This is a genomic window from Streptomyces sp. NPDC101110 (assembly GCF_044759525.1).
GTDB lineage: Bacteria > Actinomycetota > Actinomycetes > Streptomycetales > Streptomycetaceae > Streptomyces.
Map to the genome: position 1 here is coordinate 450,182 of NZ_JBIVZM010000001.1, position 56,138 is coordinate 506,319.

51 protein-coding genes and 3 pseudogenes (2 of these 54 running past the window's edge) are annotated in these 56,138 nt (G+C 71.5%); 26 read left to right on the plus strand and 28 right to left on the minus strand.

Going from position 1 to position 56,138, the window contains the following annotated elements; all coding sequences use genetic code 11:
• Positions 1-376, minus strand: partial view of an FAD-dependent oxidoreductase gene (locus ACIQU3_RS02150; protein ID WP_403923216.1) — the start only. It extends 1,025 nt beyond the left edge of the window; the window shows 376 of its 1,401 coding nt (coding positions 1-376); the start codon lies at positions 374-376; its stop codon lies off the left edge, out of view.
• A gap of 76 nt (positions 377-452) precedes the next feature.
• Here ACIQU3_RS02150 and ACIQU3_RS02155 point away from each other — a divergent pair, with 76 nt between their 5' ends.
• The gene (locus ACIQU3_RS02155; RefSeq protein ID WP_403724764.1) at positions 453-1,103 is read left to right on the plus strand and encodes a TetR/AcrR family transcriptional regulator; all 651 of its coding nucleotides are present in this window, start codon (positions 453-455) and stop codon (positions 1,101-1,103) included.
• Positions 1,104-1,117: 14 nt separating this feature from the next.
• On the opposite strand, the gene ACIQU3_RS02160 is transcribed toward ACIQU3_RS02155, so the two are convergent.
• The 4 genes from ACIQU3_RS02160 to ACIQU3_RS02175 form a co-directional block, all read right to left on the minus strand.
• The gene (locus ACIQU3_RS02160; RefSeq protein ID WP_403923036.1) at positions 1,118-2,038 is read right to left on the minus strand and encodes a class I SAM-dependent methyltransferase; all 921 of its coding nucleotides are present in this window, start codon (positions 2,036-2,038) and stop codon (positions 1,118-1,120) included.
• Between the two features lie 64 nt (positions 2,039-2,102).
• Complete coding sequence (locus ACIQU3_RS02165) at positions 2,103-3,257, minus strand: acyltransferase family protein (RefSeq protein ID WP_403923038.1); 1,155 nt, start codon at positions 3,255-3,257, stop codon at positions 2,103-2,105.
• Between the two features lie 177 nt (positions 3,258-3,434).
• A complete protein-coding gene (locus tag ACIQU3_RS02170; protein ID WP_403923040.1) occupies positions 3,435-4,766 on the minus strand; it encodes an alpha-2,8-polysialyltransferase family protein in 1,332 nt (443 codons plus the stop codon).
• Positions 4,766-5,752 (minus strand): glycosyltransferase family 2 protein, encoded by a 987-nt coding sequence (locus ACIQU3_RS02175; RefSeq protein WP_403724779.1) that lies wholly within the window; start codon positions 5,750-5,752, stop codon positions 4,766-4,768. The genes ACIQU3_RS02170 and ACIQU3_RS02175 overlap by 1 nt, the downstream gene beginning before the upstream one ends.
• Before the next feature lie 198 nt (positions 5,753-5,950).
• On the opposite strand from ACIQU3_RS02175, the gene ACIQU3_RS02180 reads away from it, so the two are divergent.
• The 4 genes and pseudogenes from ACIQU3_RS02180 to ACIQU3_RS02195 all read left to right on the plus strand — a co-directional run.
• Complete coding sequence (locus tag ACIQU3_RS02180; protein WP_403724781.1) at positions 5,951-7,297, plus strand: DUF6716 putative glycosyltransferase; 1,347 nt, start codon at positions 5,951-5,953, stop codon at positions 7,295-7,297.
• 35 nt (positions 7,298-7,332) lie between these two features.
• Entirely contained in the window at positions 7,333-8,616 is a 1,284-nt protein-coding gene (locus ACIQU3_RS02185) for a cytidylyltransferase domain-containing protein (protein ID WP_403923041.1), read from the plus strand.
• A gap of 13 nt (positions 8,617-8,629) precedes the next feature.
• A complete protein-coding gene (locus ACIQU3_RS02190; protein WP_366714167.1) occupies positions 8,630-9,568 on the plus strand; it encodes an N-acetylneuraminate synthase family protein in 939 nt (312 codons plus the stop codon).
• 47 nt (positions 9,569-9,615) lie between these two features.
• Positions 9,616-10,662, plus strand: a pseudogene (locus ACIQU3_RS02195) (hypothetical protein); the annotation flags it as partial.
• Between the two features lie 205 nt (positions 10,663-10,867).
• Here the strand turns inward: ACIQU3_RS02195 and ACIQU3_RS02200 are convergent.
• On the minus strand, positions 10,868-11,557 hold the full coding sequence (locus ACIQU3_RS02200; RefSeq protein ID WP_403923043.1) for a class I SAM-dependent DNA methyltransferase: 690 nt from the start codon (positions 11,555-11,557) through the stop codon (positions 10,868-10,870).
• A 290-nt stretch (positions 11,558-11,847) separates the two neighbouring features.
• Here ACIQU3_RS02200 and ACIQU3_RS02205 point away from each other — a divergent pair, with 290 nt between their 5' ends.
• The 9 genes and pseudogenes from ACIQU3_RS02205 to ACIQU3_RS02245 form a co-directional block, all read left to right on the plus strand.
• Positions 11,848-13,080, plus strand: coding sequence for a M20 family metallopeptidase (locus ACIQU3_RS02205; protein ID WP_403725606.1), 1,233 nt, complete (start codon positions 11,848-11,850; stop codon positions 13,078-13,080).
• Between the two features lie 494 nt (positions 13,081-13,574).
• A complete protein-coding gene (locus tag ACIQU3_RS02210; protein ID WP_403724790.1) occupies positions 13,575-14,618 on the plus strand; it encodes a BMP family protein in 1,044 nt (347 codons plus the stop codon).
• A 286-nt stretch (positions 14,619-14,904) separates the two neighbouring features.
• Positions 14,905-15,954 (plus strand): BMP family protein, encoded by a 1,050-nt coding sequence (locus tag ACIQU3_RS02215; RefSeq protein ID WP_403724793.1) that lies wholly within the window; start codon positions 14,905-14,907, stop codon positions 15,952-15,954.
• A gap of 209 nt (positions 15,955-16,163) precedes the next feature.
• Positions 16,164-17,735: an ABC transporter ATP-binding protein gene (locus ACIQU3_RS02220; protein ID WP_403724798.1), complete on the plus strand. Its 1,572-nt coding sequence runs from the start codon at positions 16,164-16,166 to the stop codon at positions 17,733-17,735.
• A complete protein-coding gene (locus tag ACIQU3_RS02225; protein ID WP_366714162.1) occupies positions 17,735-18,853 on the plus strand; it encodes an ABC transporter permease in 1,119 nt (372 codons plus the stop codon). The genes ACIQU3_RS02220 and ACIQU3_RS02225 overlap by 1 nt, the downstream gene beginning before the upstream one ends.
• Positions 18,850-20,115, plus strand: a complete 1,266-nt coding sequence (locus ACIQU3_RS02230) for an ABC transporter permease (protein ID WP_403724801.1) — start codon at positions 18,850-18,852, stop codon at positions 20,113-20,115. Before ACIQU3_RS02225 ends, ACIQU3_RS02230 begins: the two co-directional genes overlap by 4 nt.
• Entirely contained in the window at positions 20,112-20,513 is a 402-nt protein-coding gene (locus ACIQU3_RS02235) for a cytidine deaminase (RefSeq protein ID WP_403724804.1), read from the plus strand. Before ACIQU3_RS02230 ends, ACIQU3_RS02235 begins: the two co-directional genes overlap by 4 nt.
• An 85-nt stretch (positions 20,514-20,598) precedes the next feature.
• Positions 20,599-21,882: a thymidine phosphorylase gene (locus ACIQU3_RS02240; RefSeq protein WP_403923044.1), complete on the plus strand. Its 1,284-nt coding sequence runs from the start codon at positions 20,599-20,601 to the stop codon at positions 21,880-21,882.
• Positions 21,883-22,011: 129 nt separating this feature from the next.
• Positions 22,012-22,336 (plus strand): annotated as a pseudogene (locus ACIQU3_RS02245) (Uma2 family endonuclease); the annotation flags it as partial.
• Between the two features lie 3 nt (positions 22,337-22,339).
• Here ACIQU3_RS02245 and ACIQU3_RS02250 read toward each other — a convergent pair.
• The gene (locus ACIQU3_RS02250; protein WP_403724810.1) at positions 22,340-23,260 is read right to left on the minus strand and encodes an AEC family transporter; all 921 of its coding nucleotides are present in this window, start codon (positions 23,258-23,260) and stop codon (positions 22,340-22,342) included.
• 158 nt (positions 23,261-23,418) lie between these two features.
• On the opposite strand from ACIQU3_RS02250, the gene ACIQU3_RS02255 reads away from it, so the two are divergent.
• Complete coding sequence (locus ACIQU3_RS02255; protein ID WP_403724813.1) at positions 23,419-23,805, plus strand: STAS domain-containing protein; 387 nt, start codon at positions 23,419-23,421, stop codon at positions 23,803-23,805.
• On the opposite strand, the gene ACIQU3_RS02260 is transcribed toward ACIQU3_RS02255, so the two are convergent.
• Both ACIQU3_RS02260 and ACIQU3_RS02265 read right to left on the minus strand, forming a co-directional pair.
• Complete coding sequence (locus tag ACIQU3_RS02260; protein WP_403923046.1) at positions 23,689-24,705, minus strand: sigma-70 family RNA polymerase sigma factor; 1,017 nt, start codon at positions 24,703-24,705, stop codon at positions 23,689-23,691. The genes ACIQU3_RS02255 and ACIQU3_RS02260 overlap by 117 nt on opposite strands.
• Positions 24,706-25,035: 330 nt before the next feature.
• Positions 25,036-26,310 (minus strand): MFS transporter, encoded by a 1,275-nt coding sequence (locus ACIQU3_RS02265; protein WP_403724818.1) that lies wholly within the window; start codon positions 26,308-26,310, stop codon positions 25,036-25,038.
• A 63-nt stretch (positions 26,311-26,373) separates the two neighbouring features.
• On the opposite strand from ACIQU3_RS02265, the gene ACIQU3_RS02270 reads away from it, so the two are divergent.
• Entirely contained in the window at positions 26,374-27,336 is a 963-nt protein-coding gene (locus ACIQU3_RS02270; RefSeq protein WP_403724821.1) for a LysR family transcriptional regulator, read from the plus strand.
• Between the two features lie 69 nt (positions 27,337-27,405).
• On the opposite strand, the gene ACIQU3_RS02275 is transcribed toward ACIQU3_RS02270, so the two are convergent.
• Positions 27,406-28,164, minus strand: coding sequence for an alpha/beta hydrolase (locus ACIQU3_RS02275; RefSeq protein WP_403724823.1), 759 nt, complete (start codon positions 28,162-28,164; stop codon positions 27,406-27,408).
• Between the two features lie 123 nt (positions 28,165-28,287).
• Between ACIQU3_RS02275 and ACIQU3_RS02280 the strand changes: the two genes are divergently transcribed.
• Positions 28,288-29,478, plus strand: a complete 1,191-nt coding sequence (locus tag ACIQU3_RS02280; RefSeq protein WP_403923048.1) for an adenosine deaminase — start codon at positions 28,288-28,290, stop codon at positions 29,476-29,478.
• Positions 29,479-29,618: 140 nt separating this feature from the next.
• Positions 29,619-29,978, plus strand: coding sequence for an ATP-binding protein (locus ACIQU3_RS02285; RefSeq protein ID WP_403923049.1), 360 nt, complete (start codon positions 29,619-29,621; stop codon positions 29,976-29,978).
• Positions 29,979-30,059: 81 nt separating this feature from the next.
• On the opposite strand, the gene ACIQU3_RS02290 is transcribed toward ACIQU3_RS02285, so the two are convergent.
• The 5 genes from ACIQU3_RS02290 to afsQ1 all read right to left on the minus strand — a co-directional run bounded on the left by ACIQU3_RS02290 (position 30,060) and on the right by afsQ1 (position 33,983).
• A complete protein-coding gene (locus ACIQU3_RS02290) occupies positions 30,060-30,272 on the minus strand; it encodes a PspC domain-containing protein (protein WP_366714149.1) in 213 nt (70 codons plus the stop codon).
• Positions 30,273-30,334: 62 nt separating this feature from the next.
• Positions 30,335-30,919, minus strand: coding sequence for a VanZ family protein (locus tag ACIQU3_RS02295; protein WP_403923051.1), 585 nt, complete (start codon positions 30,917-30,919; stop codon positions 30,335-30,337).
• A 168-nt stretch (positions 30,920-31,087) separates the two neighbouring features.
• Positions 31,088-31,708 carry a hypothetical protein gene (locus ACIQU3_RS02300; protein ID WP_403724833.1) on the minus strand — a complete coding sequence of 207 codons (621 nt, stop codon included), beginning with the start codon at positions 31,706-31,708 and terminating at the stop codon, positions 31,088-31,090.
• Positions 31,705-33,309 (minus strand): ATP-binding protein, encoded by a 1,605-nt coding sequence (locus ACIQU3_RS02305; RefSeq protein ID WP_403724836.1) that lies wholly within the window; start codon positions 33,307-33,309, stop codon positions 31,705-31,707. The genes ACIQU3_RS02300 and ACIQU3_RS02305 overlap by 4 nt, the downstream gene beginning before the upstream one ends.
• Positions 33,306-33,983: a two-component system response regulator AfsQ1 gene (afsQ1, locus tag ACIQU3_RS02310; RefSeq protein ID WP_053675520.1), complete on the minus strand. Its 678-nt coding sequence runs from the start codon at positions 33,981-33,983 to the stop codon at positions 33,306-33,308. The genes ACIQU3_RS02305 and afsQ1 overlap by 4 nt, the downstream gene beginning before the upstream one ends.
• Before the next feature lie 238 nt (positions 33,984-34,221).
• Here afsQ1 and ACIQU3_RS02315 point away from each other — a divergent pair, with 238 nt between their 5' ends.
• Positions 34,222-34,977, plus strand: coding sequence for a SigE family RNA polymerase sigma factor (locus ACIQU3_RS02315; RefSeq protein ID WP_403724842.1), 756 nt, complete (start codon positions 34,222-34,224; stop codon positions 34,975-34,977).
• A 178-nt stretch (positions 34,978-35,155) separates the two neighbouring features.
• On the opposite strand, the gene ACIQU3_RS02320 is transcribed toward ACIQU3_RS02315, so the two are convergent.
• The 4 genes from ACIQU3_RS02320 to deoC form a co-directional block, all read right to left on the minus strand.
• The gene (locus ACIQU3_RS02320) at positions 35,156-35,791 is read right to left on the minus strand and encodes a uridine kinase (protein WP_403724848.1); all 636 of its coding nucleotides are present in this window, start codon (positions 35,789-35,791) and stop codon (positions 35,156-35,158) included.
• A 306-nt stretch (positions 35,792-36,097) separates the two neighbouring features.
• Positions 36,098-36,988 (minus strand): aldehyde dehydrogenase family protein, encoded by an 891-nt coding sequence (locus ACIQU3_RS02325; RefSeq protein WP_403923053.1) that lies wholly within the window; start codon positions 36,986-36,988, stop codon positions 36,098-36,100.
• The gene (locus tag ACIQU3_RS02330; protein WP_403923055.1) at positions 36,989-38,446 is read right to left on the minus strand and encodes an aldehyde dehydrogenase family protein; all 1,458 of its coding nucleotides are present in this window, start codon (positions 38,444-38,446) and stop codon (positions 36,989-36,991) included.
• Between the two features lie 5 nt (positions 38,447-38,451).
• A complete protein-coding gene (gene deoC / locus ACIQU3_RS02335) occupies positions 38,452-39,414 on the minus strand; it encodes a deoxyribose-phosphate aldolase (RefSeq protein WP_403923057.1) in 963 nt (320 codons plus the stop codon).
• 123 nt (positions 39,415-39,537) lie between these two features.
• Here deoC and ACIQU3_RS02340 point away from each other — a divergent pair, with 123 nt between their 5' ends.
• Positions 39,538-40,239: a PH domain-containing protein gene (locus ACIQU3_RS02340; protein ID WP_403923059.1), complete on the plus strand. Its 702-nt coding sequence runs from the start codon at positions 39,538-39,540 to the stop codon at positions 40,237-40,239.
• 163 nt (positions 40,240-40,402) lie between these two features.
• On the opposite strand, the gene ACIQU3_RS02345 is transcribed toward ACIQU3_RS02340, so the two are convergent.
• From ACIQU3_RS02345 to ACIQU3_RS02355, 3 genes are all read right to left on the minus strand, one after another.
• Positions 40,403-42,040, minus strand: coding sequence for a phospho-sugar mutase (locus ACIQU3_RS02345; protein WP_403724861.1), 1,638 nt, complete (start codon positions 42,038-42,040; stop codon positions 40,403-40,405).
• 342 nt (positions 42,041-42,382) lie between these two features.
• Entirely contained in the window at positions 42,383-43,207 is an 825-nt protein-coding gene (locus ACIQU3_RS02350) for a purine-nucleoside phosphorylase (protein WP_031110318.1), read from the minus strand.
• Positions 43,208-43,313: 106 nt separating this feature from the next.
• Complete coding sequence (locus ACIQU3_RS02355; RefSeq protein WP_033311347.1) at positions 43,314-43,751, minus strand: gamma-glutamylcyclotransferase; 438 nt, start codon at positions 43,749-43,751, stop codon at positions 43,314-43,316.
• 86 nt (positions 43,752-43,837) lie between these two features.
• Between ACIQU3_RS02355 and ACIQU3_RS02360 the strand changes: the two are divergent.
• Both ACIQU3_RS02360 and ACIQU3_RS02365 read left to right on the plus strand, forming a co-directional pair.
• Positions 43,838-45,295: pseudogene (locus ACIQU3_RS02360) on the plus strand (NAD(P)H-quinone dehydrogenase); the annotation flags it as partial.
• Positions 45,296-45,460: 165 nt separating this feature from the next.
• Positions 45,461-46,447, plus strand: coding sequence for a DeoR/GlpR family DNA-binding transcription regulator (locus tag ACIQU3_RS02365; protein WP_403724868.1), 987 nt, complete (start codon positions 45,461-45,463; stop codon positions 46,445-46,447).
• A 466-nt stretch (positions 46,448-46,913) separates the two neighbouring features.
• On the opposite strand, the gene ACIQU3_RS02370 is transcribed toward ACIQU3_RS02365, so the two are convergent.
• Positions 46,914-48,689 (minus strand): acetyl/propionyl/methylcrotonyl-CoA carboxylase subunit alpha, encoded by a 1,776-nt coding sequence (locus ACIQU3_RS02370; protein WP_403724870.1) that lies wholly within the window; start codon positions 48,687-48,689, stop codon positions 46,914-46,916.
• 337 nt (positions 48,690-49,026) lie between these two features.
• On the opposite strand from ACIQU3_RS02370, the gene ACIQU3_RS02375 reads away from it, so the two are divergent.
• Entirely contained in the window at positions 49,027-49,503 is a 477-nt protein-coding gene (locus tag ACIQU3_RS02375; RefSeq protein ID WP_403923062.1) for a hypothetical protein, read from the plus strand.
• Here the strand turns inward: ACIQU3_RS02375 and ACIQU3_RS02380 are convergent.
• The 4 genes from ACIQU3_RS02380 to ACIQU3_RS02395 all read right to left on the minus strand — a co-directional run bounded on the left by ACIQU3_RS02380 (position 49,472) and on the right by ACIQU3_RS02395 (position 52,199).
• Entirely contained in the window at positions 49,472-50,092 is a 621-nt protein-coding gene (locus ACIQU3_RS02380) for a nucleoside triphosphate pyrophosphatase (protein WP_403724878.1), read from the minus strand. The two genes, ACIQU3_RS02375 and ACIQU3_RS02380, sit on opposite strands and share 32 nt — an antisense overlap.
• Before the next feature lie 32 nt (positions 50,093-50,124).
• Complete coding sequence (gene mmpB / locus ACIQU3_RS02385) at positions 50,125-50,253, minus strand: morphogenic membrane protein MmpB (RefSeq protein ID WP_366714134.1); 129 nt, start codon at positions 50,251-50,253, stop codon at positions 50,125-50,127.
• Positions 50,254-50,362: 109 nt separating this feature from the next.
• Positions 50,363-50,572: an acyl-CoA carboxylase epsilon subunit gene (locus ACIQU3_RS02390; RefSeq protein ID WP_366714133.1), complete on the minus strand. Its 210-nt coding sequence runs from the start codon at positions 50,570-50,572 to the stop codon at positions 50,363-50,365.
• Positions 50,573-50,597: 25 nt separating this feature from the next.
• Positions 50,598-52,199 (minus strand): acyl-CoA carboxylase subunit beta, encoded by a 1,602-nt coding sequence (locus ACIQU3_RS02395; RefSeq protein ID WP_403923064.1) that lies wholly within the window; start codon positions 52,197-52,199, stop codon positions 50,598-50,600.
• Between the two features lie 110 nt (positions 52,200-52,309).
• Here ACIQU3_RS02395 and ACIQU3_RS02400 point away from each other — a divergent pair, with 110 nt between their 5' ends.
• Both ACIQU3_RS02400 and ACIQU3_RS02405 read left to right on the plus strand, forming a co-directional pair.
• Positions 52,310-53,176 (plus strand): biotin--[acetyl-CoA-carboxylase] ligase, encoded by an 867-nt coding sequence (locus ACIQU3_RS02400; RefSeq protein WP_403923066.1) that lies wholly within the window; start codon positions 52,310-52,312, stop codon positions 53,174-53,176.
• Between the two features lie 283 nt (positions 53,177-53,459).
• Positions 53,460-54,566, plus strand: coding sequence for an adenylate/guanylate cyclase domain-containing protein (locus ACIQU3_RS02405; protein ID WP_403724887.1), 1,107 nt, complete (start codon positions 53,460-53,462; stop codon positions 54,564-54,566).
• Between the two features lie 43 nt (positions 54,567-54,609).
• On the opposite strand, the gene ACIQU3_RS02410 is transcribed toward ACIQU3_RS02405, so the two are convergent.
• Positions 54,610-55,098 carry a hypothetical protein gene (locus tag ACIQU3_RS02410; protein ID WP_403923068.1) on the minus strand — a complete coding sequence of 163 codons (489 nt, stop codon included), beginning with the start codon at positions 55,096-55,098 and terminating at the stop codon, positions 54,610-54,612.
• Positions 55,099-55,692: 594 nt separating this feature from the next.
• Between ACIQU3_RS02410 and ACIQU3_RS02415 the strand changes: the two genes are divergently transcribed.
• A protein-coding gene (locus tag ACIQU3_RS02415; protein ID WP_403923070.1) for an enoyl-CoA hydratase/isomerase family protein crosses the window boundary here: on the plus strand, positions 55,693-56,138 show its 5' portion. 355 nt of this gene lie beyond the right edge of the window; 446 of the gene's 801 nt are visible here — the first part of the coding sequence; the start codon lies at positions 55,693-55,695; its stop codon lies off the right edge, out of view.

The window sequence follows — 56,138 nt, forward strand, 5'->3', positions numbered from 1 at the left end:
AGACCTCCCCGCCGAGCTCCTCCAGCCGCGCCCGCAGGATCTGCTGCGTGCGCCACTGCGGCACCATCCACGGCTCGTTGTAGGGCGCGTCCTCGCTCGGCTCGGCCGCGTCGAACATCCGGTGCTCGCCCGCCGGTCTGCCGTCCCGCCAGATCAGCCCCACCGGGTAGGGGCCGCCCGCCGCGTGGATCGCGTCGAGCACGCCCAGGTCGTCGAAGACCTCCATCGTGCGCGGCTGGATCCCCTTGCCGCGCGAACCGGGGAACAGCGCTTCCGCCCGCTCGACGACCAGCGCTGCCACGCCCCGCCGGGCGAGGTCGATGCCGAGCGCCAGGCCCGTCGGGCCCGCACCCACCACCAGCACGTCCGTGTCCATCACGCCACCCCTCTCCTTAACGCTGTTAAGTAGTCTCGATTCCGAGGGTCGCCTTAACGGTGTTAAGTTGTCAAGCGTGAGTACGGACCGACGCGAACCCCTGGACCGCCGCCGGGTGGCGGACACCGCGCTGCGGCTGCTGAACGAGACCGGCCTGGACGGCCTGACGCTGCGGGCCATCGCCCGGGAGCTGGACGTGAAGGCGCCTGCCCTCTACTGGCACTTCAAGGACAAGCAGGCGCTGCTCGACGAGATGGCGACCGAGATGTACCGCCGGATGGTCGCCGGGGCCGCACTCGACCCGGCCGACACCTGGCAGGAGCGGCTGCTCAAGGCCAACCGGGGCCTGCGCGCGGCCCTGCTCGGCTACCGGGACGGCGCGAAGGTGTTCAGCGGCTCACGCTTCACCGGCATCGAGCACGCCGGGCAGATGGAGGACAACCTGCGGCTGTTCACGGCCGCCGGGTTCACCCTTGCCCGGGCGGCCCGCGCGCTCACCACGGCCTACCTGTACACGCTGGGCTTCGTCACCGAGGAGCAGGGCGTGCAGCCGCTGCCGGGCGAGCGCCGCGAGGGCTACGACATCGACGAACGCGCCCGCCTGATGGCCGACTTTCCCTTGTCGGCCCAGGCGGGCGCGGAGATCTTCGAGGACTACGACCGGCACTTCGAGGAGGGACTTGCCCTCGTGATCGGGGGGATCGGGGCGCGCTACGGGGTCTCATGACGCGGCCCGGCGCGTCATGAGCGTTTCGCGCGGGCCCGCCGTACGGCCCGGGTGACCACCGGCGGCAGCAGGTCCTTGGCCAGCCTGCGGGCCCGGGACGGGCCGGGCCGGGCCGGGCGCGCCGCACTCGACGCGCGGGCCTCGGGGATGGGGACCGGAGCGGGTGCGGGCTCCTCGTAGTGCCGCGAGAACGGGAAGGGCGGCGGCTTCATGCCCCGGGAACGGGTCCGGATCAGCCGGTGCCCGGCCGCCTCCTGCACACTCAGCCCGACGTCCGTGCGCAGCCGGAGCATGGCGAGCAGTTCCTCCTGGAGCGGCTCGGGATCGCCCCAGGTCGCGTACATCTTCTGCGTGCTGAGGCAGATCGGGCGCAGTCCGCGGTTGAGGACGGCCTCCCAGGCGGCGACCGAGACACCCGGGGTGTGCTCGGACCGGAAGTCGTCCAGGACCACGACGCCCTCGGGCAGCAGGATGTCGTGGGCCGCGCCGATGTCCCCGTACACGTGCTCGTACAGGTGCGAGGCGTCGATGTGGATGAAGCGGCAGGAGTCCGGGGCGACCTTCTCGTCCACCAGGGAACTGGGGCCGGTGATCACCGTCGGCAGCGAGTCGTGGAAGGAGAGGTAGTTCCGCTCGAACGCCTGCTGGGTCAGCGAGGCGTACGACTGTGCCGACTCCGCCTGGTTGGCGTCGTCGGGAGCGTCGCCCTCGAACAGGTCGCAGACCGTGAACCGCTCGCCGTCCTGGAGATGGTGGCCGAGGAGGATCGCGCTCTTGCCCAGGTAGACGCCGAGTTCCAGCAGGTCTCCCTCGAGGCCGGCCTTCGTCTGCTGTTCGAGGAACCAGGTGAACAGCGTCTGGTCCAGGGCCGGGAACCAGCCCGGTACGTCGGCGAGTTCGCCGGGGTGCTTGTCGATCACTTGTGCGTGGGTCATGAGACGAGCCTTCTCTCGGAGCATTGCCCCGGTCGACGGCCGGTTGAACGTCCCGTGAACAGGGTCAGCGGGTCTTCGACAGGGCCGCCCGCAGCCGGGGCGTCAGCGGCTTCTCCACATACTTGTGCAGCAGCCACGCCAGCAGCAGCATTGACGCCACCGTGAGCGCGAAGGTCATACCGGACGCCAGCCCCAGACCGCGGTGCAGGGCCTGGATCACCACCCAGCCGAGATGCTCGTGGACCAGGTAGAAGGGGTATGTCAGCGCGCCCGCGACCGTCAGCCACCGCCAGTTCACCCGGTCCGGCATGCCCAGCGCGATCGCGGCGACCGCCACGAAGCCGAACGTGACGACGGCGATGATCCCGAACGACGAGCGGTAGGAGAACGCCTCCGGGTCCGGGGCGTGCCACAGCGACTGCACCGCGTAGTGCTGGCCGATCAGCCAGCTCACGGCCACGATCCCCCAGCCGTGGACGTCCCGCCGGTCACGGTGCACGAGGTAGAGGCCGACACCGCCGATGAAGAAGGGCGCGTACTCGGGCATCAGCACGATGTCGAGCAGCGGCATGTCCGCGTTCTGAGCGATCACCGCCGCCAGCATCCAGCCCGCGCAGAACATGACCACCCGGCGCCGGTTCGCCCCGGGCAGCACGACGCACAGCGCGAACAGGGCGTAGAAGCGGACCTCCGCCCACAGGGTCCAGCACACCCCGAGCACCCGGTCGACGCCCAGGGGCATCTGGAGCATCGTCAGGTTCACCAGGGCGTCGCTCGGCGACACGGCCTCGTAGGCGACCACCGGCAGCGCGAAGACGGCGGTCACCAGCAGGACGGCCGCCCAGTAGGCGGGCAGCAGCCGGGAGGCCCGGGAGGCGAAGAACGACTTCAGGGAACGGCCCCAGCCGCTCATGCAGATCACGAACCCGCTGATCACGAAGAACACCTGGACACCCAGGCAACCGTAGGCGAACAGCGAGTGCAGGGTGGGGAACTGGTCCCGGGGAGAGGTGCCCCAGGCCCGGGCGACCTCACCGCCGCGCCCGCCGTAGTGGTACAGCGCCACCATCAGCGCGGCCACCAGCCGCAGTCCGTCCAGGGCGCGCAGCCGCCCGGCGGAGTCCGCTGCGCGCCGTGGGACGGTCGTGGCGCCCGGTGGTTCGACCAGCACGGCGACGCCGGGCTGGGGCTTGCGGGTGCTGACGACCGTCTCGGTCACGCTGGAAACCTCTGTGTGGCTCGTATGTCCTTTGCCTGAGCCGCCGGTGGGCGGGCGCCTGTCACCCTAGGACGAGAGTTGACGGAATCACGTTCGACGGCGACAGGCTTCGCCTGCCGGTCCCCATGGGTTCATCTGGATGTCGCCGGGGCCGGTGGGCCGCCGGGCGGGACCGGCTCAGCGGCCCACGGCCTTGCGCAGGGCCCGGGCCCGCCGGACCACCCGGCGTGCCGTCGAGTTGCGCGGCAGGAACGCCAGTCGCTGCGGAATGCCGCCGGGCAGCCCGAGCGCGGTGAGGCGGCGCTTCTTGAAGTAGCGCCGGGTGCGCGGCCCGAGGTGCCGGGCGAGGAACTGCTCGGCCTGTGGGCGCAGATCCGGGTAGATCTGCGGCTGCATGGTGAACCCGAGGGCCGTGAGCAGGCCGGACAGCTGCTCGGCCGGCAGGAGGTCGCCGTCCGCTCCGCTCTCCAGGCAGGGCAGCAGCGCGTCCGCCAGTGCGGTCGGGACCCGGTTGCTGTTCTGGTACGGCGTCAGCCGCTCCAGCAGCAGCTCCGTTCCGATGCGCGCGACCGGCAGGTCGTAGAACGCCGAGGCGGTGAACAGCGCGGTCGAGAAGCAGCCGACGACCAGCGCCGGCCGGGCCCGGTCGAACAGCACCTCGGCGAGCACCGGCGTGTCCAGCACCGTGAGGTCCACGCCGAGCTTCCCTGCCTCCGTCTCCAGCGCCCGGCTGTAGCGGGCGGGGGCGGTGGGATGGGGCTTGAAGACGACCGTGCGGTGCCCGCGGGCGACGGCGCCACGCATCATCCGCACGTGCAGGTCCTCTTCCTCCTCGGGGGAGAGGATGTTCAGCGCCGAGAGGTACTGGCCGAGCAGCAGCGCCGAGTCGCCGGGCAGGCCGGGCAGTTCGGGCACCGTCTCGGTGACCTCGCCGAGCACCTTCAGGAACGCGGGCGTCGGCACCAGGTGCGCCGGCACGCCGAACTCGGTGAGCAGCATCGGCGTGAGCCCCGGTACCAGGTCCAGGTGCAGCAGCCGCCGCACACGGGTGCCGACCAGCGGGTCGAGCTTGTTGCGGGTGGGGCCGTAGCTCATCAGCCCGTCGGCGTAGACGTCGACGGGCGCGTCGGTGAACAACTGGGCCACCGTCAGGGCGGGCGCCACCTGGATGGACTCCAGGACCAGGCCGACCCGGTCGTCGCCGAGGCCCCACAGCAGCCGCAGATAGCGCTCGAAGAGCGGGATGTCGTCGGGGCGCGGCGTCCAGGCCCCCGGGTGGAAGGGCCGGATGGCCTCGTTCCAGGACAGCACCTCGTCGAAGTGCTCCCGCAGCGGCGCGAACCCGGGCATCTCGTCGAGGGCCGGAGTGGTCTCCGGCGTCGCGGAGTTGTTGAACACCAGCAGCACCCGGCGGTCCGGCTCCTCGAAGAGGCCGGAGTCGATCGCGGCGGCCAGGGTGGCGACGCCGTACAGCGTCGAGGCGCAGAAGATCTGAGTGGTCCCGGGCATCAGGCGGCCGCTCCCGTCGTGGTCACCCGGCGCCGCAGCCGCCGCAGCTTGGACGAGCGGTCCATGTCCATGGCCTCCAGTGCGTCGGCGAGTGCGTCCTGCGGCATGCGCCTGATGGCCGCCGCGCTCATCGACCGCAGCTGCCTGGCCACGGCCGGTTCGAACCTGTCCTCGTTGGACAGGTGGTGGGCGATGATCGCGCAGTAGGTGCGCACCGCCTTTGGCAGCAGCCGGTCGGCGTCGCGGTCCGCGGCCGTCTCCTCGATCACCTGGTCGAAGGCGCGGATGAAGTCGAGCTGGCGGACATCGCCGATCTGCGTCAGGGACGAGGCGACCCCGCGCCGGTAGAACACGCCCAGCAGGCTCACCACGGCGAACGATTCCGCCTCACGGTGCAGCTTCCAGATCCACGGCCGGTCCTCCGCCGTGCGCAGTCCGTGGGTGAAGTGGAGCACGCCCTTGTCGGCGAGCCGGCGGTGGTACGCGCCGGCCCAGGCGTAGGCGTAGTCCACGGAGGTCGAACGGTGGGCCGGCAGGATCGCCTCCCGCGGGTCGCACGCCTCCCAGCGCCGGCCGACCGGGACCCGGTGCACCGAACGGGCGCGCGCGGTGGCCTGGACATGGTCGGTGCGCACGAAGTCGCACCCCAAGTCGTCCATCGCGGACACCAGTTCGCCGAGGTAGCCGGGGGCCAGCCAGTCGTCGCCGTCCAGGAACGTCAGGTACTCGCCCTGCGCCGCGTCCAGACCGGTGTTGCGGGCGGTGGCGAGCCCACCGTTGCGCTCATGGCGGATGTACCGCACCTGGGCGACATCCGAAAGCTCCTCGGCCGCTCGTTCGAGAATGGCCGGAGTTTCATCCTTCGAATGGTCGTCGACCAGGATGAACTCGAAATCTCGGTCGGCGTTCAACCGAAGGCTTCTGAGGGTGTCCGGGGCATATTGCTGCACGTTGTAGAACGGCACGATCACGGAAAGCTTAGGCACCCGCAAAACGTTAGGAGGCCGCCCGGCAGCGGAACTTTACGATGAAGGTACACCGGGTGAACTCGATGTGTCAGAACGGTGCACCCCGTGTACTTCCCGCCTTCCAGCAGGCCAGTTCGGCTCTCAGTGGGCTGTTGTTAACTTCTCGTTGAATCGCGGTTCCGCCATACCTAGGATTCGCTTCCTAGCGTCTTCGACGTGCCAGTAAGTACACCGAAGCGCCCGCGAATCGCCGTCCTCGCGGACTCAGACACCCGCTGGAAATGGGGTGCGCTGACCGCCGACCGCATCGCCCCGGAACCGTCCATGGAAGCCGCATTGCGCGAAGCCGCGCAAGCCGGCCCCCTCCTCGACGGCTTCCTGCTGCGCGGCCGGGCCACACCCACCCCGCGCCAGCTGAGGGAAGTGGGCGTGCGTGCCGACTCGCTGCGCGAGGTCACCGCCGTGGAGTTCCTGAACGCCATGGCCGAGGGGTCCTACGACGTCGTGGTCCTCTCCCTGGTCGGCGGCGGTGTGCAGGCCATGCTGCACGGCCTGGCACGCGTCTGGGAGCACCGCACGCAGCGGCCCGTCGTCGTCACCGGCTACGTCGGAGTCGTCTACGAGAAGCTCGCCGACGGCCTGCTGCTGCGGCACGGCGCGGACCTGGTCCTCGCCAACTCCCGCCAGGACGCGGACCGTTTCCGGGCCGTCTACGAAGGGGTCGGCGCCGACGCCTCCGCAGTGACCGAGGTGGCCCTGCCGTTCCTCGGCGGTGCGCCGTACGAGGGTGAGCACGACCCCTGCACGGTCGTCTTCGCCGCCCAGCCCTCCGTCCCGGACAGTCGCAAGGACCGTACCTACCTGCTGAACCGGCTGGTCCAGCACGCCCGCAGGCACCCCGAGCGCGAGGTGCTGCTGAAGCTGCGCTCCAGGCCCGGCGAACACACCACCCACATCGAGGAGTTGCCGTACCAGAAGCTGGTGCAGCGCCTCGATCCGCCGGCCAACTTCCGCCTGGTGTACGGGAACATGGGCGAGGTCCTCGACCGGACCGATCTGCTGGTGACCGTCAGCTCCACCGCCGCCCTGGAGTCGCTGCACCGCCGCATCCCGACGGTCGTGCTGACCGACCTCGGCGTCCGGGAGTCGCTCGGCAACCACCACTTCGTCGGCTCCGGCTGCCTCGCCTCCTGGGACCAGCTCGACGCCGGGCACCGGCCCGTGCCCGACGAGGAGTGGGTCGCCCGGCAGGGCGTCGCGGCGGACGGTTCGTACGACTCCGCCTTCGACGCGGCACGCAAGCGCATCGCCGAGCTGCTCGGCCGGCCCGGCGGCCTGCCCCCGCTGGCCCCGTACTACACCCCCGTCACCGCGCCCGGCTACCTGCCCGGGATCCTCGCCCGCCACCACCTCGCCCCGGACGGCACCCCGCTGCCCGGCGCCCCCGCCGCCGACAAGGACCCCGGACCGCTCCGCCAGATCGTGCGCCGGGCCGCGCGCGGCGCCTACCGGCACGGCGTGCAGCGCGTGGCGCCCGTCATCCGGCGGATGGGGGAGCTGTGAGCCGCACCGAGACCCCTGCCCAAGGAGTAGATCCCATGTCCCACCCGGAAGCGGGCTGCGGCGCCTCGGTGCGCCGCGTGCTCGCGGTGATCCCCGCGCGCGGCGGCTCCAAGGGCGTGCCCGCGAAGAACCTCCTGCCCGTCGGCGGAGTCCCGCTGGTGGCGCGGGCGGTGCGGGAGTGCCGCGCCACGCGGCTCGTGACGGACGTCGTCGTCTCCACCGACGACCGGGCCATCGCGGCGGCCGCCCGCGAGGCCGGGGCCGAGGTCGTGCTGCGCCCCGCAGCCATCGCCGGTGACACCGCCACCTCCGAGGCCGCCGTCCTGCACGCCATGGACGCCCACGAGGCCCTGCACGGGGCGCCGGTCGACGTCGTTCTGCTCGTGCAGTGCACCAGCCCGTTCATCGTCCGCGAGGACATCGACGGGGTGGCGGGCGCGATCGCCGAGAACGGCGCCGACACCGCGGTGACCGTGGCGCCCTTCCACGGATTCGTCTGGCGCGACGCGGAGGACGAGACAGCGGCGGGCTCCGTCGCGGACACCGAAACCGACACCGACACCGACGCCGCCGTCGGTGGCGGCTACGGCGTCAACCACGACAAGTCCTTCCGGCCCCGCCGCCAGGACCGCCCCCAGGACCTGCTGGAGACCGGGGCCGCCTACGCCATGGAGGCGACCGGCTTCCGCAAGCACCGGCACCGGTTCTTCGGCCGCACCGAACTGGTCCGCACCGACCCCGCGCGCGTGCTGGAGATCGACGACCCGCACGACCTCGAACGCGCCCGGGCCCTCGCGCCGCTCTTCGACGCGGACCGCCCCGGCGCCCTCCCGACCGCCGACGACATCGACGCGGTCGTCCTCGACTTCGACGGCACCCAGACCGACGACCGGGTGCTGGTCGACTCCGACGGACGGGAGTTCGTCTCCGTGCACCGCGGGGACGGACTCGGCATCGCAGCGCTGCGCAGAAGCGGCCTGAAGATGCTGATCCTCTCCACGGAACAGAACCCCGTGGTCGCCGCCCGGGCCCGGAAGCTCAAGCTCCCGGTGCTGCACGGCATCGACCGCAAGGACCTCGCCCTCAAGCAGTGGTGCGAGGAGCAGGGCATCGCGCCGGAGCGCGTGCTCTACGTCGGCAACGACGTCAATGACCTCCCGTGCTTCGCCCTCGTGGGCTGGCCCGTGGCGGTCGCGAGCGCCCACGACGTCGTGCGCGGCGCCGCACGCGCGGTCACCACCGTCCCCGGCGGCGACGGCGCGATCCGGGAGATCGCCAGCTGGATCCTCGGCCCCTCTCTCGATTCCCTCACCAAGTAAGGAACGCAACGCCATGAGCAACAACTCCCGCATCCGCACCTTCGGTACCCGCGAGGCCGGTCCCGGCCGCCCCGTCTACGTCACCGGCGAGATCGGCATCAACCACAACGGCGACATCGAGAACGCCTTCAAGCTCATCGACGCCGCCGCCGAGGCCGGCTGCGACGCGGTCAAGTTCCAGAAGCGCACCCCGGAGATCTGCACCCCGCGCGACCAGTGGGACATCGAGCGCGACACCCCCTGGGGCCGGATGACGTACATCGACTACCGCCACCGCGTGGAGTTCGGCGAGGAGGAGTACGGCCAGATCGACGCCTATTGCAAGAAGAAGGGCATCGACTGGTTCGCCTCCCCGTGGGACACCGAAGCCGTCGCCTTCCTGGAGAAGTTCGACGTCCCCGCCCACAAGGTCGCCTCCGCCTCCCTCACCGACGACGAGCTGCTGCGCGCCCTGCGCGCCACCGGCCGCACGATCATCCTCTCCACCGGCATGTCGACGCCGAAGCAGATCCGCCACGCGGTGGAGGTCCTGGGCAGCGAGAACATCCTGCTCTGCCACGCCACCTCGACGTACCCGGCGAAGGCCGAGGAGCTCAACCTCCGCGTCATCAACACCCTCCAGGCCGAGTACCCGAACGTCCCGATCGGCTACTCCGGCCACGAGACCGGCCTGCAGACCACCCTCGCCGCGGTCGCCCTCGGCGCCACCTTCGTCGAGCGCCACATCACCCTCGACCGCGCCATGTGGGGCTCGGACCAGGCCGCCTCCGTCGAGCCGCAGGGCCTGTCCCGCCTCGTCCGCGACATCCGCACCATCGAGGCCTCCCTCGGTGACGGCGTCAAGAAGGTCTACGAGTCCGAGCTCGGCCCGATGAAGAAGCTGCGCCGCGTCGCCGGCGTGGTCGCCGAGGCGGAGATCGCCACGGCCGCGGGCGAGCCGGTCGGCGTCTGAACGCCCCACTCCCACCACCCCCCTGACGACGGGACGGTCGTACGTCGATGAGCCCCCGCGCCGGGAACACCGGCCCCCGCACTCTCGCCTTCGTCGAGAGCCCGGTACAGCTGCTGAACGTGCTGGAGTGGGCGCACGCGCATGCGCCCGGCGTGGGGCTCACCCTCGTGGTGCTGTCACCCGTCGACCCGATGACGCGCGGCCAGCTGCGGCGGATGTCCGACCTGGCCCGCGACGAGGGGCACGAGGTCCGCTGGGAGGAGGCCAGGGGCGGCCCGCTGGCGCCCTTCCAGACCATCGGCGGGCTGACCGCCCTGCTCCGCAGGGCGCGCCGCGTCGTGCTGGGGGATCCCTTCTCCCGCTACGTCCAGCTGCTGCTGACGATCACCCGCGCCCGTGACCTGGTCGTCGTCGACGACGGCACGGCGACGATGGAGTTCGTCGGGCAGCTGGCCCGCGGCGAACGGCTGGTGCGCTGGCACCGCAAGGGCGGCCGCCCCGGCCCGCGGGACGTGATCTTCGCACCGGTGTCCGCCTCGGCCCGCCGCCGGCTGACCCCCGGCGACCGCCGCCGCATCGAGATCTTCTCCTCCATGCCCATGGAGGAGACCCCGGCGGGTGTCACGGTGAGCGCCAACGACTTCGCCTGGACCCGGGCCCGCTTCGGCCCGCCCCGGATCACCAAGGGCGCCGACCTGGTCGGCACGTCCCTGGTGGAGACCGGCGTGGTGGACGACGGCCGCTACCTGGAGGCGGTCCAGGCCCTGGCCGCGGCGCACGGGGCCACCCGCTACTTCGCCCACCGCCGCGAGAGCACGGACAAGCTCCACCGTCTCGCGGTCGAGACGGGCCTGGAGATCGTCCGCCCCGAACTCCCCCTCGAACTGATCGCCCGCCGCGGCCCCATCGGCCGGACGATCCTCAGCTTCCCCTCCACGGTCGTCCACACCCTCCCGCTCGCCCTGTCCGGCACGGAGGTACGCGTCGCCGTCTGCGGCATCGACCCCGCCTGGCTGACCGAGAACGCCTCCCCGCGCGCCCAGGGCTTCCTGTCCGGGGTCACCGGAACGGCCCGCGACGTCCACCGCCTGTCGCCGACGGACCCGGCGGCCACCCCGAAACCGTCGAGCCCGCCCACCCCGGCGCCCTTCACCGCGACGCAGCCCCCCGCCGATCCGCCCGCCCCGGCGCCCCTCCATGCCACGCAGTCTTCGGCCGGACCTTCCGCGCGGGCGCCCTTCACCGCCACGCCACCGTCCGCCGGACTGGTCGGTCCGGCGGCGTCGTGACGCGTCCCGCTCATTCCTCCCGCGGCCCCGGCCCGGGCCTGCGCGCCAGCAGGAACGCGCGGGGCAGTTCCTCCCCGGCCTCCGGCTCGCGCAGCACGCGGGCGCGCAGGTCGAGGCCGGCCTTCGCGAGGTGCCCGATGACGGTGTCCGGGGTGCGCCAGTAGCAGTCGAGCGCGATCTCCTGCCCGAAGCGCTCGGTCAGGCGCCGGTGCCCGTCCTGTGCCCCGCACGGGAAACCGAGCAGCACCGGCGTGCCCGGCAGCAGGACGCGGTGGAACTCGGCGAACACGGACGGCAGGTGCTCGTCCGGCACGTGGATGATCGAGTGGAGCGCGACGATGCCGCCGAGCGTCTCGTCCGGCAGGTCCAGGGCTGTCATCGACCCCACGTGGAAACGGAGCTCCGGGTGCGCCCTGCGGGCCAGGGCAACCATGCGGGGCGAGATGTCGACCCCGAACACCGGCAGCCCCGCGTCGCGCAGCCGTGCCGTCACGTGCCCCGGTCCGCTGCCGAGGTCCGCGACCGGTGGCCGCCCGGGCACCCCCGGCGCCCCGGTCAGCTCCACGAAGGCCGACAGCAGCGCCCGCTCCAGCGGTCTCCCGGCCAGGCTGTCCGGGTGCTCGGCGGCATAGGCCTCGGCGACGGCGTCGTACGAGGCTCGCGTGGACTCCAGGAATTCGGGGGCGCGCACGGGCCGCACACTAGCGGGGGCGGACGTCCGGCAGATGAACACGCCCGTGTTCGCCGAGCAGGGCGTGGTATCCGTGGAGAGGATGGATGGATACCGGAGTCCCGACGTCGATGTGATCGAAGTCACACTCCGGGGGGTGGATGGCCCGGTCGGCCCCAAAAAGGCGGGCGAGTTTACCCATCCCACTTGATAGCCATGCGTCAGGCGGTCATATTTTCTCCCCTATCGGGTTGAAGTTTTGTTGATCCAGGGTCGGTCGACCGCCCGGGCGCCCTACCCTTCAGAGGGTGAAGCCACTGATGTCACTGGAGTCCGAGGTCGATCTTCCCGGCGGAGCAGTCCTTCCCGGTGCACTGCCCGACGCCCTGCGGGCCGAGCTCATCGCGTTCCGGCGCGACCTCCACATGCACCCCGAGCTCGGCAATCAGGAGTTCCGCACGACCGCCGCGATCAAGGAGCGGCTCGAGCGGGCCGGCCTCAAGCCGCGCGTCCTCGCCGTGGGGACCGGACTCGTCTGTGACATCGGCGTGGAGGGCGAGCAGTGGGACGGCGGTCCCAGCATGCTCGCCCTGCGGGCCGACATCGACGGCCTGCCCATCCCGGACACCAAGACGGAGTGCCCGTACCGCTCGACCGTGCCCGACCGCGCGCACGCCTGTGGTCACGACGTGCACACCACCGTCGTCCTCGGCGCCGGACTCGTCCTCGCCGAGCTGCACCGCCAGGGCGCGCTGCCCCGCCCCGTCCGGCTGATCTTCCAGCCCGCCGAGGAGGTGCTGCCCGGCGGCGCCGCCGACGCCATCAAGTGCGGGGCGCTGGAGGGCGTCGGTGCGATCATCGCCGTGCACTGCGATCCCCGGGTGGACGCCGGCAAGATCGGGCTCCGCGAGGGACCCATCACCTCCGCCTGCGACCGGCTGGAGATCGGCCTCGACGGCCCGGGCGGCCACACCGCCCGCCCCCACCTCACGACCGACCTGGTCACCGCCGCCGCCCGCGTCGTCACCGACGTGCCGGCGCTGGTCAGCCGGCGTTTCGACAGCCGCAGCGGGCTCGCCATCACCTGGGGCCGCGTCGAGTCGGGCCACGCGCCGAACGTGATCCCGCAGCACGCCGAGCTCTCCGGCACCGTGCGCTGCCTCGACCTCGAGGCGTGGCGGCAGGCGCCCGACGTGGTGGTCGCGGCCATCGACGAGATCGCCAACCTGCACCGCGCCAAGTCGGAGATCAACTACGTGCGCGGCGTCCCGCCCGTGGTCAACGAACCCGGCGTCACCGAGCTGCTGCGCGAGGCGATGATCGCCCGGCGCGGGGTCGAGTCCGTCGAGGGCACCGAGCAGAGCCTCGGCGGCGAGGACTTCTCCTGGTACCTGGAGCAGGTCCCCGGCGCGATGGCCCGCCTGGGCGTCCGCACCCCCGGCGAACGCCAGATCCGCGACCTCCACCAGGGCGACTTCGACGTGGACGAGTCGGCCATCACGGTAGGAGTGGAACTCTTCACGGCAGCGGCCCTGGTCAACGGCCTCCGCTGAGCGTCCCCTCTCGGGGCGCGCGAAACCGCGCGACCAGCCACGACGGCGCCGCACGAACGGATGGGCGCGGGGAACTGCGCGACCAGTCACGACGGTGCCGCACGAACGCATGGGGGGCGCGGGGAACTGCGCATCCCGCGAACGGCGCCGCACGCTCGTTCTCAGGTACGCGGGGGGCACCGCGCGCCCGGGCCGCGACGCCGCCGCACAAGGGCGAAAACCCCGAGCCCCCACCCCGTTCACCCCGGCGGAGCCTCCGGTTGCGAGCGGCGCAGCCGCACGGCAGCCTGGTGCGCGTCACGAGGTAGGCACGCGCCGTGTTCCCGACTACACCTTTCGACCCCGTTCACTCCCGTGGTTCACAAGGGCGTAACCGGCCATCGGCACGAATGGATAACGGCCCCCCGGCGAACCGTTCCCAGGAGTGTCTACGCGCGTTAATGTGCGCCGAACCGAGCACCCATCGCGGGGCTTTGGAGAATGGGGAACTTCAGATGCGTCGGATTTCCAAACTGACCCGTGTCGCGGTGGGGGTCGCGTCGCTCGGGCTCGTCGCCACGGCCTGCGGCGGCACCAGCAGTGACAGCGGCGACAGCGACAGCAACGACAAGGGCCTCGCCATCGCGTACGACGTCGGCGGCAAGGGCGACCAGTCCTTCAACGACGCCGCCTACGCCGGCCTGACCAAGGCCAAGGACGAGTTCGGCTACAAGACGGCCGACATCGAGCCCACTGAGGGCGAGACGGACGCCGACAAGGAGCAGCGCCTGGCGTCGCTGGCCAAGCAGGGCTACAACCCGGTCATCGGCGTCGGGTTCGCCTACGGCCCGGCGATGAAGGCCGTCGCCGCCAAGTACCCGAAGACCACCTTCGGCATCGTGGACTCGGTCGTCGAGGGCAAGAACGTCGCCTCCCTCGTCTTCGCCGAGGAGCAGGCCTCGTACCTCGCCGGTGTCGCGGCCGCCAAGGCCACGAAGACCGACGTCGTCGGCTTCGTCGGCGGTGTCGACGTGCCGCTGATCCACAAGTTCGAAGCCGGCTACAAGCAGGGCGTGCAGGACACCAACCCCAAGGTGAAGGTCCTGTCCCAGTACCTGACGCAGACGGCCGAGGAGGGCGGCTTCTCCAGCCCCGACAAGGGCAAGGCCGCCGCCGAGGGTCAGATCGAGAAGAAGGCGGACGTGCTCTACGCGGCCGCCGGTCTGTCCGGTCAGGGCGTCATCGAGGCCGCCGCCAAGGCGAAGGTCTGGGCGATCGGCGTCGACTCCGACCAGTACAAGCAGGCCGCCCTCGCGCCGTACAAGAACTACATCCTCACCTCCGCGCTCAAGGACGTCGGCGGCGCCGTCTACACACTGTCCAAGTCGGTCCACGACGACAAGCCGCTGACGGGCACCCAGACGTTCGACCTGAAGGTCAACGGCGTGGGCCTGTCCGAGTCCAACCCGCAGTACGCGAAGGTCGCGGGTCTCGAGGACGCGGTGAACAAGGCCAAGCAGGAGATCATCGACGGCAAGATCAAGGTCAACACCGAGTGATCCGACCGGTCTGACCGGCCGGAGCGGGCGGGCACCCCCTGGGGTGTCCGCCCGCTCCGCGTTCCCCGGCCCCCACCCCGGGAAGCGGATCACCCAGCGCCACACCCCGTTCGCGGTCGGCAACGGCCCGGCCAAGGACCGGTGATGGCTTGGCCACGGGCGCATAACAAGGTGGACAGAAGGGGTTTTCAGGCAGGTCTACGCGCGTTAATCTGCGGCGAAGCCAGCGCTGAAGCTGAACCGTCCGGCGCTGTGCACCTCGGTTGTACGACAGGAGCACCCACACATGCGCCGGATTTCCCGGATCACGGTCGCAGGCGCAGCGACCGCCTCCCTGGCCCTCGCGCTCTCCGCCTGCGGCGGCACCTCGACCTCCGCCGGGTCGTCGGACTCGAAGGGCGACAAGGGCCTCGCCATCGCCTACGACGTCGGCGGCAAGGGCGACCAGTCCTTCAACGACGCCGCGTTCGCGGGCCTGGAGCAGGCGAAGAAGGAGTTCGGGTACCAGACGGCCGACGTGGAGCCCACCGAGGGCGAGACGGACGCCGACAAGGAGCAGCGCCTGGTCTCGCTGGCCAAGCAGGGCTACAACCCGGTCGTCGGTGTCGGCTACGCCTACGCCGCCGCCGTCAAGGGCGCCGCGGAGAAGTTCCCGAAGACCACCTTCGGCATCGTCGACGACGCCACGATCAACACCAAGAACGTGGCCGACCTGGTCTTCAACGAGGAGCAGGCCTCGTACCTGGCCGGCGTCGCCGCCGCCAAGACCAGCAAGAGCAAGGTCGTCGGCTTCGTCGGCGGCGTGGACATCCCGCTGATCCACAAGTTCCAGGCGGGCTTCGCGCAGGGCGTCAAGGACACCGACCCGAAGGTCAAGGTGCTCTCGCAGTACCTCACCCAGACGGCCGAGGAGGGCGGTTTCGCCAGCCCCGACAAGGGCAAGACGGCTGCCGAGGGCCAGATCGAGAAGAAGGCCGACGTCGTCTACGCGGCCGCCGGTCTGTCCGGCCAGGGTGTCATCGAGGCCGCCGCCGCCGAGAAGGTGTGGGCCATCGGTGTGGACTCCGACCAGTACCAGCAGGAGGCCCTTGCCAAGTACAAGGACTCCATCCTGACCTCGGCGATGAAGGACGTCGCCAAGGCGGTGTACAACCTGGCGAAGTCGGTCGAGGACGGCAAGCCCGAGACCGGTATCGTTCGAGGCGATCTGAAGACCGGCGAGGTGAGCCTGTCGAACTCCAACCCGAAGTTCGCGGACGACGCCGAGCTTCAGGCAGCCCTGAAGACGGCCAAGGAGAAGATCATCAGCGGCGAGATCAAGGTCAAGAGCAGCTGACGAGCGACTGCCTCGAAGCAGGCGGTGACCCCCGGGGTCACGTCCGCTCGACGGGGTACGGGGGTCGCTCCCCGTGCCCCGTTACCGCGGGGCGTAGGCCCCTTTGTATGCCCTAGGGGCGCTACGCGCGTAGACGGCCCCCGTCCCCAGGAGAGTGCGCCATCAACGCGTCCAGCAGCCCTCCGGCCGGAGCGGCGGTCAACGAATCGGTGACCGCCGTCGAACTCGCCGGGATCACCAAGCGTTTCCCCGGAGTCGTGGCCAACCACGACATCCACCTCAGTGTCCGCAAGGGCACCGTGCACGCCCTCGTCGGCGAGAACGGCGCCGGCAAGTCGACGCTCATGAAGATCCTCTACGGCATGCAGAAGCCGGACGAGGGCACCATCGCCGTCGACGGCGAGCAGGTCACCTTCTCGTCGCCGGCCGACGCCATCGCCCGCGGCATCGGCATGGTCCACCAGCACTTCATGCTCGCCGACAACCTCACGGTCCTGGAGAACGTGGCGCTCGGCAGCGAGAAGCTCTACGGCATCGGCGCCAAGGCCCGCCGCCGGATCAAGGAGCTCTCCGACCGCTACGGCCTCGGCGTGGAGCCCGACCTGATGGTCGAGGAGCTCGGTGTCGCCGCCCGTCAGCGCGTGGAGATCCTCAAGGTCCTGTACCGCGGCGCGACCACCCTCATCCTCGACGAGCCGACCGCGGTCCTCGTCCCGCAGGAGGTCGACGCCCTCTTCGCGAACCTGCGCGAACTGAAGGCCGAGGGCCTGTCGGTCATCTTCATCTCGCACAAGCTCGGCGAGGTCCTCTCCGTCGCCGACGAGATCACGGTCATCCGCCGCGGCACCACCGTCGGCACCGCCGTCCCCGCCGAGACGACGCCCCGTCAGCTCGCCGAGATGATGGTCGGCAGCGAGCTGCCCACGCCCGAGACGGCCGAGTCCACGGTCACCGACCGCCCGGTCATCACCGTCGACCAGGTGCGCCTCGCGGCCCCCGGCGGCAAGGCCCTCCTCGACGACATCAGCTTCACCATCCACGCGGGCGAGGTCCTCGGCATCGCCGGTGTCGAGGGCAACGGCCAGACCGAACTGGTCGACGCGCTCATCGGCCTGCGGTCCCCCGACAGCGGCACCATCCGGCTCGCCGACGAGGAGATCACCGCCTGGCCCACCCGCAGGCGCCGCGAGCAGGGCATCGGCTACATCCCCGAGGACCGGCACCGCCACGGTCTCCTCCTGGAGGCACCCCTCTGGGAGAACCGCATCCTCGGCCACGTCACCGAGAAGCCCCTCGCCAAGGGATTCTGGCTGGACCCGAAGGCGGCCCAGGAGGACACCCGCCGGATCGTCACGGAGTACGACGTCCGCACCCCCGGCATCGACGTCACCGCCGCCTCCCTGTCCGGCGGCAACCAGCAGAAGCTGATCGTCGGCCGCGAGATGAGCCACAAGCCGCGCTTCCTCATCGCCGCGCACCCCACCCGGGGCGTGGACGTCGGAGCCCAGGCCGCCATCTGGGACCACATCCGCGAGGCGCGCCGCGAGGGTCTCGCCGTGCTGCTGATCTCCGCCGACCTGGACGAGCTGATCGGCCTGTCCGACACGCTGCGCGTGATCTACAACGGCAAGCTGGTCGCGGACGCCGACCCGGCCACCATCACCCCCGAGGAGCTCGGCTCGGCCATGACCGGTGCCGCCACCGGGCACCTCGCGCACGACGACACCCCCGAGATCTCGAAGGCCGACGCCCCCGAGTCTCCGGAAGACGAGGCCCGCTGATGAAGAAGTTCGACAAGGAGCGCCTGCTCCTCGCGGTGGCCGGGCCGGTCATCGCGCTGGCCGTGGCCTTCGTCCTGAGCGCGATCGTGCTGCTCGCCTCGGGCAAGAGCCCCTTCGAGCCGTTCGCCCTGATGTTCGAGCAGCTGAGCTTCTCCGACATCCAGGTCCTGATCATCAACCAGGCCTCGATGTACTACATCGCGGCCCTCGCGGTGGCCATCGGCTTCCGGATGAACCTGTTCAACATCGGCGTCGACGGCCAGTACCAGCTCGGCGCCATGATGGCCGCCGTCGTCGGCGCCCACGTGAACCTGCCGTCCGCGCTGCAGGTCCCGCTGCTGCTCCTGACGGCCGTCCTCACCGGTGCCTTCTGGGCCGGCATCGCAGGTGTCCTCAAGGTCACCCGCGGGGTCAGCGAGGTCGTCGCCACGATCATGCTCAACGCGATCGCCACCTCCGTGATCGCCTACCTGTGGCTGCCGAACGTCTTCGGCGTCAAGGTCGGCAACAACAACACCACCGGCGAGATGTACGAGTCCGGCTGGATCCCCGGCATCAGCCTGGGCGACGCCGGTGAGATCTACGGCCTGGTGCTGCTGGCCGTCCTGCTCGGCATCGGCTACTGGATCGTCCTCAACCGCACCCGCTTCGGCTTCGACCTGCGCGCCTCCGGCGCCTCGACGAGCGCCGCCGCGGCCAGTGGTGTCGACCCCAAGCGCATGGTGCTGACCGCCATGCTGATCTCCGGCGCCATCGCGGGCCTGGCCGGCCTGCCGATCCTGCTCGGCGACACCCACACCTACAGTCTCAACTTCCCCACCGGCATCGGATTCCTCGGCATCGGCATCGCCCTGCTCGGCCGCAACAGCCCGGTCGGCATCGCCTTCGCCGCCCTGCTGTGGGCCTGGCTCGACAAGGCCTCGCCCGAGCTGGACTTCCACGGCTACGACAAGGAGATCGCGGTCATCATGCAGGGCCTGATCGTGCTCTCGGTCGTCGTCTCCTACGAGGCCGTCCGTGAATGGGGTCTGCGCCGCCAGCAGCGTCGCGTCGGCGCCGAACTCGCCGCCGGACACGTCCTCGGCGCTCAGAACACGAAGGAGGTGGCTGGCCGATGACCACCGCGACCGACGTCAACCAGCCCACGCTGCAGCCCGCGGCGCCGACCGGCCGCCGCCTGTCGTGGCCCGTCCTGCTGCTCGTCATCGCCGGAGGCCTGGCGCTCACCTCGATCGTCCGCCTCATCACGGGCGCCGACGGCATCACCAACGTCAGCCAGATGTCCACCGCGCTCCAGCTCGCCGTGCCGATCGGCCTCGCGGGTCTGGGCGGTCTGTGGGCCGAGCGCGCGGGCGTGGTCAACATCGGCCTCGAGGGCATGATGATCCTCGGCACCTGGTTCGGCGCCTGGGCCGGCTTCCAGTGGGGCCCGTGGACCGGTGTCCTGGTCGGCATCCTCGGCGGCGCGATCGGCGGCCTGCTGCACGCCTTCGTGACCGTCACCTTCAACGTCAACCACATCGTCTCCGGTGTGGCCATCAACATCCTCGCCCTCGGCGCCACCCGCTACCTCGCGCCCCTCGCGTTCGAGGGCCACACGGGCGGTTCCGCCAAGCAGTCCCCGGCGGTCGACACCCTCGGCCACTTCACGGTGCCGGGGCTGTCCGACGCGCTGCGCGACCTGAACAACCAGGGCTGGTTCTTCGTCTCGGACATCGCCGGCCTGCTCGGCGGCCTGGTCACCAACGTGTCCTGGCTGACCCTGATCGCCATCGCGCTGATCCCCGCCACCTGGTGGATCCTGTGGCGCACCGCCTTCGGCCTGCGGCTGCGCTCCTGTGGTGAGAACCCGGTGGCCGCCGAGTCCCTCGGCGTCAACGTCTACAAGTACAAGTACATCGCCGTCGTCATCTCCGGCGGCCTGGCCGGCCTCGGTGGTGTCTTCCTGTCCATCGTGGCCAACCCCTTCTACCTGGAGGGCCAGGTCAGCGGACGCGGCTTCATCGGCCTCGCGGCGATGATCTTCGGCAACTGGATGCCGGGCGGCCTCGCCCTCGGCGCCGGCCTGTTCGGCTACACCGACAGTCTCAACCTGCGCGGCGGCTCCGCCAACGTCCACGCCCTGCTGCTGCTCGGTGCGCTGCTGCTGATCATCGGGGCGATCTTCCTGGTGGTCCGCAAGAAGTACGCCCCGTCGATGATCACCGCGGTCGTCGCCGCCCTGGTGTTCGCCTGGTACGCCACCACCGACGAGGTCCCGAACCAGGTCGTCTCCGCCACGCCGTACGTCATCACCCTCGTCGTCCTCGCCATGTCCGCCCAGCGGCTGAGGATGCCGAAGGCCGACGGGCTGCCGTACCGGAAGGGGCAGGGCAAGTGACCGACACCGGTCCCGCCGTCGACTGGGAGCAGCTGCGCGCGGCGGCCCGGGACGCCATGTCCCGGGCGTACGCCCCCTACTCCGGCTACCCGGTCGGCGTGGCGGCCCGGGTGGACGACGGCCGGATCATCTCCGGCTGCAACGTCGAGAACGCCTCGTACGGACTCGGACTGTGCGCCGAGTGCGGTCTGGTGTCGGAGCTGCACAACACCGGCGGCGGCCGGCTGACGCACTTCACCTGCGTCGACCGCAACGGCGACACACTCGTCCCGTGCGGCCGCTGCCGCCAGCTGCTCCACGAGTTCGGCCCGGAGCTCCTGCTGGAGACCCCGGCGGGGATCCTGCCGCTCTCGGAGATGCTCCCCCAGGCCTTCGGCCCGGAGCACCTCAGCAAGTAACTTCCGTGCGGCCCCTCTGAGTTGCTCACGCGACCGGCTCAGGGGGGCCGTACGGCTTCTGGAAACCTCGGAAGGAAGCCAAGCCATGGCCATGGACGTCATCTCCGTCATCCGCACCAAGCGGGACCGCGGTGAGCTCAGCGACGCACAGATCGACTGGGTCATCGACGCGTACACCCGCGGGGAGGTCGCCGACGAGCAGATGTCCGCTCTCGCCATGGCGATCCTGCTGAACGGCATGAACCGCCGCGAGATCGCCCGCTGGACGGCCGCGATGATCGCCTCCGGCGAGCGCATGGACTTCTCGTCCCTGTCCCGCCCGACGGCCGACAAGCACTCCACGGGCGGTGTCGGCGACAAGATCACGCTGCCCCTGGCGCCCCTGGTGGCTGCCTGTGGCGCGGCCGTCCCGCAGCTCTCCGGCCGCGGCCTCGGCCACACCGGCGGCACCCTCGACAAGCTGGAGTCCATCCCCGGCTGGCGCGCGCTGCTGTCCAACGAGGAGATGCTGAACGTCCTCGACACCACCGGCGCGGTGATCTGCGCGGCCGGCGACGGCCTGGCCCCCGCCGACAAGAAGCTCTACGCCCTGCGGGACGTCACCGGCACGGTCGAGGCGATCCCGCTGATCGCCTCCTCGATCATGTCCAAGAAGATCGCCGAGGGCACCGGTTCGCTCGTGCTGGACGTGAAGGTCGGCACCGGCGCCTTCATGAAGACCATCGAGGACGCCCGCGAACTGGCCTCCACCATGGTCGGCCTGGGCACGGACCACGGCGTGAAGACGGTCGCGCTCCTCACCGACATGTCCACCCCGCTCGGCCTCACCGCGGGCAACGCCCTGGAGGTCCGCGAGTCGGTCGAGGTCCTGGCCGGCGGCGGCCCCGCGGACGTGGTCGAGCTGACGGTCGCCCTGGCCCGCGAAATGCTGGACGCGGCCGGCGTCAAGGACGCCGACCCGGCGAAGGCCCTGGCCGACGGCTCGGCGATGGACGTGTGGCGCCGAATGATCGCGGCCCAGGGCGGCGACCCGGACGCGACGCTGCCGGTGGCCCGCGAGCAGCACGTGATCAAGGCCCCGGCCTCGGGCGTCCTGACCCGCCTCGACGCCTACGACATCGGCGTCGCCGCCTGGCGTCTCGGCGCGGGCCGCGCCCGCAAGGAGGACCCGGTGCAGGCGGGTGCCGGCGTCGAGCTGCACGCCAAGCCCGGCGACACGGTCACCGAGGGCCAGCCCCTGCTGACCCTCCACACGGACACCCCCGAGCGCTTCGAGTACGCCCTCCAGTCGATCGAGGGTTCCTACGACGTCGCAGCGCCCGGCACGAACTTCACGGCGTCCCCGGTGGTGCTGGAACGTATCGCCTGACCAGGCGCTTTCTCCTTCGGGTGAACGGGACCGGTGGACCCCCGCCGGTCCCGTTCGGCATGCTGGGCCCGGTGACGCACCGATAGGAGACCGCCATGAGCGCACTCACCGTGAGCCAGGACCCCGACCCCAGACCTGCTCGTGGCGCCTGTGCAGGAGTGCGCGGAAGCGGACTCCCACATCCCGACAGCCCGGCCGAACTCGTCGTCGAGGTGACCTCCAAGTCCAACGCCCGTCACGACCGCGTCAGCAAGCCCGCCGCCTGCGCTGCCGCCGGGATCCCGCTCCACCTCCTCGTCGATCGCTGGGCCCCCGGAGGCCCCACCGTGACGCTCTAGGAGAGTCGAAGGCTGATGTCTACCGAGTCCTGAGCGCCGTGAAGTTCGGTGATCCCATCAAGCTGCCGGACCCGTTCGACGTGACGATCGACACCAGTGAGTTTCCGGTCGACTGACCGTCATCCCAAAACCGCCGCCACCCCCACCAGCACCGGCACCGCCAGCACCGTCGACAGCAGGATCGCCTCCCTCGCCAGCACCTCGCCCACCCGGTAGCTGCTCGCGTACGTGAAGAGATTCTGCGCCGCCGGCAGCGCCGACGTCACCACCACGTCGAGCAGCAGGGCACCGCGCAGGCCGAAGACGCCCGCCGCCAGGGCCCAGGCGACCAGAGGCTGGAACACGGACTTCAGGGCCACGGCGAGGAGCACCGGGGCCCGCTCCGCGCCGCGCAGGGGGAGGGTGCTGCCGCGCAGGGAGATGCCGAAGGCCAGCAGGACCGCCGGGACCGACATGTTGCCGATCAGGGTCAGGGGGTCCATCAGGGGCCCCGGCACCGCGAGGCCCGACCCCGAGACCGCCACCCCGGCCAGGGAGCCCAGCGCTATCGGATTGCGCAACGGCGTCAGCAACCGCTGCCACAGAGGCCGCTTCCTCCCGCCGCTCGCCAGGTCCAGGACCGTCAGCGCCACCGGTGTCACACCGACCAGCTGGAACAGCAGCACCGGCGCGACCAGTGAGGCGTCGCCCAGCACGTACACGGCGATCGGGATGCCCAGGTTCCCGGAGTTGACGTAGCTGGAGCACAGCGCGCCGATCGTGGTCCGGCCCACGCCCCACCCGCGCGCCGCGCCCACCGCCACGAAGACACCGGCCGCCGCTGCCGTGCTCATCGCCGTGACCAGCAGCCGGTCGGAGAAGATCACCGACAGGTCGGCCTGCGCGAGGGTGGTGAAGAGCAGCGCCGGGGACGCCACGTGGAAGGCCAGCTTGGTGAGGACCTCGCGGCCTCCGTCCCCCAGATACCCCCGGCGCCCGATCAGATAGCCGACACCGATGACGACGGCGATGACCGCGAACCCGCTCAACACGCCCTGCACGGCGTCTCCTCACCGGTGAGGAAGGCATCGGGCAGCGCGGCGGGAGCGGATGGTTGGGGCATACACCCAACCCTCCGGGGAAGGCGCCGCCCGGGTCAATGTGATCCTCACGGTGCCGACCGGCCGTGACCGCGCCCTCGGGAGGACGGAACACCGCGATGAGTTACGGCCGCCCGCCCGGTCTACCGATCGTGGACGCCATGACACCGCCCGTGCTCGTACTGCCCGGCCCCGCCACCCGGGACGAGGTGAGGGGGCTCAGCGACGATGTGCGGGCACTGCTGCACGGCAGCGGTGTCCGGGTCGTGGTGTGCGACGTCGGGGGACTGGGGCCGCCGGGCCTGGCCGCCGTCGACCTGCTGGCGAAACTCCAGCTGGCCGCCCGACGCGCCGGGGGACGGGTCCGGCTGCGCGATCCCGACCCGGCCCTACGCGCCCTGCTCGACCTGGTCGGTCTCCGCTTCGAGGTGGAGGGGGAGGTCGAAGAGCGGGAACCAGCGCTGGGTGTCGAGGAAGCAGTGGAACCCGGTGATCCGGCCGTCTGAGATCTCCAGCACCTGGACCGCCCACGGCATGAAGCCGCCGCGCTCCGGGTCCGGCTTGTACTGGGCGAACCCCGGCAGGCCGTTGACCTGGACGGGCACCAGCCGGGAACCGGCGCACGGAGCGCCGAGGGTGGTCATGAAGCCGGTGATGTCGCGCGTACCGGTCAGCCACAGATCGAACGGCGGCATCGTCATGACCGCGTCCTCGTGCAGCAGGGCCGTCAGCGCTGTCATGTCGTAGCCCTCGAAGGCCGCCACATAGCGGTCCAGCAGCTTCTTCTGGTCCTCGTCCAGCGGGTCGGAGACGGCCGCGTCGGCGCCCGGCTCCTGCCGCTCGGCCAGGGTGGCGCGGGCCCGCTGGAGGGCGCTGTTCACCGACGCCACCGAGGTCTCCAGCAGCTCGGCGACCTCACTGGCCTTCCAGGCCAGGACCTCGCGCAGGATCAGCACGGCGCGCTGCTTGGCCGGGAGCTTCTGCAGAGCGGCCATGAAGGCGAGCCGCACGGACTCCTTGGCGACCGCCGCCTCCGCCGGGTCGCCGGTCGTGGGCAGCACACGGGCGTCCGGCATGGGCTCCAGCCAGGTGTTGTCCGGGCGGGGGGAGAGGGCGGCCCGGGCGAGCGGGGTGGACTCGGTCAGGTCCATGGGCCGGGCGCGCTTGTTGCCCGCGTTCAGCATGTCCAGGCACACGTTGGTCGCGATCCGGTAGAGCCAGGAGCGCAGGCTGGAACGGCCCTCGAACTTGTCGTAGCTGCGCCAGGCGCGGACCATCGTGTCCTGCACCGCGTCCTCGGCCTCGAAGGAGGAGCCGAGCATCCGGTAGCAGTACCCCGTCAGCTCCGTGCGGTGCGCCTCGAGCCTGGTGTCCAGATCCGTCGGTGCCGCCGTGCCGTTCGCCATCTCCACCCACCCCTGTGGACGTTCTGTTCACGCGCCGTCGCGCCCCAGCACTTCGGAAGCTACCGCAGCCCACTGACAACGGCCCGCCGAGCGAACGAAAGAGCAGGTCGGGGCGTGTGGCCCGGAGAGCCGGCGACCGTCCCGCAGGCCTTCACGGGAGCTGCTCGACCCGCCTGGCCGGATGCCGGTGCTCCCCGCCTCCCGCGGGGCAGCGGCCGTCGGTCCCGTCGTCACCGCACGGGAAAGCCCCCGGTCCGGTCCGGTGATCAGTCGGCGCGGACGTGTCCGCACTCGCTGACGACCGGCCCCGGCCGGGGGCCTCGTCGGTGCTCAGGCGGCGGCGGCCAGGTGGCGGCGTTGCAGGCGGGCCGCCCTGGTGCCGAAGACGGTGATCGTCACGACGCCCAGGACCGCCAGCAGTCCGACTCCGACGGTCCCGGCCCAGCCGCTCGCGTGGAAGGCGATCGCGCCGACCGTGCTGCCCGCGCTGGAGCCGATGTAGTACGCCGACTGGTACAGCGCCGAAGCCTGGGCCCTGCCGTGCGCGGCCGTCTTGCTGACCGCCGAGGAGGCGACCGCGTGGCCCGCGAAGAAGCCCGCCGTGATCAGGACAAGGCCGAGCAGGACCAGCGGGAGCGAACCCGCCAGGGACAGCAGCAGACCCGCCGCCGTCGTACCGCCGCCCGCGTACAGCGCGCCCCGGCGGCCCAGCCGGCCGACCAGCCGGCCCGCGGTCGACGCCGACACCGTGCCCACCAGGTACACCAGGAAGATCGAGCCGATGATGCCCTGCGGCAGCGAGAACGGGGCCTCGGTCAGCCGGTAGCCGATGACCGTGTACACACCGCCGAACACCGTCATGAACAACGCGCCGATCGCGTACAGCCGGCACAGCAGCGGGTTGGACAGGTGGTCGCGGACCGTCCGGGCCAGCACCCGCGGCCGCAGCGAACCGGCCTTGAAGTGCTTCGGGGCGGGCAGCAGCAGCCGGAAGGCCACCGCGCACGCCACCGCGATCACCCCGATGACCCCGACGGCGACGCGCCAGCCCCACTCCTGCGCGACCCAGCCGGTGATGACCCGGCCGCTCATCCCGCCCACGCTGTTGCCCGCGACGAACAGACCGATCGCGGTGACCAGTGCCTTGGGGCTGACCTCCTCCGCGAGGTACGCGGTCGCCGACGCGGGCAGCCCGGCCAGGGCGGCGCCCTGCAGCGCCCGCAACGCGATCAGTACACCGAGGGAGGGGGCGAGGGGCACCAGCAGCCCGAGCGTGACGGCCACGGCCAGCGAAGCGGTCATGACCGCGCGGCGTCCGAAGCGCTCCGACAGGGCGCTCATCGGCAGCACGAACAGCGCCAGCCCGCCCGTCGCGGCGGCCACCGTCCAGCTCGCGTCGCTCGCCGCCACCCCGAACTCGCCGGAGATCAGCGGGAGAAGGGCCTGGGTGGAGTACAGCAGCGCGAAGGTCGCGACACCCGCGAGGAAGAGGGCGAAGCTCATCCGGCGGTAGCCGGGGCCGCCCGGGGACACGCGCGAGTCGGCAGTGGGGACAGAGACGTCGGCGCCCACGACGGTGGACGCCCCGGTACTGGCGGGAGACATGCCTCGAACCTACGGACGGCCACACTCATCCGTCCAATGCATGGAACGGTCATAATCGTTCCCATGGCGCATCAACCGAGCTCACAGTCCCGCCTGTCACCGAGTAGTGACACAGAAGACATGGCAGAGATGTCGAAGCTGCTGGCTCCGCGCCTCGCGTACTTCGCCGGCGTCGCCCGTACCGAGCACGTCACGCGCGCCGCCCAGGAGATGAACGTCCCCCAGTCGACCCTCTCCCGCTCCATGGCCCGCCTGGAGCAGGACCTGGGCGTCGATCTGTTCGCCCGGCACGGCCGCACCGTCTCCCTCACCCCGGCCGGCCGCACCTTCCTCGCCTCCGTGGAGCGTGCCCTGGCCGAGGTCGAGCGTGCCGCCGAGGAGGTGCGCGCCGACGCCGACCCCACCACCGGAAAGGTCGCCTTCGGCTTCCTGCACACCATGGGCGCGGAGACCGTCCCGGGCCTCCTGCACGCCTTCCGCGCCGACCACCCGCGCGTCCGCTTCAGCCTCGTCCAGAACTACGGCGAGGCCATGCTGGAACGCCTGCGCGCCGGCGAACTCGACCTGTGTCTGACGTCCCCGGTGCCGGACGCCCCCGACCTGGTGGCCCGCCGCCTCGACGAGCAGAAGCTGCGCCTGGTCGTGCCCGCCGACCACTCCCTCGCCGGACGCCGCCGCATCCGCCTCGCCGAGGCCGCCGACGAAACCTTCGTCACCCTGGAACCCGGCTACGGCCTGCGTCGCATCACCGACGACCTCTGCAAGGAGGCCGGCTTCAAACCCCGCATCGCCTTCGAGGGGGAGGAGGCGGAGACGCTGAGGGGTTTGGTGGCGGCGGGTCTGGGAGTCGCCCTCCTGCCCCCACCGGCGGTCCCACGCCCGGGAGTTGTGGAACTGACGGTCACGGCCCCCCGAGCGGTCCGAGAGATCGGCGTGGCCTGGCTGGAAGGCCACCCGGACACACCCCCGGTCGCGGCCTTCAAGAGGTTCCTGCTCTCGAGACGGGGCAGCTTGTTGCCGACTTGAGGGGCGCGGGGAACTGCGCGACAAGCCACATGCAACCCGCGCAGGCCCACGAACGGACACCCAGCGGCGCTACCGCCTCGAAGGACTGAACCCGGCAGCCAACGGCATCCGCAACCCCAGCGGCGGCGGCGCGGCGAACGCATCCCGCACCGGCCGCGAAACCGCCCGCCCGAACAACGCCCCCATCACGAAGTCCTCGGCCAGCGCCAGCACTTCGTCCCGGTACTGGTGCAACCCGTGCCCGTCGGCGTGCACTTCGAACCGGCACACGTCCCGGTTCGCCTTCTTCGCCCGCGCCGCCAGCCGGAACGACAGCTCCGGATCCGTCCGCCCGTCGTTCGTGCCGTGCACGATCAGCACCTGGCGCCCGACCAACTGCTTCACCGGTTCGGGTGGCGCCGTGACGTCCTCCTCAGGCAGCCAAGGGGCGAGCGCCAGCACGGAGTTGACGGCGTCGTGGCCGCCGGCCCGCAGCCCTGCCCGGCCCCCCATCCCGAGACCGACCAGACAGACCGGGACGTCCCCGTACCGCCGTACGACCTCGTCGGCCGCCCACGTCGCGTCCTGCGCGAGATTGGCCTCGCTGCCGTTCCAGCCGCGGCAGCGGTAGTGCACCACGTGCGTGGCGAGACCCTCGTCCCGGCCCGCGCGGGCCAGACGGCGCCCGACCGCGCGCACCGAGGCGGTCGCCAGCAGGGGAGACGGTCTACGGCCCGAGACCTCGTCGCCACCGGGGAGCAGCAGCACCGCGCCGCTCACCGCCGTCGGTTCCGGACCGAGTGTCCTGCCCAGCCGTGCCCTGCGAACCGGCGTCGCTTGGTGTGCCATGACAGAACAGTGTCAGAAGCGCGGGTGTACGCGACCCGTCGCCGGGGTCACCGTTGCGTATCGACGAAAACGCACGGCATCCGGCAACGCGCCGTCTACGCGCGTAGGAGTTAGAGTGCGGAAATGACGAGCCAGACCATTGCGAACACCCCGACACCGGACCAGATCCGCCGGGCGCCCAAGGTTCTGCTGCACGACCACCTCGACGGCGGTCTGCGCCCCGGCACGATCGTCGAACTCGCCCGCGATAACGTCCCCCACGGCCCTGATGGCGTGGGAGGTGCCCCCATCACCCGGCTCCCCGAGACCGATCCCGAGAAGCTCGGCGTCTGGTTCCGCGAGGCCGCCGACTCCGGTTCCCTGGAACGGTACTTGGAGACGTTCTCCCACACCGTCGGCGTCATGCAGACCCGTGAGGCCCTGGTCCGGGTCGCCGCCGAGTGCGCCGAGGACCTGGCCGCGGACGGCGTCGTCTACGCCGAGGTGCGCTACGCCCCCGAGCAGCACCTGGAGGGCGGCCTCGGCCTCGAAGAGGTCGTCGAGGCCGTCAACGAGGGCTTCCGGGAAGGCGAGCGGCGCGCCCGGGAGAACGGGCAGCGCATCCGTATGGGCGCACTGCTCACCGCCATGCGGCACGCGGCCCGTGCTCTGGAGATCGCCGAACTCGCCAACCGGTACCGGGACCTGGGCGTCGTCGGCTTCGACATCGCGGGCGCCGAGGCCGGCTACCCGCCCACCCGGCACCTCGACGCCTTCGAGTACCTCAAGCGCGAGAACAACCACTTCACCATCCACGCCGGGGAGGCCTTCGGGCTGCCCTCCATCTGGCAGGCCCTCCAGTGGTGCGGCGCCGACCGGCTCGGGCACGGCGTGCGGATCATCGACGACATCCGGGTCCACGAGGACGGCCGCGTCGAACTCGGGCGGCTCGCCTCCTACGTCCGGGACAAACGCATCCCGTTGGAGCTGTGCCCGAGCTCCAACCTCCAGACCGGGGCCGCGTCCTCGTACGCCGAGCACCCCATCGGTCTGCTGCGCCGGCTGCACTTCCGGGCCACGGTCAACACGGACAACCGGCTGATGTCCCACACCAGCATGAGCCGGGAATTCGAGCACCTCGTCGAGGCATTCGGATACACGCTCGACGACATGCAGTGGTTCTCTGTCAATGCGATGAAATCAGCTTTCATTCCTTTCGATGAACGACTGGCCATGATCAATGACGTCATCAAGCCCGGATATGCCGAGCTGAAATCCGAATGGCTGTTCCGTCAAACCGCCTCCACCAGCGGTTCTGTCTCTTCGGGAGACTGAATCAGGGGTATTCGGCACACGGGGACGCCGGCAGTTTTCACAATCCGTCCGCATTTCGATGTTTGCGGTCGGTGGTGCGGGGTGTTTACGGTCGTTCGACCGCTCACCCACTCCGTCATCCCGTTACGAGGACGTATTTCATGAAGCAGTCCGCTGCCAAGTCTCTCGGTGTCGTCGCTCTCGGTGCCGCCTTCGCCGCCTCCGGTGCGGGCGCCGCCAACGCCGCCGTCCCGGACACCGCCCAGACCGTGGACACCGTCACCACGGCGCTCCCGGCGGAGCAGCTCTCCCAGAAGCTGCCGGGCTCGGGTGAGGCGCTGGGCCAGGGGCAGGAGCTGGCCGGTGCCGGTCACGCGGCCCAGCCCGCCGCCGAGCAGATCCTCGCCAACGGCCCGACGGGCCCGGACGCCCAGCTGCTGGGCGGGCTCCCGGTGCAGGGGCTGCCCACCCAGGGCCTGCCCACGCAGGGTCTGCCGGTGAACGGCGTTCCGGTCGCCTGACCTCCCGCCCCCGGGGACACACATGCCGATGGGGCGCACCCCGCACAGGGTGCGCCCCATCGGCGTTCTCGCATACGGGCGTTACCAGGCCGTCTGTGCCTTGCCGTGTGTCTTGTCCTCCGCGGGCAGCAGGATCCACAGCGCGATGTACAGCAGGAACTGCGGGCCGGGCAGCAGACACGAGACCAGGAAGATCACTCGCATCGTCGTGGCCGAGGTGCCGAAGCGCCGAGCCAGTGCGGCGCACACTCCGCCGATCATGCGGCCGTGGGTGGGGCGGGCGAGGCGGGACATGTGCGACTCCTTCGTGAGGGTGTGTGAGGCCTCTCGTCCGAGTACCCCATCTGCACTCCACGCTACGGAGACGAAGGGGGCAAAGCGTCGCTCCACGGGGCGATCCCGACCCTGGGAATCGTCGGGGTCCGACCCTGAGCCGGCTCCTCCTGAAACAGGGGCGTGCGCGGCAGCCGGGCGGTCGTGCGGCGGCGCAGCCAGGAGCGGCCCGCCGGGACCAGCGCGAGATGCGCGAGGGCGACCCCCGTGGTGTTGAGGAACAGCGAGTCCACGTCGACGACCTGACCGGGCACGCCGGTCTGCAGCAGTTCGATGCCCCAGGAGAGCAGGGCACCGGCCGCGACGGTGCGCAGCAGGGATGCCAGCGGTGAGACGTCCAGTCTGCCGCCGGCCAGCGGCAGCAGCACACCCAGGGGCGCGAGCAGGGCCAGCCCCTCTCCGATCCGGCGGGCCGCCTCGGGCCAGCCCAGGGCGAGATCGGCCCGGATACCCGCGAATGGCCTGAGGTTTGCCGGCATCACCCAGGGCACGTCCAGCGGCCGCAGCGTGAGCCAGGCGACGAACGCCAGGTGTGCGACGAGGAGGACACCTCCTGTCACACGGATGCGGAACGCGGCGCTGCCGCCGATGGAGCCTTGACGCTGCACGCCCCCCAAGACGCCGCCTCCGGCGACTTCGGTTCCGGGATGGGCCCCGTCGGCCCCGTGAGGCATGCGCCACAGCACCGGTCCGCCCACTCCCCGGCCACGGCCATGAGCCACCGCCCCGGTCGGGTCACTCCCCGGCCACGGCCATGAGCCACCGCCCCGGTCGGGTCACTCCCCGGCCACGTCCTTGGACGGTGGCTCCGTGCTGCCCGGCCGGGCCCGCACCTCGTCGGTGCACTCGTAGCGGCGCGGGCTCTCGGCACCGGGGCCGCCCAGCACCACCGAACCGTCGCCCTCGGCCGCCGCCGAGTCGGAGAAGGTGCACACGATCTGCGCGAGGGCGTACGAGGTGAGGCCGGCCGGAGCCGTGCTCAGCCGCAGCGTGTCGTCCGGGTCGCCGGGGCGCGGCTCGCCGACCGTGATGCCGCCGCGGACGTCCGTGCTGTACCCGGCTTCCTTCTCGGCGGTCGACGGCGGTGCGGCGAGCTGGTCCAGCAGACCCTGCGCGACGAGCATGCGCCGCTCGGAGTCGGCCGCGCCGTCCGGCACCCGCACGGTCCGGTCGACCGTCACCAGCGAGGACCCGCACAGCAGGAACACCTGCACCGGCAGCCCCCGCGCGGCCCGGGCGGAGACGTCCGCCTCGGAGAGGGAGCACTGCACCCGCGACGGCGCCGGCCCGAAGTTCGTCGGCACCTCCGTGGCCCGGATCCCGCAGCCGGCCAGCAGCACGGCGAGCGCCGGAACGGCGAGCAGCCGGGACACGGCCGCCCCACGCGCGGTCCTCATGCGTCCCCCTTCGCGTCCTCGTCCCGGGGCCGGTCGCCACCGCTCCCGGGCCGCAGCTCGTCCTCGGCGGGCTGCTCCTCCGCGGGCGACGTGCCGCGCGGGAGCCGCAGGGTGAACACCGCGCCCGAGTCGGGCGAGTTGGCCGCGGTGATCTCGCCGCCGTGGATGTGGGCGTTCTCCAGCGCGATGGACAGTCCCAGGCCGCTGCCCTCGGACCGCGGCCGTGAGGCGCTGGCCTTGTAGAAGCGGTCGAACACGTGCGGCAGGACGTCCTCCGGGATGCCGGGCCCGTGGTCCTGCACCTCGATGACGATCGAGTCGTCCGCCTCCCGCACGGACACCCGCACCGGCGAGCCGCCGTGCTTGAGCGCGTTGCCGATGAGGTTGGCCAGGATGACGTCCAGGCGACGCGGATCCAGGCGGGCGTGCAGGCCGCGCTCGGCGTCCAGCTCGACCGCGTCCAGCCAGGCGCGGGCGTCGATGCAGGCGGTGATCTGGTCGGCGATGTCGACGTCGTCCAGGACCAGCCGGGCGGTGCCCGCGTCGAAGCGGGTGACCTCCATCAGGTTCTCCACCAGGTCGTTCAGCCGCCGCGTCTCGCTGACGACCAGCCGGACGGCGGGCTCGATCATCGGGTCCATGCTCCCGGTCTCCGCCTCCAGCTCCTCCTCCAGCACCTCCGTCACGGCGGTGATCGCGGTGAGCGGCGTCCGCAGCTCATGGCTCATGTCCGCGACGAACCGCCGGGACGCCTCGTCCCGCGCGGCCATCTCGGCGACCCGCTTCTCCAGCGCCTCCGCCGCGTTGTTGAACGTCCGGGACAGATCGGCGAGTTCATCGGTCCCGGACACCCTGAGCCGGGTGTCCAGCCTGCCCTCGCCGAGCCGCCGCGCGGCCGTCCCGAGCCGCTGCACCGGCTTCAGCACGGTCGTCGCCGCGGCCTGCGCCAGCAGTGCCGAGCCGATCAGCGCCAGCCCCGTCGCGATGCCCAGCGACCAGGCCAGCGAATTGAGGTCCTTGGCCTCCGGCTCCAGCGACTTGAGCATGTAACCGGTCGGGCCGCCGCCGATCACCCGCGTCCCGGCCACCAGGTACGGGGTGTCGTGGTCGACTATCCGCTGCCAGTACAGGTGGTGGGGGTACTTGTTGGCCTCGTCGACCGCTTGTGTCCTGTTCACCGCCGTGCGCAGCGACTTCGGCACGTCACGCAGCGAGAAGCCGTTCAGCCCGCCGGAGCTGCCGTAGACGGTCCTGCCCTCGGCGTCGCGGCCGACCAGCAGCACGCTGAAACGCTGGTCGCTGCCGGCCATCTGGCCCGCGGTGTGCTGCAGCTCGTCCTGGGTCGGACGCTCGGGCAGCGCGCCCGCCCGGTTCTGCATCTCCTGCTCGAAGTCGCGCAGCACGGCGTCCTGGGTGCGGGTGAGCACGGCCTCGCGGTTGAGCCAGTACGCGATGGCGGACGCGGACACGGCGGCCGTCAGGGCCACCAGACCGAACACGACGACCAGCCGCAGCCGCAGACTCGTGAAGCGCAGCCGCGACAGAGCTCCCTTGCGCGCCCCGGTCCAGCCGCGGGCCCCCCCTTGGTGCGCCTGTGTCACTGAGGCGCGTCCAGCCGGTAGCCGACACCCCGCACGGTACGGATCAGCGTCGGGGACGACGGCACGTCCTCGACCTTGGCGCGCAGCCGCTGGACACACGCGTCCACGAGACGCGAGTCGCCCAGGTAGTCGTGCTCCCACACCAGCCGCAGCAGTTGCTGCCGGGACAGCGCCTGGCCCGGCCGGCGGCTCAGCTCCAGCAGCAGCCGCAGCTCGGTCGGCGTGAGCTGGAGGTCCTCGCCGTTCTTCGTCACGGTCATCGCCGAGCGGTCGATGACGAGGCTGCCGAAGCTCGCCGCGTCGTTCGACTCCCGCTCGCCGCGCCGCAGCACGGCCCGGATCCGGGCGTCCAGCACCCGCCCCTGCACCGGTTTGACCACATAGTCGTCGGCGCCGGACTCCAGCCCGACCACCACGTCGATGTCGTCGCTGCGCGCGGTCAGCAGGATGATCGGCAACTGGTCCGTGCGCCGGATGCGCCGGCACACCTCGAACCCGTCGATGCCGGGCAGCATCACGTCCAGCACGATCAGATCCGGCCGCTGCTCGCGGAGCAGCTTCAGACCGTCCTCACCGCTGGCAGCGGTCGCCACGCGGTGGCCCTGGCGCGTCAGTGAGAGCTCCAGGGCCGTCCGGATGGCGTCGTCGTCCTCGATCAGCAACAGGGAAGGCACGCGCTCATTCTGGCCCATGGAGGGGCCGGGGTACGACCGGTGGGGCCCAGTCGGTCCCGACCGGTACCGCCGCCGCGTGTGGACGACCTGTGGACGACCTGTGGCCGACCCCTGTGACAGGTCTGTGACAGTCGGCGGACACGGCCATGAAAGTGCCGCGGCAAGCTTTTCGGCACAGGCAAGGAAGCCCGCCCAACCGGCGGGCCGCACATCGGAAGTCCACGACGGGGGGCGCGAGATGAACACGCTGCACGGCATCAGCACCAGCGCAGTTGTCACGCGTCTGCACGACGTGAAGCGGGGTTCCGAGAAGTCCGGTGCGGTGAGCATGCGGGGGTGCGCTCACGGTGCCGGGCGTCAGCACACCGGGTTCATGACGGTGGTCGACGCACACACGGGGGAGAACAAGGGGACGGGGGCGGCTCACGGGGGAGCCGCGTACGGGGAGGGCTCGGGGGAGCGCCGCTCGCTGACGGAGGCGGAGTTCACCGCCTACGTCCAGGAGCGTCGCGCCTCCCTGTACGCAACCGCCTACCACCTGACCGGCGACCGCTTCGAGGCCGAGGACCTGCTGCAGAGCGCGCTGTTCTCGACCTACCGGGCGTGGGACCGGATCAGCGACAAGGCTGCGGTCGGCGGGTACCTCCGCCGCACCATGACCAACCTGCACATCAGTGCCTGGCGGCGCCGCAAGCTCAACGAGTACCCGACCGAGGAACTGCCGGAGACGCCCGGCGACACGGACGCGATGCGCGGCACCGAGCTGCGCGCGGTCCTGTGGCAGGCGCTGGCCCGGCTGCCCGAACTCCAGCGCACCATGCTGGTCCTGCGCTACTACGAGGGCCGCACGGACCCGGAGATCGCGGACATCCTCGACATCAGTGTCGGCACGGTGAAGTCCAGCATCTGGCGGTCGCTCCGCCGGCTGCGCGAGGACGAGGTCCTCAGCTTCGGCCGTGACGAGGAGGACGCCTTCGGCGAGCTCGTCGCCTGAAGGTCGGGGGGGAGCACCACAAGGGGGCCCACGGGGGAACCGAGGGGACGCTGGGGGCGTCAACGCGGGAGAGTGGGGACTCGGGGGAGGACAACGGGGGAGTACGGAAGCGGGACTGGAGGGCCGGGGGGTCCGTCCAGTCCCGCTTTCCTTGTGCCCGGAGGGGCCGCCTGACCGGTCAGGCGGCCGTGCGCAGGCTCTCGCACCGGCCGGCCGCCGCTGCCGCCAGGCGCCCCATCGCCTCGTCGCGGTCGCAGGCGTACGCGCCCAGCGCCGTCTGACGGGCGACGATCGTGCGCTCCAGCCGCATCAGGCGCCAGCCGCGGCGCAGCAGGAACGGCACCGACTTGCGGCCCTCCTTGAGGTCCCGCAGGAAGCGGCGGCGGAACGTCTTCACCGGCCCCCGGCTCAGGCACAGCGCGTCGGCCAGGACGCCGAGTTCGCGGCAGCGCGTGACGATCTCCGCGGCGAAGATGCCCTCCGCGATGAACAGCGGGGTCCGTCCGATGTCGACCGTCTCACCACCCGTACGGGCGCTGAGCGAGATGTCGTAGACGGGGACTTCCGTACGGCCCGTGCGGCACAGACCGGCGATCGCGGCGACGGCGGCGTCCGCGTCCCACGAGTCCGGGTGGTCCCAGTCGATGTCGGAGCTCTCCGCCACCAGGGGCAGTGTCGGGTCGTCACCCTCCTTGTAGAAGTCGTCGAGCCGCAGCACCGGAAGGCCGGAGCGGGCCGCGAGGAGGGACTTGCCGGAGCCGGAAGGGCCGCAGAGCAGCACGACTCGCGTCGGTATGGGCGATGGGGAACTCACGGGACACCAGTGTGAGGCATCCGGTGGGGGCCGTACGACCCCGCGGGTCGGCTTTGATGCGCGCATCACACCTCAACCACCCTCAGTTCGCACACGATTACCCAGCGCATCGGTGGGTGGCGCCCAAGGCCCGTCAGGACTGCCCCGAGCAGCCGCTCGCGCAGGCCCGGTCGATGGCGAGCGTCCCGGTGGCCGGGAGGCGGCCGGGACGCTGTCGCAGCGGTGGCCCCGCACACGCCACGGAGAAGCCCCGGCCCTCCCGGACGGAGGCGGGCCGGGGCTTCGGCTGTGCGGCGGCCGGGACGGCTAGTACGAGGAGCCCGACGCGCCCAGTGATCCCGTGGGGTGCCAGACCGTCTTGGTCTCCAGGAACGCCGTCAGACGGTCGATCCCGGGCGTCTCCGCGTAATCCACAGGCTGTGGACGCAGCACGCGCTTGAGGTTGTCGGCGGCGGCGATCTCCAGCTCCTTCGCCAGCACCTCGTCGGCGCCCGCGAGGTCGATCGCGTTGACGTCCTGGTGGGACGCCAGCGGGGTCGCGATCTCCGCCGTGCGGCCCGACAGGACGTTGACCACGCCGCCCGGGACGTCCGAGGTGGCCAGTACCTCGGCCAGGGACAGGGCGGGAAGCGGTGCCCTCTCGCTCGCCACCACGACCGCCGTGTTGCCCGTCGCGATCACCGGGGCCAGCACCGACACCAGGCCCAGGAACGACGACTCCTGCGGCGCCAGCACCGCGACCACGCCGGTCGGTTCGGGGGAGGACAGGTTGAAGAACGGGCCCGCGACCGGGTTGCCGCCGCCGACCACCTGGGCGATCTTGTCGGTCCAGCCCGCGTACCAGACCCAGCGGTCGATGGTGGCGTCCACGACCGCGGCCGCCTTGGACTTCGACAGGCCCTCCGCGTCGGCCACCTCACGGGTGAACTGGTCGCGGCGGCCCTCCAGCATCTCGGCGACGCGGTAGAGGACCTGGCCCCGGTTGTAGGCCGTCGCCCCGGACCAGCCGCCGAACGCCTTGCGCGCCGCGACGACCGCGTCCCGGGCGTCCTTGCGGGAGGACAGCGGTGCGTTCGCCAGCCACTTGCCCTTCGAGTCCGTCACCTCGTACACCCGGCCGCTCTCGGAACGCGGGAACTTCCCGCCGACGTACAGCTTGTAGGTCTTCAGGACGCTGAGCCGATCAACTGCATTCATTTAACGCTCGCCCTCCGGGCTCGACGGGGCGAGGTACGCCTCCAGGCCGTGGCGGCCGCCCTCGCGGCCGAAGCCCGACTCCTTGTAGCCGCCGAACGGCGACGTCGGGTCGAACTTGTTGAACGTGTTGGACCAGACGACACCCGCGCGGAGCTTGTTCGCGACCGCCAGGATGCGCGAGCCCTTCTCCGTCCAGATGCCGGCGGACAGGCCGTACGGCGTGTTGTTGGCCTTGGCGACCGCCTCGTCCGGCGTGCGGAACGTCAGCACCGACAGCACCGGCCCGAAGATCTCGTCGCGGGCGATCCGGTGCGCCTGGGTGACGTTCGTGAACAGCGTCGGGGCGAACCAGTAGCCGCTCTCCGGCAGCTCGCACGCCGGTGACCAGCGCTCGGCGCCCTCCGCCTCGCCCTGCTCGACGAGCGAGGTGATGCGGGTGAGCTGCTCCTCGGAGTTGATCGCGCCGATGTCCGTGTTCTTGTCCAGCGGGTCGCCGAGGCGCAGCGTGGACAGGCGGCGCTTCAGCGACTCCAGGAGCTCCTCCTGGATCGATTCCTGCACCAGCAGGCGGGAGCCCGCGCAGCAGACCTGGCCCTGGTTGAAGAAGATGCCGTTGACGATGCCCTCGACGGCCTGGTCGATGGGGGCGTCGTCGAAGACGATGTTCGCGCCCTTGCCGCCCAGTTCGAGCGTGACCTTCTTCTTGGTCCCGGCGACCGTGCGGGCGATCTCCTTGCCGACGGCCGTGGAGCCGGTGAAGGCCACCTTGTTCACGTCCGGGTGGGCGACCAGCGCCGCGCCGGCGTCGCCGTAGCCCGGGAGGATGTTGACGACGCCCTTGGGCAGGCCCGCCTGACGGCAGATGTCCGCGAAGAACAGGGCGGACAGGGGGGTCGTCTCGGCCGGCTTCAGGACGACCGTGTTGCCCGTCGCGAGCGCCGGGGCGATCTTCCATGCCAGCATCAGCAGCGGGAAGTTCCAGGGGATGACCTGGCCGGCGACGCCCAGGGGCCTCGGGTTCGCGCCGAAGCCGGCGTGGCCGAGCTTGTCGGCCCAGCCCGCGTAGTAGAAGAAGTGCGCGGCGACCAGGGGGAGGTCCGCGTCGCGGGTCTCCTTGATCGGCTTGCCGTTGTCGAGGGTTTCGAGGACGGCGAGCTCGCGCGAACGCTCCTGGATGATCCGCGCGATGCGGAACAGGTACTTCGCGCGCTCCGAGCCGGGCAGCGCCGACCACTTCTCGAACGCCTTGCGCGCGGCCTTCACCGCGCGGTCGACGTCCTCCGAACCGGCCTGGGCGATCTCGGAGAGAACCTCCTCGGTCGACGGGGAGACGGTCTTGAAGACCCTGCCGTCCGCCGCTTCGACGAACTCGCCGTCGATGAACAGGCCGTAGGAGGGAGCGATGTCGGCGATCGCGCGCGACTCGGGAGCCGGGGCGTATTCGAATACGGAAGCCATGGTGATCAGTCCACCGTCACGTAGTCGGGACCGGAGTAGCGGCCGGTGGCCAGCTTCTGCCGCTGCATCAGCAGGTCGTTCAGCAGCGAGGAGGCGCCGAAGCGGAACCAGTGGTTGTCCAGCCAGTCCTCGCCCGCGGTCTCGTTGACCAGCACGAGGAACTTGACGGCGTCCTTGGAGGTGCGGATGCCGCCGGCCGGCTTCACGCCGACCTGGATGCCGGTCTGCGCCCGGAAGTCGCGCACCGCCTCCAGCATGAGCAGCGTGTTCGCCGGGGTCGCGTTGACCGCGACCTTTCCGGTGGAGGTCTTGATGAAGTCCGCGCCCGCCAGCATGCCGAGCCAGCTCGCGCGGCGGATGTTGTCGTACGTCGAGAGCTCGCCGGTCTCGAAGATGACCTTCAGGCGCGCCGAGGTGCCGCAGGCCTCCTTCACGGCGGTGATCTCGTCGTACACCTTCAAGTATCGACCCGCGAGGAACGCCCCGCGGTCGATGACCATGTCGATCTCGTCCGCGCCGGCGGCGACGGCGTCACGCACGTCGGCCAGCTTGACGTCGAGCGCCGCGCGTCCGGCCGGGAACGCCGTGGCCACCGAGGCGACCTTCACGCCGGAGCCGGCGACGGCCTCCTTGGCCACGGCCACCATGTCGGGGTAGACGCAGACCGCCGCCGTGGCGGGCGTCGTACGGTCGGTCGGGTCCGGCTTGACCGCCTTCGCGCCGAGCGCCCGGACCTTGCCCGGGGTGTCCGCGCCTTCCAGCGTCGTCAGATCGACCATCGAGATGGCGAGGTCGATGGCGTACGCCTTCGCGGTCGTCTTGATCGAACGGGTGCCGAGGGAGGCCGCACGGCCCTCGAGTCCGACCGCGTCGACGCCGGGGAGCCCGTGGAGGAAGCGGCGCAGCGAGCTGTCGGACGCGGCGACGTCCTTGAGGGGGTGAGCTGCGGTGAGTGCAGAACTGGGCATGGTCACCAGACGAGCATATCTACGCGCGTAGCGGCTGTACAGCCCCCGGTCCTTCCGAAGCGGATCCGCGGATACTCCTCGGGCGGATGAAGGGCCGGCGGAAGGGTCCGGCAGAATCTAGACATGACCAGCCCCGAACCCCAGTCACCGGCACCGCAGCCCTCGGATCCCGAGTCCAAGGACCGGGTGTACCGGTCGGTCCCGGCCATCGCCGGTGGTGTGCTGCTGCTCGCCATCGCCGGGTGGCTCGGCATCGACGCGGTCCTCTCCGGGGAGGGACGCACGCCGTGGCTCGCGCTCGCCGTGCTGCTCCTCGTCGTGCCGCTGGTCGTCGCCTTCACCCTGCGGCCCGCCGTGTACGCGGGCGACGACCGGCTGCGGATCCGCAACCCCTTCCGGCTCGTCGTCGTGCCCTGGGGGCAGGTCGCCTCGCTGCGCTCCTCCTACTCCAACGAGGTCCTCACCGAGGCCGGTGCGAAGTACCAGCTGTGGGCCGTGCCCGTGTCGCTGCGGGCCCGCAAGAAGGCCGCGCGGCGCGAGACGCGGGCGACGGCGCAGGCCCGTCGGGCGATGGGCCGGGACGAGGGCCGCGGCAGTGCGCTCGGGATGCGGGCCGGTCTCGGCGGCCTCGGCGGGGACTCCGTCTCCGAGGGGCCCGTGCGGGCCGAGACCGACCGGATCATGGACGAGCTGCGCGGGCTGCACGAGGCGCGGCACCGGGCGGAGCCGGCGCAGGGCGAGGTCACCGTGCGGTGGGCCTACGAGGTGCTGGCACCTGCGGTGGCGGGGGCCGTCCTGGTGCTGATTCTGGTGGCGGTGGGCTGAGGGGGCAGCGGCCCGCCGGGTGTGCCGGCGGGGCCGCCCGCGCGAGTGCTGCCCCGGCCCCGGCCGGGTGTGCCGGCGGCTCCGCTCGGTGTGATGACCGCCTCCGCCCGGAAGGGGTCCCGGTTCGTCGGCGGGGCCGGGTGGTGGGGGGTGCTCCTTCGCCTCAGATGCCCGCAGCCGTCGACAGGTCGCGCTTGATCGACTCCAGCAGTGCCGTCGCCTTCGCCCGGGCCGCCGGGAGATCGTCGTGCGACCCGACCGGGATCACCACCTCCAGGTAGCACTTCAGCTTCGGCTCCGTACCGCTCGGGCGGACGATCACGCGGGCGCCGTCGAGGGTGTACCGCAGACCGTCCGTGGGCGGGAGTTCGGCCGTGCCCTTGGTGAGGTCGTCGGTACGGGTGATCGGCAGGCCGGCCAGCTCCGTCGGGGGCTGTTCGCGCAGGCGGCGCATCGCGGCGGCGATGAGGGACAGGTCCTCGACGCGCACCGAGAGCTGGTCCGTCGCGTGCAGGCCGTGCTCCACCGCCAGGTCGTCCAGCAGGTCGAGGAGCGTGCGGCCCTCCTCCTTGAGTCCGGAGGCCAGTTCCGTGATCAGCAGCGCGGCCGTGATGCCGTCCTTGTCGCGCACGCCGTCGGGGTCCACGCAGTAGCCGAGAGCCTCCTCGTAGCCGAAGCGCAGACCCTCGGCGCGGGCGATCCACTTGAAGCCCGTGAGGGTCTCGACATGGGGGAGGCCCGCCTTCCCGGCGATCCGGCCGAGGAGGGACGAGGAGACGATCGACTCCGCGAAGGTGCCCGTCGCCCCACGGCGGACCAGGTGCGCGGCGAGCAGCGCGCCGACCTCGTCACCGCGCAGCATGCGCCAGTCGCCGCCGTCCCGTACGGCGACGGCGCAGCGGTCCGCGTCCGGGTCGTTGGCGATGATCAGGTCCGGGGCGGTTTCGCCGGCGCGTGCGGTCGCGAAGGCCAGGTCCATCGCACCGGGTTCCTCCGGGTTGGGGAACGCGACGGTCGGGAACTCCGGGTCGGGTTCCGCCTGCTCCGCGACGAGGACCGGCTCCGGGAAGCCGGCGCGGGCGAAGGCGGCCAGGAGGACGTCCTTGCCGACGCCGTGCATCGCCGTGTACACGGTGCGGGCAGTGCGGGGGGAACCCTCGGCCAGGACGGCGTCCGTGCGGGCGAGGTAGGCGTCCAGGACGCTGTCGTCGAGGACGTCCCAGCCTTCGGTGGGGCGCCGGACGGTGGTGAGGGACGGGACGGCTGCGATCTCCGCCGCGATGTCGATGTCCGCCGGGGGGACGATCTGCGAGCCGTCGCCGAGGTACACCTTGTAGCCGTTGTCGCGGGGCGGGTTGTGGCTGGCGGTGACCTCCACGCCCGCGACCGCGCCGAGGTGCCTTATCGCGAAGGCGAGCACGGGGGTCGGGAGGGGGCGGGGGAGGACGGCCGCGCGCAGGCCCGCGCCGATCATGACGGCGGCGGTGTCCTGGGCGAAGTCGAGGGACTTGTGGCGGGCGTCGTAGCCGATGACGACGAGGCCGTCGCCGTGGCCCTGCTTCCTGAGGTACGCGGCGAGGCCGGCGGCGGCGCGGATGACGACCGAGCGGTTCATGCGCATGGGGCCGGCGCCGAGTTCGCCGCGGAGGCCGGCGGTGCCGAACTGGAGGGTGCCGCTGAACCGGGCGGCGAGTTCGGCGTGGTCCTTGGTGTCGATCAGGCGGGCGAGCTCGGTGCGGGTCTCCGGGTCGGGGTCCTCGGTGAGCCACGCCTGGGCCTGTGCGATGAGTTCGTCGTGCACGGTCGGGGTCAGCCTCTCGCTTGTCTCTGATCGGTGCGGGTGCCTCCGGCGGTGGGGCGGGGGCTTGCCTTCACGCCGGTGGGGGTGCGCGTGTGCTTCGCCTTCGCGGTGGAGGTGGGCCGGGGCTGCGCCGGGGGGTGTCCGTCCTCGGAACGGCGCGACGGGGTCGGGTACCGACCGACTTCCCGTTGACGCGCCAACCGCTGCGGGCGGACACCCCCGGCACGTCCCCTTCTCGCCGTACGCGGGTGCGGGAGCGTCCCCGTGGCCGTGCGGGCGGCCGGGGCTGCAACCCCAGGGGGGCTGCGCGACGCAGCCGCCGGAACGCCTCCCGGGCCTCTCTCAGAGGCGGCCGAGTACCTGCGCGAGGAGGGAACCCATGCGCGTCGCGGAGTCGCGGCCCGCCTGAAGGACTTCCTCGTGGTTCAGGGGCTCGCCCGTCATGCCCGCCGCCAGGTTGGTGACGAGGGAGATGCCGAGGACCTCCGCACCCGCCTCGCGCGCGGCGATCGCCTCGAGGACCGTCGACATGCCCACCAGGTCCGCACCGATGACCCGGGCCATGCGGATCTCGGCCGGGGTCTCGTAGTGCGGGCCGGGGAACTGGGCGTAGACGCCCTCCTCCAGCGTGGCGTCGACCTCCTTGCACAGGGCCCGCAGGCGCGGGGAGTACAGGTCGGTGAGGTCGACGAAGTTCGCGCCGATGATGGGGGAGGTGGCGGTGAGGTTGATGTGGTCGCTGATGAGGACAGGCTGGCCGGGGCGCATGCCCTCGCGCAGGCCGCCGCAGCCGTTGGTGAGGACGACCGTCTTGCAGCCGGCCGAGACCGCGGTGCGGACGCCGTGGGCGACCGCGGCCACCCCGCGGCCCTCGTAGTAGTGCGTACGGCCCAGGAAGACCAGGGCGCGCTTGTTGCCGATCCGGTATGAGCGGATCTTGCCGCCGTGGCCCTCCACCGCCGGGGGCGGGAAACCGGGGAGCTCGGTGACCTGGAACTCGGCCTCGGGGGCGCCCAGGGCGTCCACGGCCGGGGCCCAGCCGGAGCCCATCACGAGGGCGACGTCGTGGGTCTCGGCGCCCGTCAGTTCGCGCAGGCGGGCCGCGGCGGCGTCGGCGGCCGCGTGGGGGTCGCCCTGGATGTCGTCCGGAAGAAGAGATGCGTTCACGCCGACGAGGGTAGCCGGTGAAAGCCTACGCGCGTAGATGGCGGAGCTCACGGGGTGGCGATCGTTGTCTTGTCGTTTCCGACGAGAGGCCTCGGGCGGACCGACGTCAGCAGGGGCGCTTGCGGAGCTCCATCACGTAGTCGTGGGGAGCGCCGGCCGACTCCGCCGCGTCGGCGATCTCGCCCAGGTAGCGGGCGGAGGGCAGGCCGCCCTCGTAGGCGTTCAGGGCGAAGGCCCAGGCGGTGTCCTCACCGTCGAGGGTGTGCACCCGTACGCGCGTACGGCGGTAGATGTCGAGGCCCACGCCCTCCCAGCGGTCGAGCGACTCCTCGTCCATGGGGGCGATGTCGTAGAGGGAGACGAAGACCTGCGAGAGCGGGTCCTCCACGATCGTCGGCAGGGCGCCCTCCCAGCCCATGTGCTCCCCGCCGAAGGTCAGTCGCCATCCGTTCAGCCAGCCGGTGGCGCGCAGCGGCGAGTGCGGGGCGCGGCGGGACATCAGCCGCGCGTCGAGGTTGCCGGCGTACGCGGCGTAGAGCGACATGGGGGAAGGGTACGGCAGGTGGTCCGGCGTCACTCGTGTAACGACAGGCGCACGGGCGGGCCCCCGGGCGGTGCCACGTTGTTGCGTGCGGGACAATGGAGTACGTGACTCGGATCGTGATCATCGGTGGCGGACCCGGCGGATACGAAGCGGCGCTGGTGGCCGCTCAACTCGGCGCGGAGGTGACCGTCGTCGACTCCGACGGTCTGGGCGGGGCGTCGGTGCTCACCGACTGCGTACCGTCGAAGACCCTGATCGCCACGGCCGAGGTGATGACCACCTTCGACTCCTCGTACGAGGCGCTGGGGATCATCGTCGCCGACGACACCCCGCACATCGACACGCCCGCGCGCGTCGTCGGTGTCGACCTCGGCAAGGTCAACCGGCGTGTGAAGCGGCTCGCGCTCGCCCAGTCGCACGACATCGCGGCCTCCGTGACGCGTGCCGGGGCGCGTGTCATGCGCGGGCGCGGGCGGCTGGAGGGCATGCAGGCGCTCGACGGGTCGCGCAAGGTGGTGGTGCGCGCCGCCGACGGCAGCGAGGAGACCCTGACGGCGGACGCCGTGCTCATCGCGACCGGTGGACATCCGCGCGAGCTGCCCGACGCCCAGCCGGACGGCGAGCGGATCCTGAACTGGACCCAGGTGTACGACCTCGACGAGCTCCCCGAGGAACTGATCGTGGTCGGATCCGGCGTGACCGGTGCCGAGTTCGCCGGTGCCTACCAGGCGCTGGGGTCCCGCGTGACGCTCGTGTCGTCGCGGGACCGCGTGCTGCCCGGTGAGGACCCGGACGCGGCGGCCGTGCTGGAGGACGTCTTCCGGCGGCGCGGCATGAACGTCATGGGGCGCTCCCGCGCGCAGTCCGCCAAGCGGGTGGGGGACCGGGTCGAGGTGACGCTCGCCGACGGGCGTGTCATCACCGGCTCGCACTGCCTCATGGCCGTCGGCGCCGTGCCCAACAGCGCGGGGATGGGGCTGGAGGAGGCCGGCGTCAGGCTGCGCGAGTCCGGCCACATCTGGACCGACAAGGTGTCCCGTACGACCGCTCCCGGCGTGTACGCGGCCGGTGACGTGACCGGTGTGTTCGCCCTCGCGTCCGTGGCCGCCATGCAGGGTCGTATCGCCATGTACCACTTCCTGGGCGACGCGGTGGCCCCGCTGAACCTGAAGACGGTCTCCTCGAACGTCTTCACCGACCCGGAGATCGCGACCGTCGGCTACACCCAGGCCGACGTCGACGCCGGGAAGATCGACGCACGGGTCGTGAAGCTGCCGCTGCTGCGCAACCCGCGCGCGAAGATGCAGGGCATCCGCGACGGCTTCGTCAAGATCTTCTGCCGTCCGGGCACGGGGATCGTGGTCGGCGGTGTCGTCGTGTCGCCGCGCGCCTCGGAACTGATCCACCCCATCTCGATCGCGGTCGACAACAATCTGACCGTCGAGCAGATCGCGAACGCCTTCACGGTCTACCCCTCCCTGTCGGGCTCGATCGCCGAGGTGGCACGGCAGTTGCACAACCGCAAGGAGACGGCCGAGGGCTGAGGCCGAATTCGACTCCTCCCTGGTCACGGGGAGTGTTCGACCATTCGTACGGCATAGGCGGCGGGACTAGGCCCTATACCACTTCCCGCTGCCTGCTGCGAACATCTTCTGCTATTCAGCGCAAACTGCTGAAAGCAGACGGTCGCTGGCGTTACTGTCAGTTTCGTGTTCGCTGCAGAACGTCGCCAATTGATCCTCGAAATGGTGCGAGCGAACGGGGCCGTGTCGCTCCGTGAGCTCGCCCGCGTCGTCCAGACCTCCGAAGTGACCGTACGGCGGGACGTGCGCGCGCTGGAGGCAGAAGGACTCCTCGACCGCCGGCACGGCGGTGCGGTACTGCCGGGCGGTTTCACGCGGGAGTCCGGCTTTCCGCAGAAGTCTCATCTCGCGACCGCCGAGAAGACCGCCATCGCCGACCTCGCCGCGAACTTCGTGGAAGAGGGCGAGGCGATCGTGGTCGGGGCGGGTACGACCACCCAGGAGCTGGCCCGCCGGCTCGCCCGGGTGCCGGGTCTCACCGTCGTCACCAACTCACTCCTCGTCGCCCAGGCGCTGGCCCATGCCAACCGGGTCGAGGTCGTGATGACCGGCGGTACGCTCCGCGGTTCGAACTACGCGCTGGTCGGGAGCGGCGCGGAGCAGTCCCTGCACGGGCTGCGGGTGTCGCGCGCGTTCCTGTCCGGGGCCGGGCTGACCGCCGAACGCGGGCTGTCCACGTCCAACATGCTGTCGGCGTCCGTCGACCGGGCGTTGGTGCAGGCCGCGGCGGAGGTGGTGGTGCTCGCCGACCACACCAAGCTCGGCACCGACACCATGTTCCAGACCGTGCCGACGGATCTCATCACGCGCCTCGTCACGGACGAGCCACCCGCCCATGACGACCGTGCGGCCACGGAACTCCAGGCACTCGCCGACCAGGGCGTGCAGATCGCCGTGGCCGGGGGGCAGGGGGGTGCCGCCGGGCCGGGAGCGGGAGGCCCGGGGGGTGATTCCGTCCCGGCGCGTCAGCAGCGGCGGGACGTGCCGGTGCCCGGGCCTCGACGGCAGGTGCCGGGGGCCGGGGGGCAGTTGAGGTCCGCCTCCGCCTCGATGCTGGGTGAGCAGGGGCCGGGGGCGGAGCGGGCTCGGGTGGCTGATCTACGGCGGCGTTGACGCCGACGGCACCTCCGGCGGGGAGTTTCGTCGCTGTCCGCGTGTCGCGCACCCGGCGCTGGTGCTGAGGCCGGGTGGGTCCGCAGCCCGGCGTAGCGGGGTTCCGCTGCGCCCACCCGTGCCGCCCCTAGCGGCACGCCTGCCCGCAACTGGGCGGCGCGTGCCCGCAGCTGGGCGGCGAGCCACGACGCTCCCGCACCCGCCGTCGTACGTAAGGGGTCGTGTCGGGGGGTGTCCACCCGCAGCGGTTGGCGCGTCAACGGGGAGTCAGTCGGCGTCCGACCTCATCGCGCCGTTCCGAGGACGGACACCCCCCGGCGCGGCCCCGACCCAGGACGGCACGCAGGCGCTGGTCCACCCGCTCAGGGCCGCGCCGGATGGGCGCTCGTTCACCCACCCGGCGCGGCCCTGACCCCACGGGGACAGGCACCGCGCCAGGGGGAACAGGCGCCGCGCCAGGGGGACGTCAGTCCTTGATCTCGCAGATGGCCGCGCCCGACGTCACCGACGCGCCGATCTCCGCGCTCAGGCCCTTGATCGTGCCCGAGCGGTGCGCGTTCAGCGGCTGTTCCATCTTCATGGCCTCAAGGACGACGACCAGGTCGCCCTCCTTGACCTCCTGGCCCTCCTCGACGGCGACCTTGACGATGGTGCCCTGCATCGGGGACGCGAGGGTGTCACCGGACGCCACCGGACCCGACTTCTTCGCCGCGCGGCGCTTCGGCTTGGCGCCCGCCGCGAGACCCGTACGGGCCAGGGACATGCCCAGCGACGACGGCAGGGAGACCTCGAGGCGCTTGCCGCCGACCTCGACGACGACCGTCTCGCGGCCCGGCTCCTCGTCCGCGTCCGCGCCGTCCGCCGGCGCCGCGAACGGCTTGATCTCGTTGACGAACTCCGTCTCGATCCACCGCGTGTGCACCGTGAACGGGTCGGACGAGTCCGTGAGCTCCGGCGCGAACGCCGGGTCCCTCACCACGGCACGATGGAACGGGATCGCCGTCGCCATGCCCTCGACCTGGAACTCCTCCAGTGCACGGGCGGCACGCTGCAGCGCCTCCTTGCGGGTGCGGCCGGTGACGATCAGCTTGGCCAGCAGGGAGTCCCACGCCGGGCCGATGACCGAGCCGGACTCCACGCCCGCGTCCAGACGGACACCCGGGCCGGACGGCGGCGCGAACGCCGTGACCGTCCCGGGGGCCGGGAGGAAGTTGCGGCCCGGGTCCTCGCCGTTGATACGGAACTCGAACGAGTGACCGCGCAGCTCCGGGTCGCCGTATCCGAGCTCCTCGCCGTCGGCGATGCGGAACATCTCCCGCACGAGGTCGATGCCGGCGACCTCCTCGGTGACCGGGTGCTCCACCTGGAGACGGGTGTTGACCTCGAGGAAGGAGATCGTGCCGTCGAGGCCCACGAGGAACTCGACCGTGCCGGCGCCGACGTAGCCGGCCTCCTTGAGGATCGCCTTGGAGGCGGAGTACAGCTCCTCCATCTGCGCGTCGGAGAGGAACGGCGCGGGGGCCTCCTCCACGAGCTTCTGGTGGCGGCGCTGCAGCGAGCAGTCACGGGTGGAGACGACGACCACGTTGCCGTGCTGGTCGGCCAGGCACTGGGTCTCCACGTGCCGCGGCTTGTCCAGGTAGCGCTCGACGAAGCACTCGCCCCGGCCGAAGGCTGCGACGGCCTCACGGACCGCCGAGTCGTACAGCTCCGGCACCTCTTCGAGGGTGCGGGCGACCTTCAGACCACGACCGCCACCGCCGAAGGCGGCCTTGATGGCGATCGGCAGGCCGTGCTCCTCGGCGAACGCGACGACCTCGTCGGCACCGGACACCGGGTCGGGCGTGCCGGCCACCAGCGGGGCACCCGCGCGCTGCGCGATGTGCCGGGCGGCGACCTTGTCGCCGAGGTCGCGGATCGCCTGCGGGGGCGGGCCGATCCAGATCAGGCCCGCGTCCAGGACCGCCTGCGCGAACTCGGCGTTCTCGGAGAGGAAGCCGTAGCCGGGGTGGATGGCGTCCGCACCTGACTCCCGGGCGGCGCCCAGCACCTTCTCGATGTCGAGGTAGCTGGTGCCCGGCGTGTCACCGCCCAGGGCGAACGCCTCATCCGCGGCGCGGACATGCAGAGCGTCCCGGTCCGGGTCGGCGTAGACGGCCACGCTCGCGATACCGGCATCCCGGCAGGCCCGGGCCACGCGGACAGCGATTTCGCCACGGTTGGCGATGAGCACCTTGCGCACGATTGAGGCTCCCTCCTTGAAACAAGCCGAGTTTAGGGACAGCCGACACGACACTTCGACCCGTCCACAGTGGTGAGCTTGCCCACACGGAGCGTGATGCGTGGCTCGCTCGACCCGCGAAATCCCTTGTCGCACCGCGGTACGCAGTACTCCTTCGGAGAACCCTAGCCCTCCCCTGTGGTCAAGGTCTCTGTCATCACGTGCTGCGGGCCACTCTGTTTCTTTGTCGAGTCCCTACGAATGGCCCAATGATTCTTTGCCGGCTGCCGGACCCTTGTCCCCCGGTTTACCGGTTAGTAGCGTTCACGGTGTCTTCGGAGGGAAGAGGGTGGGCCCGGTGATACGCAGGCCGGTGGCGTGGGTCGTGGCGGTGCTGCTGTTCGCGGAGGCGTTCGGCGTCGCGGCGCTCAACTGGTTCCTGGGCATCGTCGTCGACCGGCAGGACATGTCGCTGGCCGGCCTGGACCCGCACATGATGTCGGTGTCGTCGAAGATCGGCGGGATCGCCTTCGGCCTCTACTTCGCCCTGTGCGGCCTGGTCGCCCTGCTGGTGGCGCTGCGGGACCGGCCCCCGGCCGGCTTCGGGCGCGTGCTGCTGATCAGCGCCGCGGTCGTGCACGGCGTGCTGGGCGCGCTCACCTGGGGGCTCGTCGGCTGGCCGGCGTTCCTGTTCATGGTGCTGGTGCTCGCCCTGATCGTGCTGCTGCTGATGACGTACGACCGTCCGGCGGAGCCCGCCGTCGCCGCGCCCGGGGGTGGGGAGAGCGGCGACGGGTCCCCGGTCAGCGCTCCGCCGGCGCCCACAACTCCGTGATGCCGACGCCCAGCTCGGCCAGCAGCCGCCGCAGGAGCGGGAGGCTGAGGCCGATGACGTTGCCGTGGTCGCCGTCGATGCCGTCGATGAACGGGGCCGAACGGCCGTCCAGGGTGAACGCCCCGGCGACATAGAGGGGTTCGCCGGAGGCCACGTAGGCGGCGATCTCCTCGTCGGTGGGGTTCCCGAAGTGGACGACCGTGGACGCGGTGGCGGAGACGTACCGGCCGGTGAGCGTGTCGTAGACGCAGTGGCCGGTCTGGAGGGTGCCGGCGCGGCCGCGCATCGACTTCCAGCGGGCGGTGGCCTCCTCGGCGTCCGCCGGCTTGCCGAGGGCCTGGCCGTCCAGGTCGAGCACCGAGTCGCAGCCGATCACGAGCGCGCCCTTGGCGTCCGGCCGGGCCGCCACGACGGAGGCCTTCGCCTCGGCCAGGGCCAGCGCCAGCTCGGCGGGGGTGGGGGCGGTGACGGCGTCCTCGTCGACGCCGCTCACGATCACCTCGGGGGTGAGACCGGCCTGACGGAGCAGTCCGAGCCGGGCGGGGGACTGGGAGGCGAGGACGAGTCGGCGGCGCGGCTGATCTGTCATGCGTTCAGCGTATCGGCGTCACCCGGCGCGTCTCACCTCACGCCGATCACGAGCATCACCAGCACCATGGCCAGGGCCAGGAGAACGCTCAGCCGCCGCAGCATGTCCTGCATGTCACGCAGTTCTTCGGGCGGTTCGTTCTCGGGGTCGGACCACAGCATGTCACCAGCGTGCGGCCTGGCAGAGCGGGGCGCCTGAGTAGCGGTACTCAAATCGGCGCCCCGCGTCGTTGCACTGTGCGGGCCTCCCCGCGCCCTCGGGACGGGAGTTCTAGCCCGGCCAGTAGGTGCGGCCCCAGGCCGACGGCCCCGGCTGGGGCAGGCGGTGGGCCGCGATGCGGGACGGGTCGGACCAGGAATCGCGGGAGGTCGGCGCGCCGGGCGGGACGGCTGCCGCCGCCGCGGCGCGGGCCCTGACCACCGCCAGGGCGGCGGCGAGCTCCTCCGGGGTCGGGTTGCCCCGTACGACCTTGATCGTCATGTGGGCCTCCTGGGCTCGCTGCGGGCTAGAGGGGGATGTTGCCGTGCTTCTTCGGAGGCAGGGATTCCCGCTTCGTACGCAGTTGACGCAGACCCCGTACGACCTGCCGGCGGGTCTCGGACGGCAGGATCACGGCGTCGATGTAACCGCGTTCGGCCGCGACGTAGGGGTTGAGGAGGGCGTCCTCGTACTCCTGGATCAGCCGGGCCCGGACCGCCTCCAGATCCTCGCCGTTCGCCTCGGCCTCCGCGAGCGTGCGGCGGTGCAGGATGTTGACCGCGCCCTGGGCGCCCATCACGGCGATCTGGGCGGTGGGCCAGGCGAGGTTGAGGTCGGCCCCCAGGTGCTTGGAGCCCATGACGTCGTAGGCGCCGCCGAAGGCCTTGCGGGTGATGATCGTGATCAGCGGGACGGTCGCCTCGGCGTAGGCGTAGATCAGCTTGGCGCCGCGGCGGATGATGCCGTCGTGCTCCTGGCCGACGCCGGGCAGGAAGCCGGGGACGTCGACGAACGTGATCACCGGGACGTTGAAGGCGTCGCAGGTGCGCACGAAGCGGGCGGCCTTCTCGCTGGCCTTGATGTCCAGGCACCCGGCGAGCTGCGTCGGCTGGTTGGCGATGATGCCGACCGGGTGGCCCTCGACCCTGCCGAAGCCGGTGACGATGTTCGGCGCGTACAGCGGCTGCGTCTCGAAGAACTCGGCGTCGTCCAGGACGTGCTCGATCACCGCGTGCATGTCGTACGGCTGGTTCGCGCTGTCCGGGACGATCACGTCCAGCTCGCGGTCCTCGTCGCTGACCTCCAGGTCGGCCTCCTCGGGGAAGACCGGTGCCTCGGAGAGGTTGTTGGACGGCAGATAGGACAGCAGCTGCTTGATGTACTCGATGGCGTCCTTCTCGTCGCCCGCCATGTGGTGGGCCACGCCGGAGGTCGCGTTGTGGGTCCGGGCGCCGCCCAGCTCCTCGAAGCCGACGTCCTCGCCGGTGACGGTCTTGATGACGTCGGGGCCGGTGATGAACATGTGCGAGGTCTGGTCGACCATGACCGTGAAGTCGGTGATGGCCGGGGAGTACACCGCACCGCCCGCGCACGGCCCGACGACCAGGCTGATCTGCGGGATGACGCCGGAGGCGTGGGTGTTGCGGCGGAAGATCTCGCCGTAGGCGCCGAGCGAGGCGACGCCCTCCTGGATGCGGGCGCCGCCGGAGTCGTTGATGCCGATGACCGGGCAGCCGGTCTTCAGCGCGAAGTCCATGACCTTGACGATCTTCTGGCCGTAGACCTCGCCGAGGGCACCGCCGAAGACGGTGAAGTCCTGCGAGAAAACGGCGACCGGGCGGCCGTCGACGGTGCCGTACCCGGTGACGACCCCGTCACCGTACGGGCGGTTCTTGTCGAGGCCGAAGTTCGTGGAGCGGTGCCGGGCGAACTCGTCGAGCTCGACGAAGGAACCCTCGTCGAGCAGGAGCTCGATCCGCTCACGGGCCGTCAGCTTGCCCTTGGCGTGCTGCTTTTCGACGGCACGAGCGGAGCCGGCGTGTGTCGCTTCCTCGATCCGTCGCTTCAGATCCGCGAGCTTGCCCGCGGTCGTGTGAATGTCGGGCTGCTGCTCTTCCGGCTCGGACATCGGGATGCGGCTCCCTGCCTGCTCAAAAGGGGGGACGGTTACTCATCCGTAGACTAGTGGGGTGCCTCCACATCGGCAGTGCGGCGTTTACCACACCTAGGGTGGCTTGCATGACGCCGCGAGATGCATCAGAGCCCAACGGAAGCCGGTGGTCCGACCTGGACCGTCCGCCCCTCAACATCACCGCCCTGCGCCGGGGTCTGGTGCGGCCGGGAGGGCTGTGGTCCGCGGTGGACGTGGTGCAGCGCACCGGCTCCACGAACTCCGATCTGGTGGCCCGGGCCGCGAAGGGCGAGGCCGTCGAGGGCGCGGTGCTGGTCGCCGAGGAGCAGACCGCGGGCCGCGGCCGCCTGGACCGTCAGTGGACGGCACCGCCCCGCTCCGGCCTCTTCTTCTCCGTGCTGCTCACGCCGGGCGAGGTGCCGGTGGCGCGATGGGGCTGGCTGCCGCTGCTCACGGGGGTCGCGGTGGCGACGGGGCTGTCCCGGGCGGCGGGCGTGGACACGGCCCTGAAGTGGCCGAACGACCTGCTGGTCACGGTGGGCCGGGACGAGCGCAAGGCCGGCGGGATCCTGGCAGAGCGGGCCGGTGACGGCGGGGTCGTCATCGGGGTCGGCGTCAATGTCTCGCTGAGGGACGACGAGCTGCCCGTACCGACGGCGGGATCGCTGGCACTGGCCGGTGCGGTGAGCACGGACCGGGATCCGCTGCTGCGAGGGATGCTGCGTTCCCTCGAGGACTGGTACGGCAGATGGCGCACGGCCGGGGGCGACGCCGGCGCGTGCGGGTTGCACGAGGCATATGCGGCGGGGTGCGCGACGCTCGGGCGGGAAGTGCGGGCGGAGCTGCCGGGGGACCGGGCGATCGTGGGGGAGGCCGTCGCGGTGGACGGGGACGGACGGCTGGTGCTGGCGACGGAGGCGGGGGTGCAGGAGCCGGTGGGGGCCGGGGACATCGTGCATCTGCGGCCGGCTTGAGCGGGGCCGGGTGGGTCCGCGGCCCGGCGCAGCGGGGCGCGGAGCTGAGGCGAGGTGGGCCCGCGGCCCGGCGTAGGGGTGCGGAGCTGAGGCGGGGTGGGTCAGCAGCCCGGCGTAGCGGGGTGCCGCTGCGCCCACCCGTGCCGCCCTTGGCGGCACGCATGCCCGCAGCTGGGGGGCCTCACCCCCGTCGGCTGAACCTGACGGAGTGAGCTGGCGCACACCTGCCGTAGAGTTGAGGCCGGTCGATACATGACCGTGACAGATCGGAAGGGCAACACGCGTGACCGTCGACGACTCGGGTTCCGGCGAGGACGCGCAGGGCGCCGACTCCGGCGAGGATCCGCTCGCCCTGCGCCTCGAAGGGCTCATCCTGGGCGCCGAGCGCCGCTACACCCCGTTTCAGGCGGCCCGCAGCGCCGGTGTCTCCATGGAACTGGCCTCCCGCTTCTGGCGGGCCATGGGTTTCGCCGACATAGGCCAGGCCAAGGCGCTCACGGAGGCCGATGTCCTCGCGCTGCGACGCCTGGCCGGTCTGGTGGAGGCGGGGCTGCTGAGCGAGGCGATGGCCGTGCAGGTGGCCCGGTCCACGGGGCAGACCACGGCGCGGCTCGCCGAATGGCAGATCGACTCCTTCCTGGAGGGGCTGACCGAGCCGCCCGAGCCGGGCATGACCCGCACCGAGGTGACGTACCCGATCGTCGAGCTGCTCCTGCCCGAGCTCCAGGAGTTCCTGGTCTACGTCTGGCGCCGGCAGCTCGCCGCCTCGGCCGGACGGGTCGTGCAGGCGGCCGACGACGAGGAGATGGTCGACCGGCGGCTGGCCGTCGGCTTCGCCGACCTGGTCGGCTTCACTCGGCTGACCCGGCGCATGGAGGAGGAGGAGCTCGGCGAGCTGGTCGAGGCCTTCGAGACCACGGCGGCCGACCTGGTGGCGGCGAACGGCGGTCGGCTGATCAAGACGCTCGGCGACGAGGTGCTCTACGCCGCCGACGACGCGGGCACGGCCGCCGAGATCGCCCTGCGCCTGATCGAGACCATGGCGCACGACCAGACGATGCCGGAGCTGCGCGTCGGCATGGCGTTCGGCACCGTGACCACCCGAATGGGCGATGTGTTCGGTACGACCGTGAACCTGGCCTCCCGCCTCACGTCGATAGCGCCGAAGGACGCCGTGCTCGTCGACACCGCCTTCGCCGAGGAGCTGATCCGTACGCAGGACGCCCCGGCCTCGGAGGCGGAGGCGGCCGAGGAGGCCGCGGCGGCGGAGAAGGAGGGCGAGGAGCCCCCGGTGTACCGGTTCGGGCTGCAGCCGATGTGGCAGCGGCCCGTGCGCGGACTGGGCGTGGTGGAGCCGTGGCTGCTCACGCGGCGCGACGGGGCCCCGTAGCCGCTCGTCGGGTCCCCCTGTCGTAGCGCGTCGCCGCCGCTCGTCAATGGCGGCCGACCGGTGAGTCCACGCACAGCCCGACGACCGGCACGCACAGCCCCGGGTCGTGCGGTGGCTTCTTCTCCTCGGGTGGTGCGGGTGGTGCCGGGGCAGTTGTGCTCCGGCTCGGTGGTGCGGGGGGAGTGGAGGCCGGGCGCGGGGCGTCGCCTTTGCGCGAGGCCGTGGGTGACGGGGCCGGGGCCTGGGCGTTCGGCGCGTCGGGGATGGTCGTGGGCGCGGGGGCGGCGGCGGTGGCCGTCACCGGGACACGGGCCGTGGTGGACGGGGACGGCCGGGCGCCCTTGGTGACCGGTGACGGCGTCAGGTCCCCCAGGGCCGTCGGGGACGAGGGACTCGCATCGGGGACGGCCGGGAAGGTGACGGCGGTCCGGGTGGCGCCGTTTGTGGCGGTGGCGGCCGGGTCCGGGCGGGGCTCCGCTTCGAGCGTGCCGGTCCCGGTGCCGGGGCCGGAGGTCAGGCGCAAGAGGCTCAAGGTGCTCAAGGTGCCGGCGACGAGGGCGAGGCCGCCGGTGGCGAGCAGGACCTTGCGGGGCCGGGGTTTGCGGTGCCGGCCCCGGGCCCGGGGAGCGAACGGGCCGGTCGTGTCCGGCGCAGGCGCCCGGGGTGCGGGAGGCTCGCGCCGGTGGGGTGCGGTGGGGTCCTGGGGTGCGGGAGGCTCGCGCCGGTGGGGTGCTGTCGAGCCCTGGGGTGGGGACTCGCGTCGGTGTGGTGCCTTGGAGCCTCGTGCCGTGAAGCCTCGTGTCGTGGAGTCCTGGTGGGGTGCGGGTTCGTGGCGGGGCCGTGCGGTGGCGGGCCCGGTGGCCCCTTGTGGCTTCGCCGTCGTTTCCGTCGTCATCGCGGTCCCTCCCCGAGGCGTCCCTCCCCGATGCACATGCGCCCCCTGTGCGCCGTGAGGGACGCACGCTATGCGCTCCCATGGGCGGTTGGGCCGGAGTTGGGGTGATGTCACTCGAACGGGTGGGCGGGGGTGGTGGCGGACCCGGGCGCGTCCGCCCTTTCGCGGGCGGAACGCGGCTGCGATGATCGAAGCGTCGACCTTGTTAACCCGCGTTAACCGGAGGGTGTCATGAGTGAGGAACGGTTCGGGGAGTTCGTGCTGGTGCGGCGGCACGAGCAGGGGCATGTCGCGGAGCTCGCCCTCGACCGGCCCAAGGCCATGAACGCGGTGTCGACGGAGATGGCGCGGTCCGTCGCCGGGGCGTGCACGGCCCTCGGCGAGGACCGGGACGTACGGGCGGTCGTACTGACCTCGACGCATGAGCGGGCCTTCTGCGTAGGGGCGGATCTGAAGGAGCGCAACTCGTTCACCGACGCGGATCTGCTGCGGCAGCGGCCGGTGACGAGGGCGGCGTACACCGGCGTGCTGGAGCTGCCGGTGCCGACGGTGGCGGCGGTGCACGGGTTCGCGCTCGGCGGCGGTTTCGAGCTGGCGTTGGCGTGCGACGTGATCGTGGCGGACCGGACGGCCGTGGTGGGCCTGCCGGAGGTGTCCGTCGGGGTGATCCCCGGAGG

What these genes read in the sequence shown, in the direction of transcription:
- ACIQU3_RS02160 (WP_403923036.1), bottom strand. Translation starts at nt 2,038, where the DNA reads ATGACCCACGCACAAGTGATCGACAAGCACCCCGGCGAACTCGCCGAC.
- ACIQU3_RS02170 (WP_403923040.1), bottom strand. Translation starts at nt 4,766, where the DNA reads ATGCCCGGGACCACTCAGATCTTCTGCGCCTCGACGCTGTACGGCGTC.
- ACIQU3_RS02185 (WP_403923041.1), top strand. Translation starts at nt 7,333, where the DNA reads ATGTCCCACCCGGAAGCGGGCTGCGGCGCCTCGGTGCGCCGCGTGCTC.
- ACIQU3_RS02190 (WP_366714167.1), top strand. Translation starts at nt 8,630, where the DNA reads ATGAGCAACAACTCCCGCATCCGCACCTTCGGTACCCGCGAGGCCGGT.
- ACIQU3_RS02205 (WP_403725606.1), top strand. Translation starts at nt 11,848, where the DNA reads ATGTCACTGGAGTCCGAGGTCGATCTTCCCGGCGGAGCAGTCCTTCCC.
- ACIQU3_RS02210 (WP_403724790.1), top strand. Translation starts at nt 13,575, where the DNA reads ATGCGTCGGATTTCCAAACTGACCCGTGTCGCGGTGGGGGTCGCGTCG.
- ACIQU3_RS02215 (WP_403724793.1), top strand. Translation starts at nt 14,905, where the DNA reads ATGCGCCGGATTTCCCGGATCACGGTCGCAGGCGCAGCGACCGCCTCC.
- ACIQU3_RS02225 (WP_366714162.1), top strand. Translation starts at nt 17,735, where the DNA reads ATGAAGAAGTTCGACAAGGAGCGCCTGCTCCTCGCGGTGGCCGGGCCG.
- ACIQU3_RS02230 (WP_403724801.1), top strand. Translation starts at nt 18,850, where the DNA reads ATGACCACCGCGACCGACGTCAACCAGCCCACGCTGCAGCCCGCGGCG.
- ACIQU3_RS02240 (WP_403923044.1), top strand. Translation starts at nt 20,599, where the DNA reads ATGGCCATGGACGTCATCTCCGTCATCCGCACCAAGCGGGACCGCGGT.
- ACIQU3_RS02255 (WP_403724813.1), top strand. Translation starts at nt 23,419, where the DNA reads ATGAGTTACGGCCGCCCGCCCGGTCTACCGATCGTGGACGCCATGACA.
- ACIQU3_RS02260 (WP_403923046.1), bottom strand. Translation starts at nt 24,705, where the DNA reads ATGGCGAACGGCACGGCGGCACCGACGGATCTGGACACCAGGCTCGAG.
- ACIQU3_RS02265 (WP_403724818.1), bottom strand. Translation starts at nt 26,310, where the DNA reads ATGTCTCCCGCCAGTACCGGGGCGTCCACCGTCGTGGGCGCCGACGTC.
- ACIQU3_RS02270 (WP_403724821.1), top strand. Translation starts at nt 26,374, where the DNA reads ATGGCGCATCAACCGAGCTCACAGTCCCGCCTGTCACCGAGTAGTGAC.
- ACIQU3_RS02275 (WP_403724823.1), bottom strand. Translation starts at nt 28,164, where the DNA reads ATGGCACACCAAGCGACGCCGGTTCGCAGGGCACGGCTGGGCAGGACA.
- ACIQU3_RS02280 (WP_403923048.1), top strand. Translation starts at nt 28,288, where the DNA reads ATGACGAGCCAGACCATTGCGAACACCCCGACACCGGACCAGATCCGC.
- ACIQU3_RS02285 (WP_403923049.1), top strand. Translation starts at nt 29,619, where the DNA reads ATGAAGCAGTCCGCTGCCAAGTCTCTCGGTGTCGTCGCTCTCGGTGCC.
- ACIQU3_RS02290 (WP_366714149.1), bottom strand. Translation starts at nt 30,272, where the DNA reads ATGTCCCGCCTCGCCCGCCCCACCCACGGCCGCATGATCGGCGGAGTG.
- ACIQU3_RS02300 (WP_403724833.1), bottom strand. Translation starts at nt 31,708, where the DNA reads ATGAGGACCGCGCGTGGGGCGGCCGTGTCCCGGCTGCTCGCCGTTCCG.
- ACIQU3_RS02315 (WP_403724842.1), top strand. Translation starts at nt 34,222, where the DNA reads ATGAACACGCTGCACGGCATCAGCACCAGCGCAGTTGTCACGCGTCTG.
- ACIQU3_RS02325 (WP_403923053.1), bottom strand. Translation starts at nt 36,988, where the DNA reads ATGAATGCAGTTGATCGGCTCAGCGTCCTGAAGACCTACAAGCTGTAC.
- ACIQU3_RS02330 (WP_403923055.1), bottom strand. Translation starts at nt 38,446, where the DNA reads ATGGCTTCCGTATTCGAATACGCCCCGGCTCCCGAGTCGCGCGCGATC.
- deoC (WP_403923057.1), bottom strand. Translation starts at nt 39,414, where the DNA reads ATGCCCAGTTCTGCACTCACCGCAGCTCACCCCCTCAAGGACGTCGCC.
- ACIQU3_RS02340 (WP_403923059.1), top strand. Translation starts at nt 39,538, where the DNA reads ATGACCAGCCCCGAACCCCAGTCACCGGCACCGCAGCCCTCGGATCCC.
- ACIQU3_RS02355 (WP_033311347.1), bottom strand. Translation starts at nt 43,751, where the DNA reads ATGTCGCTCTACGCCGCGTACGCCGGCAACCTCGACGCGCGGCTGATG.
- ACIQU3_RS02380 (WP_403724878.1), bottom strand. Translation starts at nt 50,092, where the DNA reads ATGACAGATCAGCCGCGCCGCCGACTCGTCCTCGCCTCCCAGTCCCCC.
- mmpB (WP_366714134.1), bottom strand. Translation starts at nt 50,253, where the DNA reads ATGCTGTGGTCCGACCCCGAGAACGAACCGCCCGAAGAACTGCGTGAC.
- ACIQU3_RS02390 (WP_366714133.1), bottom strand. Translation starts at nt 50,572, where the DNA reads ATGACGATCAAGGTCGTACGGGGCAACCCGACCCCGGAGGAGCTCGCC.
- ACIQU3_RS02395 (WP_403923064.1), bottom strand. Translation starts at nt 52,199, where the DNA reads ATGTCCGAGCCGGAAGAGCAGCAGCCCGACATTCACACGACCGCGGGC.
- ACIQU3_RS02400 (WP_403923066.1), top strand. Translation starts at nt 52,310, where the DNA reads ATGACGCCGCGAGATGCATCAGAGCCCAACGGAAGCCGGTGGTCCGAC.